Below are 54,916 nucleotides of genomic sequence, written 5' to 3'. Positions count from 1 at the left end.
GGAATCTGCGGAATTGGATTATTCATTGCAATCACCCCACGGTATTCATACCCTTACCCTTCGATAGGACGTGGGGGAATTCCTGCAAAAAAAGATTTTAGGCTTTTAAAGGGGCGCGGAATATGGGAAATAATGATCAATCTCACCTGCTGCAAGCCTGCTTCTTTGCGCTTCCCCAATTCCATTCGATATGATGGCTAACTTATAGTTCTTATGTAGAGTAGATAGCAGATCTTGTGCGAACTGTTCAAAATGGCAGGTATGACAAAACGTATCCCAATATCGACCAGCTAATACCTGTGATGCGGAATGATCTAATTTTAATTCTGATAAAGTATCTCTAAAAGAATATTCGAGCACCTCTAATATATGATGACCTGCTTTATTTCGATCGTTCCAATACTGCATATTAACCCGTTGAAAACATCCCCAAAAATCATCCCAAATAAAAGCTTCCTCCTGACTGATCTCATGTTCCTCTACAGTTCGTTTCATTGATTCCCTTTCACTTATCGAATAATTGAGAAGTGTATTATCTAAATCAAAAATCACAGCTTTATACATCTTGCTACCCCCTTTCTTCTCCATCTAATATTAGTATACATCAGAAAGGGAAGACTTGTTAGGTATATTCAAAAGATTCCCACTCCATTTTCCCTTTACCGGATATTTTCCTCTAGAGTAGAAAGGACAGGCTCTTTACTTACCTGCTTAACATTAAATAGAACAACCCCCAGTCCTGTCAGTTCACCAATGGAGATAGAGGCAGCGCCGATGATACCATTCCACTGTGGGAAAAAGGCTACGAAAATAATTAGGCAGATCACAACCGTGACCAAATTAGCAATCTGTCCAACTAGCATTTTCTTCGTCCGCTTTTTGAGCATTAAATAGCCATTTAGGAAATCCACCCAGGGAAATAATAAGGCACGAAAAAGAAAAAAGGTCAAAACAACAATCGTCATGTTTGATAAAGAGGGATCCGCTCCCATGATCACCTTCATAAACCATGGTCCCAACTTTGTGACACATAATATACCTAACAAAAGTGTGGGAATCAGGCTAATGATCACCATAAAACGAATCACTTTTTCCCTGTGATCATTGTAAAATTGCAAAACAATTTGATGGGTAAACATAAAAAAGCTTAGAACCAATTGACAAATACTATAAGCCAACGCAAATGAGGCAATACCCGCCTCCATATTATTTGTTTTCGCTAAAAAGGCATAAATAACAGGAATGAGCAACGTCTGGATCACAAAAAAGAGAACAAGTGGTGTGTAAAATTGTAGCATTTCCTTTTTCCCTACAGATGGTTCCTTATTATCCTTTTGCCGTCGTAAAAGCCGTTGTCCCCTCCATACACTGATCAGCATTTCTACCAGCATACCAACTAAAAAAATAAGAGCCCCGACCATACTTGTGACACGGTCTGTTGTGATAAATATATAAGCAACCACTAGCATGGCAATAAGCCGCAGCACGACACCAATCGTGATCCATTTCGTTTCTAGCTGATTGATCATAAACCCTTGATAAATCCCCCGAATTCCCGAGAAAATCACGACTAAAGTAATCACTTTAAAGGTTTGGGAAATCGTATACACCATATCTTCGCTAGCGTTAAAAAATTGTATAAACAACCAATCTCCTATTTTCGTATAGCTTATGGCTAAACTGATGGCCACGATGATACCTGTCACTTGTAAAAATAGAATCGTAATCCTTTTAAATGACTGAGGGTTTTTCACTAAAGCTGAGCTCGTTTGGCGCAGACTAATAATCGGACGCTCAATAATACCGAATAACGAAAAAGCGACTGCATAACAGGCGATAATAAAGGTGGCATTTTCGCCTCTGCTTAATGTTCCATTAATAATAATATGTGTAAAAGACGTTAAACTTGAGGATAAAGCTAAAGGAATAAAAAATGCACTTAAATCATTGTATGTAAGCTTATTTTTCTTTGAAGTACTAATAGTACCACCCTCTATTTTTCGATACTCGAAAGATTCACTATTGCTTAATCTCTTTCAAGGATCTTTTTTGTTTTAATACATTTAGAGTAACAGAAATAACAACGTTGTCAAAGTAGTTTTTTATCCGGTCGTTATCTCGTCATTCTACATCCATTCTATTAAATAAATCTCTCTTTCATCACCTTAGAAATTCAGGACTATTTCCAACCTTTTCGGGAACATTAACCATAGAACTTATATTATAACAAAAAAGGATGGGAATCATTTGGACAAAGAACACTCCAACCACGAAACCAATATTGAAAAAGAAAATACGCTAACCAATCGACAGGGACACCCTGTCACGAATAACCAAGATATCAGAACCGTCGGAAATCGCGGCCCAGCTACTTTAGAGAATTATGATTTCATTGAAAAAATTAGTCATTTTGATCGAGAGCGGATACCGGAGCGTGTTGTACATGGGCGTGGGGCTGGAGCTCATGGCTATTTTGAAGCATATGGAACAGCGGGTGATGAACCTATCTCAAAATATACCCGCGCTAAGCTCTTTCAGGAAAAAGGAAAAAGAACTCCTGTTTTCGTACGCTTTTCAACCGTGATTCACGGAGGACATTCCCCTGAAACATTGCGTGATCCACGCGGATTTGCCGTTAAATTTTACACAGAAGATGGTAATTGGGACTTAGTTGGAAACAATATTAAAATTTTCTTTATCCGGGATGCGATCAAATTCCCTGATATGATTCATGCCTTTAAACCTGATCCAATCACGAATGTCCAAGATAATCAACGTTTTTTTGACTTTTGCTCCAATTCCCCAGAATCTTTTCATATGGTCACATTTATTTATTCTCCATGGGGAATTCCCGCAAATTATCGGCAAATGCAAGGATCTGGCGTCAATACGTACAGATGGATCAACAGTGAAGGAGAAGCCGTATTAGTCAAGTACCACTGGGAACCAAAACAGGGGATAAAAAACCTTACCCAAAAGGAAGCGGAAGAAATCCAAGCAAAAAATTTTAACCATGCTACACAGGATTTATACGATGCCATCGAACGAGGCGATTATCCAGAATGGGAGTTATTTGTCCAAATCATGAGCGATGATGAGCATCCAGAATTAGACTTTGACCCCTTGGATGATACAAAGTTGTGGCCTAATGATCAATTCCCTTGGATTCCAGTAGGAAAAATGGTCTTAAATAAAAATCCTGAAGATTATTTTACAGAAGTAGAACAAGCCGCTTTTGGGACGGGTGTCCTTGTCGATGGTCTCGATTTTTCTGATGATAAAATGTTACAAGGACGAACATTCTCTTATTCTGATACCCAACGTTATCGAGTTGGCGCCAACTATTTACAATTACCGATTAATGCAGCTAAGAAACGAGTGGCTACGAATCAGGAGGGTGGACAAATGCGCTATGCACCCGAACGAGCTTCTGGTAAAAATCCACATATTAATTATGAACCATCTATTTTAGGTGGGTTAGAAGAAGCGAAACAGCTTGGGAAAGAACATACTCCTGAGGTAAAAGGCAAACTTGTAAGAGAACCGATTGATCGTCCCAATAACACAAAACAAGCCGGGGAAACTTATCGTATGTTTGAAGACTGGGAGAAAGATGAGTTAATTAATAATCTTGTCAATGACCTTTCAGCATGTGATCAACGCATTCAAGACAAAATGATCGCTTTAGCTGAAGAAGCAGATGAGGAATATGGCCGCAGATTAAGAGAAGGATTAAAGAATACGACGAAAGAGCATGACCCAAATCCACTTGGCGCCAAAGATGCTGAAAAAGTGTCTAAGGAAACCATGGAAGACAGTCATGATGCCGATCCATATTAGAAAATTCTCTAGACTAAAAAACCGACAGTTTCAGCGGGAACTGTCGGTTTTTTTCTATCATCATGCACTTTGTTTCGATGTGACAACTAATGCTTTCTTTTTAGTTGGCAACATATTAAAAAGGATATTCAATACGATTGCTGTTAAACTTCCCGCAACGATCCCATTACTTGTTAAAATTTGTAACCCCGTTGGTAAGGCGGTGAATAAATCAGGGGCTACTGTCACACCAAGTCCAATCCCAACCGAACAAGCAATAATCATGGAATTTTCTTGGGAGTCGGTAATGATTTTGCTGAGCATTTTAATTCCTTGGGAAACAACCATTCCAAACATTGCGATCATGGCTCCGCCTAATACTGAATCCGGGATTATCGTTGTGACAGCAGCGAGCTTAGGTAAAAAACCTAATCCAATCAACATCGCAGCCGTGATCACGATCACCCTTTTTGAGCGGACACCTGACATCTGTATTAAACCAACATTTTGTGAAAAGGTTGTATAAGGAAAGGCGTTGAAAATCCCACCAATCACAGAGGCTAATCCCTCTGCCCGATACCCTTTTGCCAAATCTTTCTCTGTCAGCTTTCGTTCACAAATATCACTAAGTGCGAAATAAACACCTGAGGATTCAACTAGTGACACCATCGCAACTATTGTCATCGTCAAAATGGCCGACCATTCGAAAGTGGGATAACCGAAGTAAAAGGGCTGCACCATATGAAAAACAGACGCATCTCCAACAGGGGCAAAGCTCACTTTCCCCATGATGATCGCGGCAATCGTCCCAGCCACTAATCCCAATAAGATCGAAATCGCACGTATAAACCCTGAGGAAAAGCGATAAATCAGGACAATTAATATCAAAGTCCCGAAGGATAGGCCAATATTAGAAAGTGAACCAAAATCGGGCGCACCTTGACCACCACCCATATTTTGAATCGCAACAGGGATAAGGGTAATCCCAATAATCGTGACAACTGAACCTGTAACAACAGGGGGGAAAAATTTCACAAGCTTACCGAAAAAGCCACTAATTAGAACAATCATAACGCCTGAAGCAATAATTGATCCATAGATAGCTGATACGCCATATTCTCCACCAATCGCAATAATCGGTCCAACCGCTGTAAATGTACAACCAAGCACAACAGGTAACCCAATTCCTGTAAATCGATTGCTAAAGAGTTGAAGAATCGTGGCGATTCCACACATTAAAATATCAATGGATACTAAATAAGTCAATTGCGTAGGATTAAATTGCAAAGCCTTCCCAATTGTTAAGGGGACAATGATCGCTCCTGCATACATAGCTAACAAATGCTGAATACCAAGTGTTGTCGACTTTAATGCATTCTTCATTAAGCCTGTTCCTCCTCCGCAAAGACGACTTTTCCATTTTCTAAAGAAGATACGATTGCAAGTGATTCAACGCGGATTCCTTGTTTACGGAGAAGTTCTCCTCCTGATTGAAAACCTTTTTCAATTACAATCCCAACACCTGAAAGACGAGCCCCTGCCTGTTCAATAATGTCGATCAAGCCAAGCACCGCTTGTCCATTCGCTAAAAAATCATCGATGATTAAGACAACATCATTTGGCTGAATAAAATCCCCTGAAACGGAAATTTCACTTGTTTCCTTTTTAGTAAAAGAATAAACACTTGCCGTATAAAGATTTTTTGATAGTGTTAAAGACTTCCGTTTACGTGCGAACACAACCGGAATATCCATAATCAAACCAGCCATTGTCGCCGGTGCAATTCCAGAAGACTCAATTGTCACGATTTTCGTGATCCCTGCCTCGTGAAAAAGCTTCGCAAATTCTTGTCCAATTTCTTTCATAAGCTGTGGATCAATTTGATGATTCAAGAAAGAATCTACCTTTAACACGGTATCTGATAGTACTTTTCCTTCTACTTTAATTTTATTCTTCAATGCCAGCACAGTGATGTCCCCTTTCGTCATTTACAACACGTATAAATAAAAAAACTCCAAGACCTTGCTTCCCTCACACAAATGGGAGCAAAGCCTTTGAGTTTTAACATCTCAAAAGGAAAAAGAAAACACGCCAACGGCTTGCGTTTTCTTCAAAGCTTTGCACCCATAGTCGATTTATTTACGGTAAATCGGTAGAAACTTACAGGCCATATTCCTGTGATTATATGAGTGTACTATAAAATTGTCGAATAATGTTATTATAGCATGTCATGATCAATTTTCAATGGATAATCTTTCTATTGACATTTTTTTACATCATTAATAAAAAGGAGTTCTATTTGGCTTTCAATTTATCGGATAATCGTCAACCAGCCAATGGAATAGAAATCTATAGATGCGTCTATACGACCAGTTTTCTGATTTTCCCATGATTCCGGGCACTATGAACGTGCCTATATAACCGATGTTTTAATTTTTACATGATTTTGGGCTCTATGAACATGTCTATATGACCGGTTTTTGAATTTTACACAATTTCGGGGTTATTATGAACCGCCCATATCCTGTATTTTTAAAAAAGCGTGGGCGCTATAATAAAGCACCCACACTTTTCTAAATGATATCAACTTCCTCTTTTAAAGAAGCTAGAAAGCTTGCAAATGGAATCGTTTCTGATTTTTTCTCCCCATATTTTCTTACATTGACCGCTTGTTCTTTAATTTCATTTTCCCCTACTACAAGCATATACGGGATTTTCTTTATTTGTGCTTCACGAATCTTATACCCCATTTTTTCGTCACGTTCATCCAATTCCACACGGAAGCCTGATTTTTTCAATTCGTCTACTACTTGTTTTGCATAATCAAAATGGGCTTCTGGTGAAACAGGAATCACAGCAACTTGAACCGGAGCAAGCCATGTTGGGAAGGCTCCCTTGTATTCCTCAATCAAGAAAGCAACGAAACGCTCCATGGTTGAAACGACTCCACGATGGATGACAACAGGACGATGTTGCTTGCCATCCTCCCCAACATATGTGAGATCAAATTTCTCAGGTAATAAGAAATCTAATTGCACAGTTGATAAAGTCTCTTCTTTTCCAAGCGCCGTTTTCACTTGAACATCTAGTTTCGGACCATAAAACGCCGCTTCTCCATCAGCTTCATAATAGTCTACGCCTAGCTCGTCCATCGCTTCTTTCAACATGCTTTGCGCTTTATTCCACATTTCATCATCATCGAAATATTTTTCTTTATCTTCGGGATCGCGATAAGACAAACGGAAACTATATTCGGTCAAATCAAAGTCTTTATAGACCTCTTCAATGAGTTGTACAACACGAATGAATTCTTCTTTAATCTGGTCTGGACGGACAAAGATATGCGCATCATTCAACGTCATTCCGCGAACACGCTGCAAGCCAGATAAGGCTCCGGACATTTCATAACGGTGCATCGTTCCAAGCTCCGCAATCCGAATTGGCAACTCCCGATAGCTATGGATATCATTTTTATAGACCATCATATGATGTGGGCAGTTCATAGGACGAAGAACAAGCTGCTCATTATCCATATCCATAATAGGGAACATATCATCATGATAATGATCCAAATGACCGCTTGTTTTATAAAGATCAAGACTACCTAATACAGGAGTATAGACGTGATCATAGCCCAATGAAACCTCTTTATCAACAATATACCGCTCGATAATCCGACGGATTGTTGCTCCCTTTGGTAACCAAAGTGGAAGACCTTGCCCAACTTTTTGTGAATTGGTAAAAAGACTTAGTTCTTTGCCGATTTTACGATGATCACGTTCCTTCGCTTCTTCGCGGAATTTAAGGTATTGTTTTAAATCGTCTTTCTTGAAAAAGGCTGTACCATACACCCGTTGCAGCATTTTATTCTCACTATTTCCACGCCAATAGGCTCCTGCGATACTAAGCAATTGGAATTCTTTTATTTTGCCTGTAGAAGGCACGTGCACTCCGCGACATAAATCAGTAAAATCCCCTTGCTCATAGACAGTGACTTTTTCATCTTCTGGAATCGCATCAATTAGCTCAAGTTTGTATTCATCATTTGCAAAGATCTGCTTCGCTTCTTCACGAGAAACTTCTTTACGGACAACTTCAATATTTTCACTAATAATCTTCTTCATCTCTTTTTCAATAACAGGAAGATCCTCAGGGCTAATCGCATGGTCTAAATCCATATCATAGTAAAACCCATCCTCAATGACTGGCCCCACACCAAATTTGGCATCCGGATAAAGGCGTTTTACTGCTTGTGCCATAAGGTGTGCCGTACTATGACGTAATATTTCTAGAGCATCTTCGCTTTCAGGTGTAATGATTTCTATTGAACCATCTTCTTCAATGGGAGTTTTAAAATCAATTAACTTTCCATTCAATTTGCCGGCGAGGGCTTTCTTTTTGAGACTTGGACTGATGGATGCGGCAATATCTTCGGTCGTTGTGAGCTTCGTAAACTCCTTCACAGAACCATCAGGAAACGTAATATTCAATTGATCCGACATTTGACTGCACTCCTTTTTTCTCTTTCATTGAGGACATTTTTTGAAAAAAACAAAAAACCCGCCCCTAGCAAAGGGACGAGTTTGATACACGTGGTTCCACCCTAGTTTTCATAAGACTGAATCGCTTATGACTTTGGATTCTTTTTAACGGATTACTCCGCCAACCATTACTGACTTATGTCTCATTCATGATTGGAGTTCAAAGGTGGTAAGGATTTCGTTCGTGTTGGAAAGCTCTCAGCTTTACTTTCCTCTCTGGATACCGTGACGAAACACTCATGTCCTTCTCATTACATGTCCTCATTTTATTTATGTAGCCATTATAGCTACATTTTTAAAGAAAATCAAGAGTGCTTGGTATACGCCTGGGCTAAACGATAGAAATAATTTGTCGAAAATACCGCTATTCTTTCTTCAAAGATATTTTTTAATGTACGAATGAGTGGTTGATCTTCATCTTTTGTATATAAAAATATTTTATTCGGGGCCATTGAAAGAAGTGGTGCAATCACAGCAGAATCCACGTAAACTGGATGATTCGATAAAAGTCTTGGATCGAGTAATCCTTGGATCTCCTCTTGCTTCATTTCCTTTAAAGCCTCATCATAAAAGGTTTCAGGTCGATCTAAAATAAGATGGACAATCGATTGCCTTGTAACACGGTCATGTAAATAATCCCTCAATGTTTGGACAAAAACTTGATAATCTTGTTCCATTTTATATTCATCAATCGCAATCCCTAAATACGTTGTGACCTGTTTAAAATATTCCTTTAACCGAAATCTCAAAAAAGAGTCAAATGCGACCGTTCCCTTAAAATCAAGTAAATCTATAACAGCTTCACGTAGAATTGATTCTTCCTTCACCACTCCTGCTAAAGCCGTTAATTCCTTTCTCTCTCCAGCAAACATTTCTGACACAACCTCAATAATGTCATGCCGTTCATTCTCACTTTCAAACCTATATTTCTTTTGAAGAACTTGATCCAGCCATTCATTTCTTTTCACGGTTTGGATATATTGAATAAGAGCAGATACATATTGATCTTTGTTTGTGTCAATCGGTTGAAATGAATATATAAAACGGCCTCGTTTTTCCTGAAAGGAATCCTGCAAGCCATTAGTAGCTAAAAAAGACTTAAAGCGGATTGCCTCTTTAATAGATTTGAACATTAATTCCAAGCCTGCTCCCCCTTTACTCCGCATTGGTACATGTATATGAAGTTTCGGTAGGACTAGACCATAAAATTTTAGAAAAGCGGAAGCGCCCGTTTAGCGACGTACAAATTTGGAGAATAAGGTTGAAAAAGGATAAACGGCTAAAGGCGCCACGTCCTGTGGCAACGCCGTTTTGACCAATTTCCTGTTGGCCTCCGTCCTGGCGGCAGACTCAATCGCGACGTCCTGTCGCTTCGTCTGCACTAGTACATCCTTGTACGTCGCAACACCTTTGTGACCAACGTCCTGTTGACTTATCGTAAGAAGGCACCGAAAGTTTGCTAGTCGCTGGGCGCTGGAGCTAGATCCAAAAAACAAAACACCTGTTTAAAGCAGGTGTTTAATGATGTCTCCGATTAGAACCCGTTAATTTTATCGGAGAGGCAAGGTACTTAATTCTTTCCATAATGCGTGCAGCTTTTAATTTTTCTTCTTCTCCACGCTGGGAATATGTTAAATGGTGTTGCAAATCATGAAAGTTAAAATTAGAACTAAAAAAAGTAGGTAATTGTTCGTGCATGCGAAATTGGAGGATCGACCCTAATATTTCATCCCTTGTCCAGCTTGTCATCGACTCGGCCCCAATATCATCCAACATTAGAATCGGCGCCTTTTTTACAACTTCTAATTTTTCATTCATTGTTTGATCAACTAAAGATTGTTTCATTTCTCTGAAGAACTCAGGCACGTAGACAATGAGTGAAGAAATTTCCTTTTGCGCAAGCTGATTAGCAATCGCTCCTAATAGATAGGATTTCCCAACGCCAAAATTCCCATATAAATACAAGCCTTTCATTTTCAAGCCTGGTTGATAGGCTGAGGCAAATTGTTCAGCAAATTCAAATGCATCTATTCTGCCCGGCTCATCTAAAGTAAAATCAGCAAAGTTTGCTTGCAATATTTCTTTTGGAACATAAATACTTTTGATGAGTCTCTCTGTTTTTCGCCGTTCATCTTCCATTATTTTGCTTGGACATGGTCGATAAAAAAGCTCAATTTTCCCATTTTCAAATGTGAGAACAGGTTCATACCCCGGCATAATATTTTGACAGTGATTCAGTCCAGAACAGTTGGCACATTTTTTTGTCTGTGACACAAATTCATGGAGTTTCATTAAGCTCTGTTCAATGATATGGTCATTCATCTCACCCTGATGCATTTGCAGGAATGCTTGCACATCCGCGTTCGCCAATACTTCCGTTTTTAATTGCTCATATCTTTTTTGAAAATTAGGAGAGCGAGACAGTCTACCTAACGTTCTATTGATTCGCTCCATTTCGGTCACCTCCATGTTGGCGGTATTTCTGTTGAATGGCTTCTAATCGTTTCCTTTTCTCTTCCTGTTCCTGATCAAAAACAACTTTTTCAGTTGCTTGTGGCTCGATAAACCAATCCGGTAATCTTTCCGTCCGTATTGGCTTATTCCTTTTTTGCGTCGGTGTCTTACGGTCATTCGCCCATTCTTGGTATTGACGATGTTCACTTTTGGCTAGATCCATTGCTTCCTTGACCGTTTTAATTTTCTTTCGAGACCAATGTGAAGCAATTTTTGCCAGATAACTTTTGGAAAGTTTCATATCTGTTTTTAACATGACATAGTGAATCAAAACATTGATCACACCGGGCGGAAGCTTCTGGTGAAATAAAACATCCTCTACAGCCTGCAAATCTGATGGGGCAGGCTCCCCGCCATCCGCTAAATCAATTAAAAATTGTCGCGGTGAAATCGTCTCTAAATAGGAGATTAGTTGCTCTTCTTTGGTTTTCGGTTCAATCACATTTCTGGCATAAACAGGTTGAACACGATCAACCAATTGGGGCAATTGATGATCATGTTCTAATTGATACCAATCACGGGCCGCTTTTCGTAACTCCTCGATATCGATCGTTTGATCAGCATCCAAACTAGTTAGAACAATATTTTTCATATTAACAGCATCAATGGAGTATAAAAAGGCTAGTTTAGAAATAGCCTCTTTTACTTCTTGGGTAAAGACTCGTCTAGGAACCATGATTTCTGACAACCCGGAAAATAGTACCTCAAAGTTAAACTGTTCCCCATCAATTTTAATAAGGTTTGGTTCCTGACGACGAAAGAATTCTTGCTGTTCACCCGGCTGGCTAGCTGTATGGGCTTCCTGATCTGTTAAAGCCTCAGAGCCTAATGATGAAAACACATCCTGAAACGAACGAGTCCATTCTTGGTATCCACTCAAGTCTACTTTTTCATCCATAAATAACCGTTTCAGTTTTAAAAACTGTGATTTCCCTATTTTTTGATATAAATATATATTTAACATGCCATCTGTAAAGAAACCTTCTGCAGATAAAGGTGGTTGCAAATCATATAAATAGGAACGATTATCGGCTTCTGTTTTTACGTATGTTTTTAATAAACCAATTCCTTCCAGCTTCAGACGAGCTTGAAAAATTTCCTCCAAGTTTAGATCAAGAAAATTCATTAAATGGTAATGGTTCAACCTTTCCGACCAAAGTCGATTTTCTTGGACTCTGTTCCATAAAGTATAGTATAAGGCTGTGCTAACTGGACCAATAAGAGGTTGGTATAAAGAATCAATTATCTTTTGATCTTGGGGATGCAACACACCATTCATTTTCACAATAAGGGAATCAATCGGTTGAATTTCACTCCAGTATGGCTTCAAGACAAACACACTCTCATCAATCTTTTTTTATTAAATCCTTTAGTTCATCTAAGAAAACATTAATATCTTTAAATTGTCGATAAACAGAGGCGAATCGCACATAGGCGACTTCATCGATTTTCGATAATTTATCCATGACTTTTTCCCCAATTAGTTCCGAGTTCACTTCTGCTTGTCCAAGCGAACGAATTTCCCTCTCAATTTCATGTGTCATTTGTTCAAGTTGATCTAGTGAGACTGGCCTTTTTTCACAGGCACGAATCAGCCCCCTTAAAATTTTTTCACGACTAAACTCTTCACGAATCCCTTCCTTCTTTACAACAATTAATGGTGTTTCTTCCACCCTTTCAAATGTTGTAAAACGAAAAGAACATTCCTCACACTCTCTTCTTCTTCTAATTGCCCTTACGTCATCAACCGGTCTTGAATCGACTACTCGAGTTCCATTATGCTTACAAGACGGGCATTTCATCATACCAGCTCCGTTCAAATCAATATATTCTATTTTATCATTATACCTTAATTCGGCATCAAAAAACAAAAGGTGACTTCTCTAAGAAAAGCACCGAAAGTTTGCTAGTCGCTGGGCGCTGGAGCTGGATCCAAACACTAGCCAATTTTTATACTTTTTTCCTTAAAAGAAAAGAAAACCTAGTAAAGTAGGTTTTCTCATTATGGATGAAGGGACCATTGTTTTATAAGTTCCTCTATTTGTGATCTAGTCTCTTCCAGCTCTCCATTGTTATCAATCACAGCATCAGCTAATTTTATTTTTTCACGAAGTGGCATTTGCGAGGCTATTCGTGCTAATGCTTCAGATTCAGATAAATGATTTCTCTCCATCAATCTTTCTAATTGTACTTGTTCTTCAACAAACACAACGATGGTTTTTTCCACGAGATTGGTTAATTTGCTTTCAAATAATAACGGAATATCATAAATAATGGTCTGTTTTCCGACTGCCAATGCTTCATTTTTCCAACTTTCCATTTGTTTTCGGACTGCTGGATGCACAATTGAATTTAATTTTTGGCGTTTGGCCTCATCGGAGAAGATGATCGATCCCAGTTTACTTCTATCTAATGTTTGATTTGGTAAAAGAATTGACTCTCCAAAAACCTGCACAATTTCTCGATATGCAGGTTGGTCGGGTTCGACCACCTTCCTTGAGGCAATATCTGCATCAATTATTACGAAACCTTTTTCTTTAAACATTTGTGAAACTGTACTTTTTCCACTTGCAATTCCACCGGTTAAACCGACCATCATGAAGTAGCTCGCCTCTTTCAAGTCTTACTCTAGATTTTTAATACGCCGATCAAAATCAATAAAACGCCTGGTACAAAAGCAAAATGTTGGATCCAGTTGGTCTTTGCGAACAAATTGCCAATTTGTAGGCCCGATTTAAGAAAAATACCACTCATTAGCGCTGCAGAGCCAGCAAGCACCCAAGGAGAATATCCTAGCATCGCAGCCCCAATTCCGGCTCCAAACGCATCCAAAGATAAAGCCGCCCCCAAGAGCAAAGCCTCAATGCCGGTTATAGTCCCAGATAGGTCAAAATCTGCTCTTGTTGGTTTTTTAAGAATGTGAATAACGATCCCTAATGATTTAATTTCCCAGTTCACTACCAACTTTTCTACTTGTTCGTGATGACCTTGTTCTGTTCTAAAAAATTGAAATACCACCCAGGCACCAATCATAATTAAAATAATTCCACCAATCCGGTTGGCAGCTGTTGGTGACAAGACTTGCATGATCATACTTCCGGCAAACATTGCGGTAAGAAGAGATATTGCCGTACAAAGAGCGATAATCAATAGTGATTTATACGGAATACGCATCTTGCGTAATCCATATGCTACTCCTGTACTAAAACTATCAAGACTAATCGCAAATGCAAGCAACAAGAGTGATAATGAAACGCCCATAACTTCACACCTTCCCATATCAGCAATGACTACATCAGTATATGAGAAAAAAGCATGGGTGGTTAAACGAATTGAATAGATAATTGCCTAATTCTTTATCAATCAATAGCTTACTTAGACATCCTTGAAGGAAAAGTTCAGCGGGTACTGGAGCGACTACTTATTCCCTTATGTGAAGAAACACTGGCGGACACGTCTTTTGTCCGCTACTTTTTTGTGATTCGAGCACGATCATATCTGCTGACATTGTGGACAGAAGTGAGTTCCCCGTCCTGCTACCTTCGTTTTCTCAATTTCCATTCCACAAAATGGGCATGGTTCACCATTTTTTCCATACACTTTTAATTGTTCCTGGTATGAACCGCTAAGTCCATGAGAATTCATATAGGAGTTAACAGAGCTCCCTCCTGCTTCTATAGACTCTAACAATGTAGTTTTCATTTCTTGCAAAAGAGGGATAACTTCTTCCTCCGTTAATGTTTTCGAAACACGCTCAGGATGAATTTGAGAACGAATCAGTACCTCGTCTACATAAATATTACCAAGTCCTGAGACAATGGTTTGATCAAGTAAAACAGCTTTAATGGCTCGATCCGTTTTGCTTAATTTCTCCAATAAATACGCTAATGTACATTCGTCCGAAAATGGTTCAGGCCCCAATTTAGAAAGTGGTAATTGATCATTCTCTGTTCCTTTTGAAAATAAGTGCATGGTGCCAAATTTTCGAACATCCCGGTAAAAAAGGGAAGAGCCATCCGTAAAGTGAAAGAGGATATGCGTATGTTTATCGGGGTCATCCTCATTTTGATGTAAACGATAATTCCCTTCCATTCGCAAATGCGACACAAGCGAATAATCATCCAATTGAAAAATTAAAAACTTCCCTTTCCTTTGTACATTGTGTATAAGCTGTCCTTGTAAAGCATCTTGGAATTGTTCAACTTCCAATGGATGTTTAATGATTTTAGGCCAACGAATGGAGACATTTTTTATTTTTTTCCCTGCCACCAATTCGTTTAGTGACCTACGTACTGATTCAACTTCTGGCAATTCGGGCATCTTCTTCTCTCCCCTTAGGCAAACGCCTTTCGCTTTTCTTTTTGGTCTAGCTACAGGCGTTAGGGGCTCGAGGTCAAATAACCTGAAACTGCCGAAGGGAAAAAGCACCCTTCTTCAGTTTCAGAACATTTGCTTGTCGCCCCTAGGCAAACGCCTTTCGCTTTTCTTTTTGTCTAGCTACAGGCGTTAGGGGCTCGAGGTCAAATAACCTGAAACTGCCGAAGGGAAAAAGCACCCTTCTTCAGTTTCAGAACATTTGCTTGTCGCCCCTAGGCAAACGCCTTTCGCTTTTCTTTTTTATTTCGCATCAAACCATGTCGGACCATAGGCATATTCCACTTTTAATGGGACAGATAGGGTTAATGCCTGTTCCATCACTTCTGGGACAATTTCTTTTAACTTATTAATTTCGTCTTTTGGCGCTTCAAAGATTAATTCATCATGTACTTGTAGTAACAATCTTGTTTGTAATTGTTCTTTTTTTAATCGGGCTGCCATTTCGATCATCGCTTTTTTAATAATATCAGCGGCACTTCCCTGAATCGGGGTGTTCATCGCTGTTCTTTCGCCAAAGCTTCTAATATTATAGTTACGGCTTGTAATTTCCGGAATATAGCGTCTCCGGTGAAGAAGTGTAGAAACAAAGCCCTTTTCTCGTGCCTCTTGCACAATATCTTCCATATAATGTTTAACCCCAGAAAAACTTTCTAAATAACGATCAATAAATTTTCCTGCCTCTTTCCTCGTTATCCCAAGGTTTTGTGACAAACCGTAATCACTAATTCCATAGACAATGCCAAAATTGACAGCTTTTGCCTGTCTTCTCATATTACCATCCACTTCATCAGCTGCCACATGGAAAACATCCATCGCTGTCTTTGTATGAATATCCATATCATGTTGGAAGGCCTCTAGAAGACCTTTGTCTTGAGCAATCTCTGCTAGCACTCGTAATTCAATTTGAGAATAATCGGCGGCAAAAATCACCCAGTCCTTCTCAGATGGAATAAAAGCTTGCCTGATCTTCCTACCTTCCTCAAGCCGAATCGGAATATTTTGCAGATTCGGATCTGTTGAACTTAACCTCCCCGTAGAAGTAAGAGCTTGGTTAAATCTTGTATGCACCTTATGCGTGTCTTTATGAATAACCTTTAATAACCCTTCGATATAAGTAGACTGTAATTTTCCAAGTTGGCGATAATGCAGAATCTCGGGAATAATTTCATGCGATTGCGCTAGCTTTTCCAATACATCTGCTGAAGTGGAATAACCGGTTTTGGTTTTCTTTAAGACAGGAAGACCTAATTTCTCAAACAAAACGACTCCTAATTGCTTTGGTGAATTAATATTAAATTCTTGCCCAGCAAGTGTATAAATGCGTGCTTCTATTTCCTTTAACCGTTCCGCTAACTCTAATTGCATTTCTTGTATCCGCGCTGTATCAACCTTTACTCCTGCATATTCCATTTCCGCTAAAATAATGGAAAGGGGTAACTCTAAATTATAGAAAAGATCTGTTTGTTGGTTTTCCTCAAGCTCCTTTAAACATTCTGTATATAAGGCATCGATCGCAACAGCTTTACGAGCGAGATGCTCCGCGAGTGCCGGTTCATCCGGAACTTTTCTCTTTGCACCTTTTCCATACACAGCCTCATCTGTTTGAACATCTGTGTAATGATGGCGTCTTGCTACACCAGCAAAATCATCGGATGATTCGGAAGGATTTAATAAATACGAGACAAGCATTAAGTCAAAGTCAATGCCTTTTAAATCAATGCCATGCCACTTTAATGAAACAATCGAACGTTTCCCGTCATATACTCTTTTTTTCTTAGATTCATCACTAGCCCATTTCTTAAAAGCTTCTGATTGTAAAGCCAATTCAGTAGGGATAAAATAATTCCCATTTTGTTGGGCAAGACCAAAACCAATGATTTTTCCAGTATGGTAATTTTCATCCAATATTTCGACATAAAGTGAGCTTTCATCAGCAAAAAGATCCTCTGTAATAGAATGAACAATTTCAAAGGGAATTTCTTTTACTTCCTCTTCTTCGATCTCCTCTGCACCTTCTACCTTATCAAGTAATGAGTGAAAACCTAACTCTTTAAATAGAGTGACTAATTTTTCTGGCTCATATCCCTCATAGAGTAACTCATCAATAGAAACCTCCACGGGGGCTTCCTTCATAATGGTCGCTAGTTCCTTGCTCATGATCGCTTGATCCTTATGTTCTGTTAGTCTTTCTTTTAATTTTTTTCCACTCACTTGATCAATATGTTCAAGAAGGTTTTCCATTGTATGGAATTCCTTTAAAAGTTTAATGGCTGTTTTCTCTCCTACACCTGGTACTCCAGGAATATTGTCAGACTGATCTCCCATTAAACCTTTCATGTCGACAATTTGCTCTGGCTGAAGTCCATATTTTTTACTTATGTGTTCAGGTGTATATGCCTCAATATCAGTGATGCCTTTTCTAGTGATGGCAACAGTCGTCTTGTCGGTACTTAGCTGTGTGAGATCCTTATCACCTGAAACAACAAGTACTTCAAAATCCTCTTTTTCAGCCTTTGTTGCTAAAGTCCCAATAATATCATCTGCTTCATAGTTTTCTAATTCATATCGCTTAATCCCGTAAGCATCAAGCAAATCACGCAAGAAAGGAAATTGTTCCGATAATTCTGGGGGAGTTTTTTGCCTTCCTCCTTTATACTCGGTAAAGGTTGAGTGCCGGAACGTCGTTTTGCCAGCATCAAAAGCTACCAGTATATGGGTGGGTTTTTGTTCCGCCAATACCTTCATTAACATAGTGGTAAATCCGTATATCGCATTGGTATGAACACCTTTGTCATTGTTTAACAGCGGCAAAGCAAAAAAAGCTCTGTAAGCAATACTGTTTCCATCGATTAACATTAATTTTTTCTTCACTAGGTAACCTCCTGTTGGAGCAGGTTCGTCCAATTTTACTTCTATTCTACATGAAGCCGGGAAAAAAAGAAAAAGAAGTGCTAGTACGAAATCCTTCCAATTCTATATTAACAGCAGAAACCTCGTATAATTGATTCATACGAGGTTTCTCCCTGCAAGATACAGGCTTCAATTATTATTCTGTATAACCCATAAGCAAACGAGCATATGGTGAATCAGATGGCAGGATAATGACGGTATCTTCACCAATGGTTTTCTTATAGGATTCTAAAGTACGATAGAGATTATAGAACTCAGGGTCTTTTGAGAAAGATTTATTATATATTTTCGCTGCCTCTCCCTCTCCTTCAGCCCGAATGAGTTCAGCATCAGCTTCAGCTTTTGAGAGCATCTCCCTTACTTTCTGATCGGTTTTTGCCATGATTTCATTTTTCTTGGCATCCCCTTTAGATAAATACTCCTGCGCTGTTGATTCTCGTTCTGACACCATTCGTGTATAAACAGAGTTTTCATTTTCTTCAGGAAGGTCTGTTCGTTTTGTTCGAACATCGACAACTGTTACCCCATATTCATCCCTGCCCAATAGATCATTAACCCGTTCTGTGATCCGGTCATTTAAACTTCCACGAGAAGATTTCTCATCGTTAATAATCTCATCATAATCTAATTGGCCTAGTTCAGAGCGGACTACGGAGTAAATAAACTCTTCCATCCGAGATTCCGCATTTTCAACGGTACGTGCATTCGAAATCATCTTCTGTGGGTCATCAATTTTCCATACCGCATAGTTATCAATAATAATTCGTTTTTTATCTTTCGTATTAATTTCTGCTTGGGACACATCATAGGTCATTTGATATTTCGGTAAAGTGGTTACGGTTTGTAAAAATGGGACTTTAAAAGCTAGTCCCGGTTCTGTTTCAACGCGAACGACTTCTTGGAATTGCCTGATCACCTTATATTCGCCTTCACGGACAATAAAAACACTTGTAAATAATAAAATGAGGAGGATAATCAATCCAACGAAGAGCATTCCTATTTTTGTGAACTTGCGCCATTCTTTCTCAACAGAGCGTCGTTCATCCATATCGATGACATTTTTACTCATTGTGAAGATTCCCCTCCTTTTTCTTTATCGTTTGACTGATCCGTTTGTTTTTGTTCTTCAGCATTTTCATTCTCTTTAAGTGGTTTTTCATTTTCTTTTTCCATCGACCTTAATGGTAAATATTTTAATGTATTGCCATCATCATTCATGATGTAGATGTCAGCTCCAGGAAGAACTTGTTCAAGGGTTTCGATTGTTAACCGCTCACGCGTAATATCAGGATTCGATTTATACTGTTCGTATAAGGAATTAAAAACAGCAACACTTCCTCGAGCAGATTCTATTCTAGCCGCCTTCTCCCCTTCTGCTTTTGAAATAATGGCTGATTTTTCTCCTTCTGCCTCGTTCATCCGTTTGTTTTCGTACTTATTCGCTTCATTAATTTTCGTGTTCATCGTTTCTCGAGCATCTGTTACAGCTGTAAACGCACTACGAACCTCTTCATTCGGCAATTCAACATCTTTTAAGTTGACGGCTAAAATCGAAATACCAATATCATATTTATCTAGCAAATCCGTAAGTAAATCGCGGACATCCCCTTCAATTTCCGCCTTACCTGTCGTTAACGCATCGTCAATTCTTGAGCTTCCGATAATACTTCGCAAAGATGCTGATGTTGCATCATAGAGGATTTCCTCAGGATTCGCTGCATGAAATAAATATTTCTCTGGCTCGGTAATTTTCCATTGTACAACTAGATCAGCGAAGACAATATTTTCATCCCCTGTAATCATCTTTGTTTCGTTCTTGTTCCCATCAACATCTTTAAAGCCAAAGTCCAACTTTTTCGTTTCCCGTGCTAATTTTTCTACATTTTGTATTGGCCACGGAAGTTTAAAGTGTAAACCCGGATCTGTAATGGTCTGATCTGCCTTTCCAAAAGTAATGATAACGGCTTGATCAGATTCGTCCACTGTGTACCAGGATGTTAAAGCAACAAGAGCTAATATTGCAACAGCAAGAACCATCCCTATTAAAGTAAAGCCCCTCTTTAAACTCATCATACCCTTTCCCTTCTCTTAAACTTCTATTCTCTATACGGTTTGAATAAGCAAATGGTTTCAAAAAATGAGCGTTCTTTCCACAAAAATACTTTGCTGCCCATTCAAAAGGACCTAGATCGTTTCCAGGTCCTTAACATATGTAAGCTATTCATCTTGAAGCACACTAGGTGGTTGAACATGTAGACTTCCTTTTATTACTGGTTGCTCTTTTTCATTCGTGGCCCTTACCTGTACCGTAAGCATATGCTTATCTTTGTTCACTTCAACTATTTCAAATAAAAATTCGATGGTCTCATAATGATAGACAGGTTCTAGGAATTGAATATTCTGACTTAGAATATGAGAACCCGGACCAGGCAAATATTTAGATATAGCGGAAGTGATCATGCCCGTTAGCATAATCGTGGGTACTATCGGCTTTTTAAATTCCGTTTGAGAAGCGTAATCATGTTGAATAAAGAGTGGATTTGCGTCATTTGTCAAGCCTAGATACAATAATAAATCCTTATCTTCCATCTTTTCCGTTAAAACAAGCTTCTCTCCAATCGTTATCTCTTCAAGTCTCCTGCCGAGCTTTCGATTTTTCCCTAGAAACACATGCACACCTCCAATGGGTTTTAAAAAAATATTCAGCAACCTGCTCTTTTATGTAAAAGAAAGCCGTCCCTTTCATGCTGCGGCATGGTCAATTGGACAGCTTTGGTTCTCACATTAACCGGCTTCAATCATTGCAATACTTTCATAACCTCTCGAACAGAGTCTGCTGATTTTTCTAAGGCCGCTTTTTCATCTTCCTTTAGGTCTAGTTCAATGATCTTCTCGATTCCATCCTTACCAAGAATTGTCGGAACACCTAGATAAATACCATCGAAACCATATTCACCTTCCAGATAGGCAATAGTTGGAAGTATACGGCGTTGATCTTTCACAATCGCTTCTACCATTTCAACTAGAGAAGCTGCTGGAGCATAGTAAGCACTGCCATTTCCGAGGAGATTAACAATTTCCCCGCCACCTTTTCGAGTGCGTTCTACAATAGCATCAAGACGATCTTTCGGAATTAATGTTTCAAGCGGGATCCCACCAGCATAAGAATAGCGTACAAGCGGTACCATATCATCCCCATGACCACCAAGAACAAATCCTATAATGTCCTTAACAGATACATTTAATTCTTGGGCAATGAATGTACGGAAACGCGCTGTATCTAATACACCTGATTGGCCAATGACGCGATTTTTTGGGAATCCAGATTCTTGGAAAACGGTATAAGTCATCGCATCTACAGGATTGGTTAAAACGATAATATGACAATTAGGAGAATATTTAACGATTTCACTTGTGACACTTTTCATTACCGTTTGGTTTGTTTGTACAAGATCATCTCGACTCATACCCGGTTTACGGGCAACTCCAGCCGTAATAACCACGACATCAGAATCTTTCGTATCCTCATAATTAGACGTTCCTACAATATTAGCATCAAAGCCTTGGACGGGGCTAGCTTCTAACATATCTAACGCCTTTCCCTTTGTCGGATTTTCCATTTGCGGGATATCAACGAGCACAACATCCCCAAGCTCCTTCTGTGCTAATAAAAAGGCTGTTGTTGCTCCTGTGAAACCGCCGCCAATAACAGATATCTTCTTACGCCTCATTGTCATATCAAAAATTCCCTTCTTTCATAGATTTATTTATATTTCATCCACAGCTAGAAAAGAATACTTGAAAGCGAGCGCCACGCTAGATGCGGGTCGCTCGCTAAAATTACCAACTCTCTTACATATTTTCAATAAGAGCTGTAGCAAATTCCGAAGTCTTTACTTCTGTTGCCCCTTCCATTAGACGAGCAAAGTCATAAGTAACAACTTTCGATTCAATTGTTTTCTCTACTGATTTGGTAATCATCTCAGCAGCTTCGTTCCATCCTAAATGCTCAAGCATTAATACACCAGAAAGCAACACTGATGATGGGTTTACTTTATCCAATCCTGCATACTTAGGTGCTGTACCATGTGTAGCTTCAAAAATAGCATGTCCAGTTTCATAGTTAATGTTTGCACCAGGAGCAATTCCAATTCCACCTACTTGAGCAGCAAGCGCATCAGAAATATAATCTCCGTTAAGGTTCATCGTTGCAACAACATCAAATTCTTTTGGACGAGTGAGAATTTGTTGTAGGAAAATATCCGCAATCGCATCTTTGATAATAATTTTACCCGCAGCTTCTGCATCAGCTTGCGCTTTGTTCGCTGCATCAGTACCTTGTTCTTCCTTAATCTTGTCATATTGATTCCAAGTAAACACTTGATCTCCGAATTCTCTTTCCGCTAGCTCGTAGCCCCAGTTTTTGAAGGCACCTTCCGTAAATTTCATGATGTTTCCTTTATGCACAAGAGTCACAGATTTACGTCCTTCTTTTAGTGCATAATTAATCGCAGAACGTACTAAGCGCTCTGTTCCTTCTGTTGAAATTGGTTTAATCCCAATTCCTGATGTTTCTGGAAAGCGAATTTTATTAACGCCCATTTCATTTTGCAGGAAATCGATTAGTTTCTTGACTTCATCTGTTCCCTCTTTATACTCAATCCCCGCATAAATATCCTCTGTATTTTCACGAAAAATGACCATATCACAATCTTCTGGACGCTTGACAGGGGAAGGTACACCTTCGAAATAACGTACAGGACGAAGACAAACAAACAAATCAAGTTCTTGACGAAGAGCTACGTTCAATGAACGGAAACCTCCACCAATTGGAGTTGTTAATGGTCCTTTAATTGCAATTAAATATTCACGGATTGTTTCAAGTGTTTCTTCAGGAAGCCATTCGCCGAATTTATTGAATGCTTTTTCCCCTGCGTAAACTTCTTTCCATTCAATCTTTCTTTTTCCAGCATAAGCTTTTTCAACAGCTGCATCTAAAACTCTTTGTGCTGCTGCCCAAATGTCTGGACCAGTTCCATCCCCCTCAATAAAAGGAATAACCGGATGATCTGGTGTATGTAGAACACCGTTTTCAACTGTAATTTTCTCTGCCATGTAAGTTCCCTCCATTATTTTCTCCAGTTTTTATTCTAACAGATATTAAGATATTTCTCTATATTCTTAACGATCTTCAAGTGGTTTGAATGCACGCATCCCTGGTCCTGTATATTCTGCACGCGGACGGATCAATCTGTTATTTTCATATTGTTCAAGAATATGGGCAATCCATCCCGAAACGCGCGATACGGCAAAAATAGGTGTAAATAAATCATGGTCGATTTTCAGGCTATGGTAAACAGATGCAGAATAAAAATCGACATTAGGTGGTAAAGGTTTCTTAGATGTTAGTACTTCACGTACTTTCTCAGAAATTTCATACCACTGTGTTTCACCCGTAATTTCAGTTAGCTTTCGAGACATTTCACGTAAATGCTTTGCGCGTGGGTCACCTTTTCGGTATACACGATGACCGAAGCCCATAATTTTTTCTTTATTGGCAAGCTTGTTCAAAATATATTCTTCTGCTTTATCCACAGACCCAATTTCTGTAAGCATTTTCATAACCTGTTCGTTTGCACCACCATGTAGCGGCCCCTTTAGAGCGCCGATTGCTGCTGTCACACCAGAATACATATCTGACAATGTTGCAACACAAACACGAGCAGTGAATGTAGAGGCATTTAACTCATGATCTGCATGGAGAATTAAAGCCTTATCCATTGCCTCAACTTCTACAGCACTTGGTTCTTTACCATTCAACATATAAAGGAAGTTTTTTGCAAGACTATAATCCTTGTTAGGAGCAACTGGCTCTTCTCCATTACGAATTCGCGCAAATGCTGCCACAAGCGTAGGCATTTTTGCTTGTAGGCGGATTGCCTTACGAAAGTTCGCTTCTTTCTCCATGACATCTGCCTCTTCATCAAATAATCCTAAAGTAGAAACAGCTGTACGAAGTGCCGCCATTGGGTGCACTTTTTCAATTGGGTATGTTTTAAAACTATCAATGATTTCTTGCGGAATTTCCATATTGTCAGCTAATTGTTGTTTCAACTCTTCTAATTGCTGTTTATTTGGCAATTCCAAATGCCATAAAAGATAAATGATCTCTTCGAAGCTGGCATTTTTTGTCAGATCATCAATATTGTAACCAACATATGTAAGAGTGTCATCGATGATTGAACTTATGGAAGATGTAGTTGCTACAATGCCTTCCAATCCACGTGTTGCTGTCATAAAAGTAACATCTCCTTTATTTTTAAACTGATCTTCATCATAAAAAAACAATGAAAGCCCGACGGAATTTAACAAGTTCCGCAAAATTTGTCAACGCTTCAATCCCCTATTCAATTATAGACTAAAATTCTTTCTTGTCCATTATAGAGAATATAGATTTTCCATCCATTGTTATTATAACTAAAAATTCCTATTTTGGGAATGGAAACGCTTAGAGGGTATATTTTAAACCAGATTTCCTTGAGTATTCACATATGTTTATTTTATAAAGTCAAAAATCTTCATCGCCATATAGGCAATCCCTGCGCCTATCAATGGTCCTACGGCTACCCCCTTAAAAACAGCCACAGCCAAAATTGTCCCAATTACGAGGGCTGTCGTAATATGGGGATCTGTTGATAAAAGCTGAATTCCATATTTGGCAATCAATGCGACAGCCATGCCGGCAGCAAGCGCAATCCAAGCATACGGAGATTTTATAGCCTCTCCCAATTCCTTAAAACCGATTTGACCACTGGCGATCGGTGCCAGAACCGCAATGGTAATGATCGTGACACCCCAATTAATTCCCTTTGTTTGTAAAACAGCAAAAATCTTTTCATCTGCCCCAATTAGCCTTAAAATAATGAGTACAGCTGCGGCAAGAATAAGTGAATTATTCTTAGCTATAAATCCTATAGCCAACAGCATGATCATAAATAGTAATGGATGACTTAACATATGTACCTTCCTTTGTTGTTTATATTTAATGCTTCATTCTGTTCGATCATGTTATGATAGTTGAAAGAATATGTTCGTTAGCAAAATTAAAATATGAGGTGTCCAATGAAACGCGAAAATGTTTTCAAGCTCATTCGTTTTTTTATCGTCATTTTCATTGTCGTTTTATCCTTTTTTGTTCTTTACTTTACAGCTAAATTAACATACCCGTTTATTATTGCCATTATCATCGCTATGATTATTAGTCCGGCCGTCCATTTCCTTGAAAAAAAATGGAAATTCCCTCGCGCCCTTGCCGTTGTCACTTCATCGCTTTTATTAATTTCTATTTTTGCGGGGTTAATTACGCTACTCATTGCCGAGATTGTCGATGGTGCTAATTATTTATCCACAGTAGTACCGGAACATACACGAACGCTTATTGAATATATTCAAAACTTGTTTGCTAGTCAAATTATTCCCTTTTACGAAAGACTAGCAAGTACGTTCAATAATCTAGATAGTAACCAGCAAGGGACCATCATGGAAAGCATTAGTAAAACAGGGAGCAAAATAACGGAAACTGCTACAAATTTTTTACAAAGTTTCTTTTTAAAATTACCTTCTTTGGTTTCTTGGATCCCGAATGCCGCCACAGTCTTGGTTTTTTCTGTATTAGCTACATTCTTCATTAGTAAAGATCAAGAAAAACTAATAGATTTGATGAAAAAAATAATTCCCGAAAAGGTCAAATTTAGTGGCAATAAAGTCTTCGTTGATTTAAAGAAAGCATTGTTTGGATTTGTAAAAGCCCAATTTACCCTTATTTCTATTACATTGGTCATAGTATTGGTAGGATTGCTCATCTTACGTGTTAAATATGCCATCACGATTGCTTTAATAGCAGGAATTTTTGATATTTTGCCCTATCTCGGCACCGGAACCGTCTTTGTTCCTTGGATTATCTATGAAATCATCATAGGTAATTATGGATTAGCCTTAGGCCTTGGGATCCTGTATACCGTTGTCGTTGTACAGAGACAACTAATGGAACCCAAAATATTATCATCCAGTATTGGAATGAATCCTCTAGCCACTTTAGTCGCCTTATTCGTTGGCTTTAAATTAATTGGATTCCTAGGGTTAATTCTCGGTCCAGTTATGTTAGTTCTCATAACAACCCTACATAGAGCCAATGTATTTAAAGACATTTGGGCTTATATTCAACATGGCTCTGCCGACATAAAGAAATAATCATGAAAAAGAGCCTTTTTCTATTATTAGGCTCTTTTCTTAACGATAAATATATAATTGTCTACGACTCACCCATCTTTTTACTAATTTAAGCAAATAGGGTTTTATAAATTTCCGTGTGAATGGGACTAAAAGGATTAATCCGGTAACATCGGTAATGAAGCCAGGACTTATTAACAAAATCCCACCGATCAAAATACAAACTCCATCTAATATAGCCACTCCAGGAGGTTGTCCATTTTGAATTTGACCTTGTAATTGATATAGAACATTTAGGCCTTGTTTTCTAGTTAAATAAGCCCCCACCATTCCCGTGACAATAATTAAAAGCACCGTTGGAATAATTCCCATTAGTTTTCCAGCTAACATGAAAACACCAATTTCTAGTGCTGTCAGTATAATAAACAAAAGTATCCATAACCTCATTTTGTCCACATCCCGAAGATTTCTTGTCTATATCGTAACATATCTTCGGCTTTATTAACTAGAATGGAGCATGCTTTTGTTTTATGGTTGAATATAAAAAGCCGGAAAAAACTCCGGCTTTTTAAACTTACTTATTAAAGAACACTAGCATGGCCATTGTAAATAACGCCTCTTGTTGCATCTACCGTTATTTCTTGACCATCTTTTAGTAACTTTGTTGCGTTCTCTACCCCTACAATTACCGGAATTCCCAAGTTTAGCCCAACAACTGCAGCATGACTTGTTAAGCCACCTTCCTCAGTGATCAATGCAGAACATTGTTCTAGTGCAGGGACCATATCTCGATCAGTACCAATCGAAACCATTACATTTCCTTGCTCTACTTTTTCTCTAGCTTCGTCTGCATTTCTTGCCACAAATGCTTTACCAAAAGCCGTTTTTCTTCCGATTCCTTGGCCTTTAGCAAGTACATCGCCTAACACATGGAGCTTCATCAAATTGGTTGCGCCTGCTTCTCCTACCGGAACTCCACCCGTAATAAGGATTAAGTCACCGTGTTTCACTAAACCAGAATTTAAGCTTTCTGTCACAGCATCTTCTAACATTTCATCCGTAGTCGTCACTTTTTGTCCCATTTGCGGATATACTCCCCATTGAAGCATCAATCTACGAACAATCGTTTCCTCATGTGTAATCGCAATGATTGGAACCTTTGGACGATATTTCGAAATCATGCGAGCCGTATGGCCACTTTCTGTAGGTGTCACAATCGCACTTACGTCTAAGTTAATGGCTGTATGTGCCACCGACTGGCAAATGGCATCTGTCATATTCACTTCACTATTTTTGCTCAAATAGTTTAGAATTTCTTTGTGATTCAGTGCTTTTTCTGTTGATTCCGCAATATTGCTCATTGTTTGCACAGCTTCCACTGGATAGGAACCAGCTGCCGTTTCTCCTGATAACATGACCGCATCCGATCCATCTAGAATGGCATTTGCTACGTCACTAGCTTCTGCTCTAGTTGGTCTTGGATTACGTTGCATAGAATCAAGCATTTGCGTCGCGGTAATAACCGGTTTACCTGCTTCATTACATTTACGGATCAACATTTTTTGAACCAACGGAACAGCCTCAGTAGGAATTTCCACACCTAAATCCCCACGTGCGACCATCAAACCGTCAGAGACAGCAAGAATTTCATCAATATTATCCACACCCTCTTGATTTTCAATCTTAGGGATAATGTGGATATATTCTCCACCATTCTCTTCTAACAATTGACGAATCTCTATCACATCGGAGGCTCTTCTTACGAAAGAAGCTGCGATAAAATCAATTCCTTGTTCAATACCGAACAATATATCTCTTGCATCTTTCTCTGTAATCCCTGGTAAATTCACAGAGACACCAGGTACGTTTACACCTTTTTTATTTTTAAGTGTTCCGCTATTCATAACCTTCGTAATAATTTCATCATTTTCTTTTTGAATCTCTATTACTTCTAGGCCAATTAAGCCATCATCTAACAAAATAGTAGAGCCAATATGAACATCATTGATCAGTCCAGGATAAGATAATGAAAATTTCTCCTCTGTTCCTAGGACTTCTTTCATTGAAACAACAACCGTTGAACCTTGAGTTAATTCAATAGCTCCATCTTTCATATTATGGGTACGAATTTCAGGTCCCTTTGTATCCAATAAAATTCCTACATTTTTCCCGGCTTTCTTAGCTGATTCTCTTATATTAACAATTCGATTCAAATGTTCATCATGATCCCCATGGGAAAAGTTTAGACGCGCAACATTCATCCCAGCTTGGATTAAATCATATAATGTATCCGAATTTTCACTTGCGGGTCCAATGGTACAAACTATTTTTGTCTTTTTCATCTTTCTTCCTCCTAGAATATTCCCTACTTAAATCGATAATTCCTTGGATAGCTGATAAATATCCTCATGGAATACATGCGGCTCGTCCAAAATGCTTAAAATATCATTATCAATAATTCTATTCTGTTCGATCCCTAATGCTCTTCCACCTTTGCCTTCCATCAATAATTCAACGGCTTTTGCTCCAAGTCGACTCGCCAATACGCGATCATAACCTGTTGGTGTTCCACCACGTTGAATATGCCCTAAAACTGAAACACGAGTTTCAATGTCGATCGCCTTTTTTAATTTCTCCGCAAATTCTGTTCCACTCATGACTCCTTCAGCAACAACAATAATGGAATGCTTTTTCCCACGTTCTTGTCCTTTATGAAGTCGATCACAAATGTCTTTCATATCAAAACCTTCTTCAGGAATGATAATAGTTTCGGCTCCACCAGCCAATCCAGAGTATAAAGCAATATCACCCGCTCCACGCCCCATTACTTCAATAATAAATGTTCGCTCATGGGATGAAGCTGTATCACGAATATTGTCGATGGCGCTTAAAACGGTATTTAAAGCCGTATCAAAGCCGATCGTATGACTCGTACCAGGAATATCATTATCAATCGTTGCTGGCACACCTACACATGGAAACCCATGCTCTGTTAAAGCCTTTGCTCCTCTGTAAGAGCCATCTCCACCAATGACAACAAGTCCATCAAGTTCAAATTTCTTTAATTGTTCGACACCTTTTAGTTGGCCTTCTCTTGTTTTAAATTCTTCACAGCGTGCAGATCGGAGAATGGTGCCACCTCGCTGAATAATATCTCCCACAGACCCTAACTCTAATTTTTTTATATTTCCATTCATCAAACCGCTAAAGCCTTGTTGAATCGCGTAGGGCTCTATGCCATGAAAAATAGCCTTTCTTACAACAGCTCTTATCGCCGCATTCATGCCAGGGGCGTCTCCACCACTTGTTAAAACACCAATCTTCTTCATGATCATCACTCCTATTCGTTACAATCGTATGATTATGTAAAACATCCATTCTCCCATAATTTAGTGCTTTTTCATTAAGGCAACTTAGTTGATTTATTTCGCTTAGGAAACTATAAAATTCTAGCTTGTGGATAAGTTGCTTATGCCGCGGTTGACATCCAGCTCCAGCGCCTAGCGACTAGCAAATTTACGCCTTCTTCCTACGATAAGTCAACATCGGCTCCTTCGTCGTCGTGTTTCCTTTATCTCAGGCCAACAGGACGTTGGTCACAAAGGCGTTGCGACGTACAAGGATGTACTAGTGCAGACGAAGCGACAGGACGTCGCGATTGAGTCTGCCGCCAGGACGGCGCGTATTTAGCCTTTGAACCTTATGCTCCAAATTTGTACGTCGCTGAACAGTCGCTTGCGCTTTTGTTCTCGCCTTCCATGCAAAACTAATTTCACAATACTTGAGTCCATGATTAAACCCATCTCGGATTATTTAATCTCCATCTTTTAAAATACCACTTTATTGTCGGATTCTCAAATGTTTCAGCACTATAAATAGGAAAAACTGCCCCATGTATGCCGAGTTTTTCCTTAACATCTATATATAGTATCCGCATTTTTTCCCACATACCATATATAAAATTTCAGCATTCTATTGGAACAGTTTTTTCAGTAAGAATTTATTTGACTTTTCAAGAGGATGTTCAAAATGTCCGGTAAAAATGACACTGCGAATTTCTTCGTTGGCTTGCTTCTCCGCTGCTCATGTATCTAAATGCATACATTCCGCTGCTCGAAGACTGCGCCGCCTCGAACTTCTTGGTCCTTTTTATCCTCCTTTTTGAACAATCATTTTAGGTTCAGTTTCTTCTATAAACTTGCCCATTTGTCTAAATTTATTATAACGCTGGTTTACTCGTTCTTCTGGAGTAAGTGCGGTTAATTCCTTCAATGCTTGGTATAAAATAGGATCAATAAATTGCGCTTGGCGTTCCACATCTCTGTGTGCGCCACCTTTTACTTCCTGAATGACTTCATCAATGATGTTAAAATCAAGTAAATCGGATGCCGTTATTTTCATCGCTTCTGCTGCTTTTTTAGATAGGGAGGCATCCTTCCATAAGATACTAGCTGCTCCTTCTGGAGAAATGACGGAATATACGGAGTTTTCAAGCATAAAGATTCGATTTCCTAGCCCTAATCCTAATGCTCCACCACTGCCGCCTTCTCCCGTTACAAGACAAATAATTGGAACCCTAATTCCAGCCATTTCAAATAAATTACGAGCAATGGCTTCACTTTGCCCTCTTTCTTCAGCTGCTTTACCAGGATAAGCCCCTTTCGTGTCCACAAAACAAATAATCGGGCGCTCAAATTTCTCCGCCTGTTTCATTAGACGTAGGGCCTTACGAAATCCTTCTGGATGGGGCATACCAAAATTCCGATATATATTTTCCTTCGTATCACGGCCACGTTGGTGACCAATGACCGTTACAGGAAGACCTCTGTATTTCGCGATACCACCTACAATGGCTTTATCATCTCCGAAAACTCGATCACCATGCAATTCTATAAAATCAGTAAAAAGGTATTGAATATAGTCCAAAGTGGTCGGGCGATTCGAGTTCCTGGCAATTTGCACGCGGTCCCATGGTCCCAGGTTTTCATAAACATCATTTTCTAACTTTTCTAAACGCCTTTCTAATTTATCAATTTCATCTGTTAGATCTACATCTGACTCTCTCGTAAACGCTCGTAGCTCAGCGATCTTTTTTCGAAGTTCCAAAACCGGCTTATCAAATTCAGTCTCATTTACCATACTTGTTCACCTTCTTGCTGATGAATATCTAAAATCGTTACTAACCTTTCTTTTAAATCGCGGCGATGAATCACTCCATCCAATTGACCGTGATCTAAAAGAAATTCCGCGGTTTGGAAATCATCAGGTAAATCTTCACGGATGGTTTGCTCAATGACTCGGCGACCAGCGAAGCCAATCAAGGCTCCGGGCTCAGCAAAATTAAAGTCTCCTAGCGAAGCAAAGCTGGCCGAAACTCCACCGGTTGTTGGATGCGTCATCACCGATACAATTAATCCGCCTTGCTCACTAAACACCTTCAATGCAGAACTTGTTTTAGCCATTTGCATAAGCGATAAGATTCCTTCTTGCATTCTTGCTCCACCTGAAGCTGTGAAAATTAAAAAAGGCACCTTCATTTCTCCTGCTTTTTCAATGGCTCTTGCAATTTTCTCTCCCACTACAGAGCCCATACTGCCCATACGGAAATGAGAATCCATCACTGCTATCACGACTTGCTGGCTTTCGATAGTACCCGTTCCGGTTAATACAGCTTCGTCTAGATCTGTCTTCTTTTTGTCTTTCTCAACTTTCTCTAAATACCCCGGAAATTCTAATGGGTTTCCGGTTGTAATATTTTCCTTGAATTCCTGAAAGCTTCCTTCATCAAACAAACTTTCAATACGTTCATAGCCTGTCATTCGTAAATGATGATCACAATGTAAACATACTTTTAAATTTTTCCGTAAATCTTTCGTATACATAATTTTTTTACATTCCGGGCATTTTGTCATAATGCCTTCAGGAACGTCTGTTTTTGCAGCTTCTGATGGTACTGCTGCATATTTCCTTTTTTTCGGTTTAGAAAAAAAGTCCTTAAGCAAATGGCTCTCCCCCTATCAGCTTTCACATTTTGCCAGATATTGTCTCATTTTTAAAATCGGCTTTGCGACTCTCTAATTTTCAGTCAATAATGCCTCTATATACTTTTGATCGACCATTTTATCTGGCTGATTCGTCTTAGTGGAATAGCTATTAAGCACTTCCCAAATTCTAAATAGCAACCGATGATTAGACAGTCTCAAGACATGTTCCAATTCCACTGGTCCCTGCTCCATAATGTGATCACGCAAAGCTTTAATCCTTGACTTGTCCGATAAAGAGCGAACACTTAGATATAATTCTTTTTCCAAGATCCGTTTTGTATCATCTAAATCTTCTCGTACAAGTGGATCCTCTAATATGAACATTCCGAGTATCTTAATTAACTGATGGTTTTTAAAGTCAGATAGAAAGGTACCTTCCCCTCTGCGTGTTTCAATTAACCCTAAAAGCTCTAAGGCTCTTAGGGCCTCTCGCACAGAAGACCTTCCTACCTTAAGTCGCTCAGATAATTCTCTTTCTGAGGGAATTTTATCACCTTGTTTGAGACCATCCGTTACAATAATTTTTTTAATGTCTTGTACGATCCCAAGATATACTTTCGACTGCTCTTTCTCCATATTCATTCGTATGTTCACTCATTCATTTCCGATGATAGCCAGTTGTCTTGTCTTTTCACGCACTTCATCGGGATTGACTTTTATACGAGCCACTCCGGTTTCCATAGCCGCTTTTGCGACTGCAGCAGCAACGTTTGGGGCAACACGTGGGTCAAAAGGATCTGGGATAATATAATCCGTTGATCTTTTTTTATCTGAAATCAGATCAGCAATGGCCTGGACAGCTGCCTGTTTCATCTCTTCGTTGATATGTGTAGCTCTTACATCTAATGCTCCCCTAAAAATCCCTGGAAAAGCTAATACATTGTTCACTTGATTGGGGAAGTCTGAACGCCCGGTTCCAATTACTATCGCCCCCGCAGCTTTTGCCTCAGCTGGCATAATTTCAGGTTGAGGATTTGCCATAGCAAAGATAATCGGATTTTCATTCATAGATTGGATCATCTCACTTGTTAAGGCACCTGCTACAGATACTCCGATAAAAACATCTGTATTTTTGATGATATCTGCAAGTTTTCCTTGAAGCTTGTGGAGGTTGGTATATTTTGCAACTTCCTCCTTCACCTCATTCATGCCTTCCTGGCGTCCTTCATAAATAGCGCCTTTTGAATCACACATGATCATATCTCGCACACCGTAACTCGAAAGAAGTTTGATAATCGCAATCCCTGCTGCTCCCGCACCATTCAGAACCACTTTGATATTATTCATTTTCCGGTTCGTGAGCTTGAGAGCATTGACCAATCCAGCTACCGTTACAATCGCCGTACCGTGTTGATCGTCATGGAAAATGGGAATGCTCGTTTCCTTTTTCAACCGATTTTCAATTGTGAAACAATGGGGGGCGGCAATGTCTTCCAGATTGATACCACCGAAATTGGGCTCTAGCAACTTTACAGTTTGAACGATTTCCTCGATATTTGTTGTCTTTAAACAAATAGGAAAGGCGTCTACACCGGCAAAACTTTTAAATAATACGGCTTTTCCTTCCATCACAGGTAAGGCTGCCTCTGGTCCGATATTTCCGAGTCCAAGTACAGCTGTACCATTTGTAACAATGCCCACCATATTCCCCTTCATTGTATAATCATATTGCGCTTCCGGCTTTTCATAAATTACTTTACAAGGCTCAGCAACACCTGGTGAATAAGCTAAGCTCAAATCCTTAGCATTTTTAACTTCAACCTTTGATTTAGATTCTAGCTTCCCTTTATGGAGTTTGTGCATATGCAGTGCTTCTTCACGTAAAGACAATAAGACTCGCTCCTTTTGAACACGCACTTTTTGATATTTATCCAAAATCTAAGTGGTCTGGCCACAAAAGCTTCTCAACAAATATACCATATTTCTATTCTTTGAAAAAGTTATTTCCGAACATGATTAAATTCGACAAAAAGCTCAGTTGGTATTGGCGAATTGTAAGTCACGTTATTTCAAAACGATATTTTCTTTTCTTAATAATTGTTCTAATTCAAAAAGACAAGAAGCGGAAGGCTCAATCTGATCTGTCTTTCCTAATTTGATTGTTTTCCTTGTCTTTTCATAATGGAGAACGACTGTCGTTTCACCTGGATATTTTTGGAGAACCGCTCTAAGTTTATATAAGATCTCACGTTGATGTAAGTCCTTTGGTATCCGTATATATAAATTTGTCCTTTTTTGTCCGTCTAATTCGTGTTTTAAGTTTTTCGGGTCTTGAAGTTGTTGAATAATTAATTGTACATGATTCTCTCTTTGTTCAGAATGCCCGGTAACTAACACGACTTCTCCTTCTTGACAGAGCTCTCCAAACTTACGGAATGCATCGGGAAATATGACGCCCTCGAGCTCACCAGAAGGATCGCTCATTTTTACAAAGGCCATTAAATCCCCTTTTTTTGTCCTAATTTTTTTTACGTTTGTTATATATACACCTGCCGACACATTCCTTAATCTAGGGTGCATTTGCAGAAGTGGTGTGACTTGCGCTGCAGTAAATTGCTTTTGATAAATACTGGTAGGGTGATCGGAAATATACAAACCTAAATAGTATTTTTCATGAAAAAGTTTCTCCGCCATTTCAAGTGGCTCAACTTCCACATATTTAGGCTGAATTCGAAATGCCTCATCACCAGCAAATAAATCTGTTCCTGCAGAAGGTCGCATCAATTCTGCATGTTCTAAGGCCACATCCAAGGTAGCTAATAAAGTTCCCCGGTCATATCCAAATTCATCTAGTGCTCCTGCATAGACAAGCGCCTCTAACACTTTACGATTGACGGCTTTCGGCGATACCCTCATGCAGAAATCAAATAAATCCCGATATGATCCGCCTTTCCTATGAAGAGTGATCTCCCGTAATGCCGCAACCCCAATGCCTTTAATGGCTCCAAGGCTGAATCGAATTCCCTCGGCATTCGCGATAAAAGGATACTGACTTGCATTAATAGACGGCGGCAGTATTTTAATCCCTAATTGTTTCGCTTCATGAATGTATTTTGCTATCTTTTGATCATTCCCGACTACAGACGTCAAAAGTGCGGCCATAAACTCCTTTGGATAATGCGCTTTTAAATAGGCCAATTGCCACGCAATATAACTATAGGCTACTGCATGACTCCGATTAAATCCGTAATTGGCAAACCGCACAATCAAATCATAAATCTGGTTAGCGGTTTGTTCATTATGTCCTTTTTGCATTGCGCCCTGTACAAAATGCATTCTTTCGTGATCCAAGTCAGCCTTCTTCTTCTTACTAACAGCGCGCCGCAATAAATCGGCTTCACCTAATGAAAAACCAGCCATCGTGGCTGCAATTTGCATAATTTGCTCTTGGTAGACGATCACTCCATATGTAAGCTCGAGAGTAGGCCGTAAATCTGGGTGTGGATAATGCACTTGTTTCTTTCCATGCTTACAAGCAATATACTCTGGAATATTATCCATTGGCCCAGGTCTGAATAAAGCATTTACAGCGACAATGTCTTCGAATTCCGTTGGTTTTAATTCACGCAAAACTTTGCGCATACCATCTGACTCCAACTGAAAAATCCCGGATGTTTCTCCTTTTTGTAACAAAGCAAATGTTTTTTTATCTGTAAAAGGGATTTGGTTTACCGCTAATTTCTTACCAGTATTTTTTTCAACGCTTCTTATGATTTGTTCTAATAGAGTCAGATTTCGCAAACCTAGAAAATCCATTTTCAATAACCCTATTTCCTCTAAATCTCCCATGGGAAATTGCGTTAAATAGGTTCCTGTCTCCGCACCCTGTAGAGGAATAAGCTCTGTCAATGGTTGTTCAGAAATGATCACCCCGGCTGCATGTGTAGAGGTATGCCGTGGTAATCCTTCCAAAATAAGAGCTGTTTCAAATAACAAGCGATTCCGCTCCGTTTGTTGGACAAACTTCTGTAATCCCTCTGATTCCTGCAAAGCTTGCTTTAAAGATATACCTAGACGAGAAGGAATAAGTTTTGATAGTTCCTCTAATTCAGAAGAGGTAAGCCCGAATACCCTTGCTGTATCTCGCATTGCCGCTTTTGCGGCAAAAGTTCCAAAAGTGATAATTTGTGCAACATGATTTCGGCCATACTTTTCCATTACATACTCAATCACTTCATCACGGCGATGATCTGGAAAATCAATATCGATATCAGGCATACTTACTCGTTCGGGATTTAAAAAACGTTCGAAAAGCAATTGGTGTTTGATCGGATCCACATCTGTAATGCCTAATAAATAAGCGACAAGGGATCCAGCAGCAGAGCCCCTGCCAGGTCCTGTTAAAATGCCATGTTCTCTCGCATATTTCATAAAATCCCAAACAATTAAGAAATAATCATTAAAACCCATCCGTTGAATGGTGCTTAATTCATAGTCTAATCGTTCATCATATTGCTTATCTGGAGATACAAGCCTTTGTTTTAATCCAAACTCACATAGCCTTTTTAAGTAGTTGGCAGAATTTTCTCCCTCTGGGAGCGGGTATTTTGGTAATAGTTCCTGACTGGTTTCAACCATCACATTACATGCTTCAACAATTTGCCCAATATTGTCGATCGCTTCTTGAAGATCAGTGAAAAGTTCTTGCATTTCTTGTTTGCTTTTAAAATAGTACTCTTTCTTGATCTTTTTTTCCGGTAAGGTGATCTGAACACCGTCTCGAATGGCTAATAAACATTCTTGGGCAAAAGCCTCTTCTGGCTCTAAATATTGCACATCATTGGTCGCAACAATTGGAATGTTTAACTGGGTTGCTATACTTACAAGCTTCTGCCTTAATTCTGTTTCCACTGCTTCATGATGATTTTGAACTGCAAGATAAAATTGGTTATTCCCAAAAACTTCTTTATACTCGTTAGCAACATCTGCCGCTTCCTTTTCATGAGAATGAAGAAGCAGTTGCTCGATCTCCCCCTTTTTACCTGGAGAGAGAGCAATTAATCCGTGTGTATATGAAAGTAATTCTTCCCAAAGGATCGATTCTCCTCCCCCTGTTTTTATAATGGTAGAGATTTTTAAGAGGTTTTTATATCCTTTATGATTTTGTGCAAGGAGGATCAGCGGATAGACCGGGCCATTCTCCTCTTTTTTATACATGGCCGTCATCCCAATGATGGGCTTTATGCCTGCCTTTACGCAAGCTTTGTAAAAAGGTAAGACCCCATATAATACATTACAATCCGTTAATGCCAGTGCCGTGTATTCTAATCTTTTCGCTTTTTCAACGAGTGCGGAAATAGAGATAGTACTCGAGAGTAAGCTATAGGAAGTTGATATTTGCAAGTGGGCAAAACTCATGAATTCCACCCTTTCCGTTATTCTAACTACTATTATGAACGAGCATAACTAAAAATGAAATGATTGTGATACTCAAAATTTAACCGTGCGTTTTTTCATACATCTTGAGTTTGTCCCATATATTGTAATAAGCAGAATGTTTTTTAGGAGATGTTAAGATGAACGAAGCTTTTTTTCCTGCATTTTTTAATAGTTATTTTATTGCTTTTGGGGTGGTTATAGGTGGATCTTTAATTGGAAGTATAGCCGCTTTTATTACGGGAGAACCCTTACTTACTCAAATCCAAAATATTTCCAGCCAAATTAGAATTTGGGCGATTGTTGCTGCGATTGGCGGCACATTTGATACGGTCTATAGTTTTGAAAAAGGATTCCTAGATGGAGGAACAAAAGATTTGTTCAAGCAATTTCTACTTATTCTTTCAGCGATGGGTGGAGCAAAATCAGCTGCTCTGATCATTGCTTGGCTCACTCAGGAGCATATCACATGAGGATTCCGCCCTTATATAGAAATAGCAACTGGCAGCGACTATTTGCCGGAATGGCTGTTGGTGGATGTATTAGCTGGATCATCTTTCTTTTCATGTTCGGGGTGATGCAAGAAAGAAATAGTGTGATCATGCAAGAACAAACAAATAAAATTCGTGAACTGCAAAGCGATATCAAAATTTGGCAGGATGATTATAAAGAATTGAACGAAAAAAACGAAGAAATGCTTACCATTCAAAAAATAAAAGTCGAGCTAACCAACTACGAAAAATACGATATTAAAGACAGTCAAAGCATTCACACTGTTCAGGACGCGATTCAAGATGATTTACGCTCCCTACTCGCTAAGGATCTAGCTACTGTATATAAAAATAAAGAAATAATAGAAAAAGCAATTGAAAATAAAATCGTAAAGATTAACGGAAAAAAATATGAATTTGTCATACGCGAAATTCATTATTACACAACCATTCATATTGAAATAGAACTAAGGTTAGCGGATTAACAGAAAATGCAAAAAGAGAGGGAGGATGACAATTATTAAGGAGGAATAATTTTTGAAGCACTAGAGCGATTCCTGATACACGTCTTTGTGATTTCCTAAGTTCTTCTGTGTACCAAGAAAGGATCTACGTTTCCGCTATTCCTTTGCATTTTCGTACATCCAAACGCTCCTTGGATCTACGTTTTCGCTGTCCCTTTGCATTTTCGTACATCCAAACGCACTCTGGATCTACATTTTTGCTGTCCCTTTGCATTTTTGTACATCCAAACACCTCTTGGATCTACGTTTTCGCTGTTCCTTTGCATTTTCGTACATCCAAACACCTCTTGGATCTACATTTTTGCTGTCCCTTTGCATTTTCGTACATCCAAACGCTTCTTGGATCTACGTTTTCACTGTCCCTTTGCATTTTCGTACATCCAAACGCTTCTTAGAGGCTCCTAATACTCGTTTTAATGATTTTTCAAGAGTTTCATACTCATGAAACTCTTGACATGTGTAAATTTGAAAACTAGATTGATCACCCAAAATTAGCTACGGACGATCAATCTAGTTTTTCTGGGCATTATCTCATTAATTGATCTACTAGTTTCTTATTTCGTTTTTTGAATATATCGTTATGAGAAAATACCATGCCGAATTCCATAGCAGCTGGCTCAATCAATTGTTTGGCCTTATTCACGGCATTGAGCGCATCCAGAAAGGCTCCTGCAATTAAGTGAACTTTCCCATCATACTTAATTACATCCCCTGCTCCATATAATCCTGGTACAGATGTTTCACTATACGGGCTACCAGCAGCCCTAACGGCATACTTCCTGTATATCTTTTTTAACCAACTCAGCTTCTTCCCACGAAGAAACGGAAGCTCCTGCTGCTAGCGGGTGTCCTCCACCTCCGTATTTTTTCGCAATTGTATTAATCACAGGCTTCTTCGAGCGTAAACGAACGCGAATTTCCTTTTCCTCCTCGATTAAAAAACACCATGCTTTTATGCCTTTTATATTCCCTAAAGAACCGACAAGAATGGAAGCTTCCGAAGGAGTTGTATTGAATTTTTTTAGTGTGGACTGGTTTAATTTAACAATCGCTGCTCCATCCTCATTGATTTCATAATGTTCATACACATAGCCTTGAAGCTTGATCATTTTCGGTTCTAGCTCATACATATGATTAAAAAGCTCGGTTCGATCAAAATCATATTCAATTAACTCACTAGCATATTGAAAAGTTCGCTTCGTTGTACTCGGAAACTGAAAACGACCTGTATCACCAACAATCCCACAAAATATCAACTTAGCTGCCTTATTCGTCATTTTCAGACCTTTTTCTTTCCCATATAAATAAAATTCATAAATCATTTCACTCGTTGAAGAAGCAGTCGTATCAACCCAACAAGGATTTCCGTATGGATCTTCGTTTGGATGATGATCAATTTTGATTAATTTTTCCCCTAAGGAATAACGATCATCACAAATTCTTTCCTGATTGGCTGTATCACAGACGATAACAAGTGCCCCCTTATATTGCTCATCCGTTACGGTATCTGGAACAAATAAATAGTCTAATTCCGCCTCATGTTTCCCTGTTACCAATACTTTCTTTTCAGGAAAGGAAGTCTTAAGAATTTCCGCTAGTCCCCCTTGTGAGCCATAAGCATCAGGATCAGGGCGAACGTGACGATGGATAATAATCGTTTCATATTGCTTAATCGCGTCTAATATTTGTTGCTTCATTCGTTAAACCTCTTTCTATTGTTCAAATAGTTTTCAATTGTCTTCCTTGTGATTTAGGTTACAATAAATTATATACAGGTTTTAATATGAAATGGAGGATGTACCTTTATGCCTATTTTGGTGTTTATCATTGTGTTGTCATTGTCTTTTTATGTCTTTTATAAAATAAAATATGTACGCAGTCACTTACCTATGGAGAAGAAATTGCTCAATGGGAAATCTAGTGTGGCACTCGGAATTTTCGTTGCCTTTTTCGGGATTAATCAATTATTTTTATATCAAACAACCCTGACTTACATTATAGGGATCCTCTTCATTGCTCTTGGAGCCGCAAGTGCATGGGCAGGTTTCAAATCTTATCGTTATCATGTGCCTTATGCCGTGAAAGAAGCGGAAGAAATGTCCAAGTAATGTGATACGATGAAGCGCCAGTCCCTTGTGAAAGAGATTGATTAGCGCTTCATCGTTTAGATAAGCGTCATCCTATTTCTCAATAAGCTTACACATCATCAGCGCTTTCCCTATAAGCTCGTCTCCATTAAATACTTCTACATCTACTTTGCCAAATTTTCGCCCAACCTCAAGAATATTTGGCTCTATTCTCAATACACTGTCCATTTGCGCGGGTTTTAAATAATAAATGGTTAAATTCTCAACAGCAAGTTCTCCCTTTTTTTGCTGTCTAAAAACCCTTGTAGCTGCCTCTGTCATAATTGTGGTGAATACACCATAAGAGATGGTTCCTAATTGATTCGTCATTTGCGGAGTCACTTCGAAATCAAAGGCCTCTTTCCCCGTGTATTCCCCTGCTGAGAACTGTTTCGTGATCGTATCATCAATGGTTTCTCCAACATGAGGCTGCCTTTGAATCATTTGCAAGGCTTTTAATACATCTTGTCTACTAATAATACCCGCAAAGCGCTTTTGGTCATCCACGACAGGTAATACTTCTATCCCTTCCCAGATCATCATATGAGCAACAGAAGCCACGCTGACATTTCTTCCCACTGTCAACGGATTGCGTGTCATTATTTTATCTAAGGTAAGAGATTCATCTTGTCCAATGACATCCTTTCCCGTCACAATGCCAACAACACGATTCATGGAATCAAGTACGGGAAAACGGCTATGGTTGGTTTCTTTCTTTTTTACATACCAATCTGCGACTGTGGCTTTTACATTCATACTGGCTGCTTCTTCAGCTCGCGTTAAAATATCTTCCACTAAAGTGATTTCTTTTTTTATTAATTGATCATAAATCGCTCGATTGATCATGGTTGCAACCGTAAAAGTATCGTAACTAGTAGACAAAATCGGGAGCTTCAATTCATCCGCTAACCGTTTGACTTCTTCAGTCGTATCAAAGCCACCTGTAATTAAAACGGCCGCACCGGCACGTAATGCAAATTCATGCACCTCTATCCGATTCCCGACAATCAAAAGATTACCTGGACCTGTGTATCTCTTTATAGCCTCCATTTCCATTGCGCCAATAACAAATTTTGTTAATGTTTTATAGAGACCTGCTTTTCCTCCAAGCACTTGTCCATCAATAATATTAACAACCTCTACATAGGTAAGTTTTTCAATATTTTCCTTTTTCTTTCGTTCAATTCGAATTGTTCCCACTCGTTCAATGGTACTGACATATCCTTTATTTTCTGCATCTTTTATCGCACGATAGGCTGTTCCTTCACTAACCTTCAGTTCTTTAGCGATTTGCCGAACTGATATTTTCTCCCCCACAGGCAGACTATCAATATGGCGAATAATTTGTTCATGTTTGGTCGCCAAATTCTTCACCCTTTTCTTCACCCGATCTTATTTCTATCTCTTATTATAACGGGTAAAGGAACGATCGACAATTTTCTGTCATGACCGGGCGCGAATTCTCACTTTTTTGTGGCTCTTTCCCTGCTCATTTGAAGGAGAGTTTCCAAAATTATGATTAAATAAAAGCGCCGTTAAATTTCCAGCCAAAACCAAAAAAGCAAACGCAAGCCAAGCGATGGAAAACATCCCCTCTTTCCCAAAATCTGCTAGTGATAGTTTTGGCAACGCGAAATACACCATCGCTGCACAAAGCAACAAACAAAGTAAATAACGATATCTCCTCACAGAAATCCCTCCCCGCACCTTTTTGTTATTGTATGCGAGGAGGGAGTAAGAAATGCGTATGCCACTCTCTTGATAAGAAAGAGACACGTAAGTATTTTTTCATATCAACATTCTAAATAATCCCCAGGCTTCATAATTTTCCCGTCTATTCCCTCTTCTAACAAATCGATAAATGTTTGCGGATTTTGCCGAATTGGAGGGAATGTATCATAATGAACAGGCACTACCATTTTCGCACCAATATATTTTGCCGCTACAGCCGCATCTTCTGGTCCCATCGTAAAATTATCCCCAATCGGTAAAAAGGCGATGTCAATGGAATGGCGTTCCCCTATTAGCTTCATATCTGAAAATAACCCCGTATCTCCAGCATGATAGATTGTTTTTCCTTCCGCTGTAAACAAAACGCCCGCAGGCATTCCCATATAAATAATTTGCTGATCTTCTGTTGTGATCGCTGAACTGTGAAAAGCTTTCGTATATTTCACTTGACCAAAATCAAATTGATAGGCGCCACCAATATTCATACCATGTGTATTAAGCCCCTGCCATCCAAGATAAACAGCAAGCTCATTTGGGGCTATAACTAAGGAGCCGCTCTTATTGGCAATCGCTTCTGTATCCCCTACATGGTCGTTGTGACCATGGGTTAGAATAATAACATCAGGCTGCTCATCCTCCACTTTTAAATCGGTTAATTCATTTCCTGTTATAAAAGGATCAAATAAAATTGTTTTTCCATTTGTGATGATTTTGATAATGGAATGACCATGATATGAGATTTTCATACTTACCACTCCTATGCATAATTCTGTCTCTCAAATATCACTTCGATCTTTTTCCTGGATTTCCTGCAAGTTTCTTTCTTTATTTTAAAAAAGCTGATAACATTTTTCTAGAAGAGATTTTTTAGGAGATGAAATAAATTGAATCGATTGAATAAACTTTCAAAATGGTTAGAAAAAGAAAATATAGAAGCTGCATTCATTACGTCTCCAGATAATGTTTTTTATTTAACAGGATTCCGTAGTGAGCCTCATGAACGTTTATTAGCTTTAGTTGTCTTTCAAGAAAAAGAACCTTTTATCATCTGTCCAGCAATGGAAAAGGCAGATGCTCGTAAATCTGGCTGGGAATACGAAATCATTGGCTACAACGATACAGATCAGCCATGGGACTTTATCGAACAACGGGTGAAAGCAAGAATCTCCAACATCCGCCAATGGGCTGTGGAGAAAAATCATTTGAATGTTAGCCGGTACGAAGAGCTAAATACTCGTTTTCCTAGCAGCCTTTTACAAGATGCGGAGCTCATTTTGAATGAACTTAGAATGCTCAAAACGCCTGAAGAAATGGCAAGCATTCAAAAAGCATGTGAATTTGCTGATTTTGCTGTTGAAGTGGGTGTCAATGAAATCGCTGAAGGAAAAACGGAACTTGATGTGATTGCAGCGATTGAATATGAAGTGAAGAAAAAAGGAATTACAGGAATGTCCTTTAATACAATGGTTTTAACAGGTAAAAATGCCGCTTCTCCCCATGGAACACCGGGAATGACGAAAATGAAAAAGGGTGATTTTGTCCTTTTTGATTTAGGAGTGATTTACGAGGGCTATTGTTCGGATATTACAAGAACTGTCGCATTTGGCGATATATCTTCTGAACAGCAAAAAATTTACGACACTGTACTAAACGCTCAACAAGAAGCTGTTAAAGCTGTTAAACCTGGGGTGCTTGCAAAAGATCTTGACAATATTGCCCGCACTCATATTCAGAACGCAGGATATGGTGAATTTTTCCCGCATCGGCTTGGGCATGGTCTTGGTATTAGTGTTCATGAATATCCTTCTATTACAGCGACAAATCCACTCAGCATGACAGCTGGTATGGTGTTCACTATTGAGCCAGGTGTTTATGTCCCCGACGTAGCAGGTGTTCGAATTGAAGATGATGTCTTCGTTACGAAGAACAGTGTCGAAGTATTAACGAAATATCCAAAATCATTGCAAATTGTGTAACAAAAATTGGGTATCTCCCAACCAAATCTATTTTCGGTTAGGGGATACCCTTTACTCATATATGGCAGAGTCCTCCCGTATAGCGGGAAAACATTATCGGTTCTTATTTCAATAAACTTTCCGCATCCTGATAGGCATATTGAAAGGCATCAGCTACCCCTTGATGAGTGATATGGCCTTCCAGAGTATTCAAGCCTTTCCTCAATGCTTCATCTTCTTGACAAGCTTGTTGGAATCCCTTGTTCGCAATTTGTAACGCATATGGAATGGTCGCATTCGTTAGAGCAATCGTAGAGGTTCTTGGAACGGCTCCCGGCATATTCGCTACGGCATAATGCACTACATCATGTTTCAAATATGTAGGGTTGTCATGTGTGGTGACACGATCACTTGTTTCGAAAATCCCACCTTGATCGATTGCAATATCAATGACAACTGCGCCAGGCTTCATCGCTTTAATCATTTCTTCCGTTACCAACTTTGGTGCCTTCGCTCCAGGGATTAATACCGCACCCACGACAAGGTCCGAATCTTTGACTGCTTCCGCGATATTAAACGGATTGGAGACTAATGTCGTCACTTGTCTTCCAAAAATATCTTCCAACTCGCGAAGACGATTGGCGTTCAGATCAATGATCGTAACGTCAGCACCGAAACCAGTGGCAATTTTTGCTGCATTCGTTCCTACAATTCCCCCACCAATGATTGTCACCTTTCCACGTTTCACACCAGGTACACCCGACAGAAGAATTCCTTGCCCTCCATAATTTTTCTCTAGAAATTGAGCGCCAATTTGCACAGACATTCTACCGGCCACTTCGCTCATCGGAGTTAAAAGTGGCAAAGAGCGGTTAGGAAGTTGAACTGTTTCATAAGCAATTGACGTAGTCTTTTTAGCAAGTAATTGATCTGTCAATGCTTTTTCGTTAGCCAAGTGAAGATACGTAAATAAGATCAAATCTTCCCGTAAAAAGGTAAATTCCTCTTCAATTGGTGCTTTCACTTTTAATACTAATTCTTGTGCCCACGCCTCTTCAGCTGTCTCAACAATATGTGCGCCAACCTCTGAATAGGCTTGATCTGAAAATCCAGATCCTTTTCCTGCACCCTTCTCGATATATACTTCATGTCCAGCAGTGGTAAGTGTGACCACTCCTGCTGGCGTCATGGCTACTCGATTTTCATGATTAATTAATTCTTTCGGTATTCCAATTCTCATTACTATGCCTCCCGTTCGAAGTCTACATTTTTTATCATATCATTCTAAACCTATCTTGACAGCTTTTTTTAGTCATTTTCACATAAAAATAAGCCAAATAGCATAATAAAATTTGCTACTTGGCCTTTATTATTGTTAAGGAAATTTTAAAATAGTAGCTTGTGGGTAAGTTTAAAAGTAGACGGTAATCGTCCAGCTCCAGCGCCCAGCGACTAGCAAACTTTCGGTGCCTTCCTACGATAAGTCAACATTGATTCACCCTTTGGTGTCTAGCTACAGGCGGCAGGGGCTCGAGGTCAAATAACCCTGAACCTATGAAGGGAAAACCGCCCTTCCTAGGTTCAGGAACATTTGCTTGTCGCCCCTAAGCAGCCGCCTTCCGCTTTTCGTGGTTCAGCGTGTTTCCTTTATCTCAGGCCAACAGGATGTTGGTCAGAACGGCGTTGCGCCAGGACGGCGCGTCTTTAGCCGTTCAACCTTATGACCAAAGTTTGTACGTCGCTAAACGGGCGCTTCCGCTTTTGTATATTAGCCATCATACCGTTCTTTATTAATCTTCTTTTGCTCGATAGCACCGTTCGTATAAACGTCTCTTATCTGCTTTACCGTTTCTTCATTATTTTTTTCTATATATTCAAATTGATTTTCTTTTGATTGTTTATCCATTGTCATACTCCTTTTTACGTTTTTTCTATTATTTGTTGGGGAATTAGAAGATATACGGGCAACAAAATGTTATAATAAAGAAAAAGGAGGCAATAAGAATGACTCTTAAATATTCTAATATCTTAGTTGCTGTAGATGGTTCGAAATCAGCAGAATGCGCCTTCAAAAAAGCAGTACAAATCGCACAGCGAAACCAAGCTCAGTTAACTCTTGTCCATGTTATTGATACAAGAGCATATGTAGCAATTAATACCTATGACCGAACAATGGAGGATCGGGCTGGTGAATATGCCGAAGAGCTATTACGGGGTTATAAAGAAGAAGCCATGAAGCTCGGCTTAGTAAATATGAACACAGTCATTGAGTATGGATCGCCTAAAACCGTGATCCCGAAAAAAGTAGCGAAAGAAATAGAGGCTGACTTAATTATTTGTGGGGCCACTGGTCTTAACGCCGTAGAACGTCTTTTAATCGGCAGTGTCTCTGAACACATTACTCGTTCAGCCACATGTGATGTATTGGTCGTTCGCACGGAAGAAAAGGAAGAAGTTTAGCCAAAGAATAAAAAGAGCTAATCCAGTTTATTTCGGATTAGCTCTTCTCTAATTTCGCTTTTGCTTTTTCTAATTGTAGTCGTACTTGGCTAAATCCAGTTCCGCCATAGGAATTTCTCCGTTTAACCGCTTCTCTCGGTGAAAGGATCGCAAAGATATCTTGCTCAATTTGTGCGCATGCAGCTTGTAGTTCCTCTAATGATAGGTCTAATAAATAGCAACCTTTCTGAATACAGCCCAGAACTAACTTCCCTACAATTTCATGAGCTTCACGGAAAGGAATTCCTTTCGACGCTAAATAATCGGCAAGCTCTGTTGCATTCGAGAAGTCCTGATGAACAGACGTGTCCATCACGTCCGCTTTTACCGTCATCGTTTTGACCATTCCAGCAAAAATTTTCAATGAGCCAATCATTGTATGAACGGTGTCGAACATCCCTTCCTTATCCTCTTGCATATCTTTATTGTATGTAAGGGGGAGTCCCTTCAATGTCGTCAGCATGCCCATTAAATGGCCGACCACCCTACCAGATTTACCACGGATAAGCTCTGCCATATCGGGATTTTTCTTCTGTGGCATAATACTACTACCTGTCGCATATGTGTCATCCAGCTCAATAAAGTCAAATTCCTTGCTAGACCAGAGAATGAATTCTTCGGCCAAACGCGAGAGATGGGTCATAGTTAAGGAAGCATTACTTAAAAATTCAACGATAAAATCGCGATCACTCACTGCATCCATGCTATTCTCGTACACGCCGGAAAACCCTAGCTGTTCCGCTGTGAAATGGCGATCAATTGGGAAAGTTGTCCCTGCTAAAGCACTTGCTCCAAGGGGAGACAAATCAATCCGCTTTAAACTTTCCTGAAACCGTTCAAAATCACGTTCTAACATCCAAAAATAAGCGAGAAGATGATGAGCAAACGAAACAGGCTGCGCCCTTTGCAAATGTGTATAGCCTGGAAATACGGTTTCCACGTTTTTTTCAGCCTGTGCAAATAAAGCCTCTTGTAGTTCCTTAATATGCTCCATAATTACCAGCACTTGCTTTTTCAAATACAAATGCATGTCAGTCGCAACCTGATCATTTCGACTTCTACCAGTATGCAACTTTCCTCCAACTGGTCCAATTTCTTCCGTGAGCAATTTTTCAAGATTAAGATGGATATCCTCTTCTGAAACAGAATAGACTAACTCACCTGCGCTCGCTTTTTCTTTCAATTTTAAAAGACCTTGAACAATTTTCTCACTATCTTCTAGAGGAATAATATTCATTTTACCCAACATTTTTACGTGGGCAATGCTTCCTTCTAAATCTTCAAAAACAAGCTCCTGATCAAACGAGATCGAGGCACCAAACTCCTCGATCCATTGTTCAGGGGATTTTGAAAAACGTCCACCCCATGCTTTTTTCATGCTTTCACCTTATTCTTGTTATGAATCATGCTGTGTACTTCTGTTGGTAGCCCCCAAAGTTTAATGAAACCGACAGAGGCTGATTGATCGAATTCATCGTCGGCTGTATAGGTCGCCAATTTCTCATTATATAGAGAGTTTGCTGATTTACGTCCTTCTACAATCGCATGGCCTTTAAATAGCTTGACTCTTGCAATGCCATTGACAAACTTCTGCGATTCTTTAAGAAAAGCCTCTAACGCTGGTTTTAATGGAGAGAACCATAAACCTTCATAAATCATTTCTGTTAATTTCTTTTCAATATTAGGTTTAAAATGCGCTAATTCTTTTACAAGCGTAAGATCTTCTAATTCTTTATGAGCCGTTAGCAACGTAACCGCGCCAGGACATTCGTAGATTTCACGTGATTTAATTCCTACTAATCTATTTTCCACATGATCAATTCTACCAACACCGTGTTTCCCAGCTAATTGATTTAAAGTTAAAATTAATTCACTTAACGGATATTTCTTTCCATCGATCGAAACAGGGACACCATGAATAAACTCAATTTCGATCACATCTGGTTGGTCAGGAGTATCCTCTAATGCAGCCGTTAGATCATAGGCATTTTCCGGCGGTGCGGCCCAAGGATCCTCTAGCACTCCACATTCATTACTTCTTCCCCATAAATTCTGATCAATGGAAAAAGGACTATCTAAATCAATCGGAATGGGGACCCCTTTTTCTTTCGCATATTCAATTTCTTCTTCACGAGACCAACTCCAGTCTCTCACAGGAGCCAGTACCTCAAGATTCGGATTCAACGCTTTAATGGACACTTCAAAACGTACTTGATCATTCCCTTTCCCTGTGCAGCCATGGGCCACTGCATCCGCCTTTTCTTGTTCTGCTACTTCAACAAGTTTCTTGGCAATTAAGGGTCTTGAAAGGGCAGAAACAAGTGGGTATTTTTGTTCATACATGGCATGGGCTTGAAGAGCTAATAAAGCATACTCATTCGCAAACTCTTCTTTTGCATCAATCACAATACTTTTTGACGCCCCCATATCCAATGCTTTGGATTGAATAAAAGCTAAATCCTTCCCTTCTCCAATATCTAAGCAACAAGCTACGACATCATAACCTTGATCCAAAAACCATTTAATCGCAACCGAAGTATCTAAGCCACCTGAATAAGCCATAACGACTTTCTTTTTCATAAAAAACCCTCCTGAGGACATTGTATACTTATACATAAAAGTTTATTTTTAATCATTCATTATTATGGATATTATCATATGCATATATTTTTTTCAATACTTATTCATAAAAATGTATAAAAAATCATTCAAAATGGCATTTAACGATAAAGAAGCGCCCAGATAGACATCTAAACGCTTCTTACTTTTCTATTTATTTAATTCCTTTACGATATGGGCTAATTCTTTTAAGATCAATTTATTCATGGCCAACGAAACTGCCCCGGTTGAACCTGGCATAATAAAGATTGCCTTATTATGATAAATCCCGGCAGATGCTCTAGACATCATAGCCGCAGAGCCAATATCTTCGGTATAGCTAAGCATACGAAATAATTCACCAAATCCGATTATTTCCTTTTCGTATAAAGGGAAAATTGTTTCTATGGTCACATCCCGCTTAGCAATTCCTGTACCACCCGTTATTAAAATGACATCCGTATCTTGCTTACAGGCTTCTTCCACAGAAGCTCTTATTTCGGATGGTTCGTCCTTTACAATATGATAGAAAGCAATACGATGCCCGGCCTTCTTTAATAATTCCTTTACTAATTTTCCGCTTTTGTCCGTTGCTCTTGTCCTTGTGTCACTAACCGTCAGCACCGAACAGGATATCGGGATAGACCCGTTTTCTCGATGTTCTTCCGCACTCATAGGTTACCAGTGCTCTTCTCGTACAAATGCTTATACTGATAGTACTTAAGTGCAAATCGAGTGATCTTCCGAGTCGTTTGATAATTCACACCAGCGCCAATCATAATGGAAATGAACGGAACTCCCGAAATTTTCTGTTTGGAAAACAACAAAATAAAAGTCGTTTTTAATAACTGTTTTAATGGTTCATCAATCCAAATCGGTTCTGTAATACGGTCAGGTACATCATAGTAAAATTGCTGATCATCCTTTTGAATATCTTCCATTAAATCTTCCCAACCAAACATCTTCATCCGTTCTGGCATTGTCGCGACATTGAATACTTTCAATGTCTCTAATAGTCCTTTGGGTGATTGAACGTCATATCCAAAAGACATGGCTGTTAGCTGAACAGCACGTAAATTGATTACAAGCATCGCCACAAAGTCACTGGTGATCGCCAATGTTTGCGCAGAACCAGTCACTCCGCCTTGAAATAAAGAGTATAGTCGATGTTTACTTGCTTGTTGCTCGGCCAAGAAGGTAAGTTGATCAATTGGCATTCTTCTCATATCTTCCATTGAATGAATTTGTTCATCCATTGATCTCGCTATCGCTAAAATGCGCTCTGCTGCTTCCTGTTGTAATGCTGTTCCTCTAAGAAGCGAATTTAATTGAAAAAGCCAGTCATCCACTTTTAAAAAAAATTGCTCCTGTACATTTTCCGGTAGCATAGAAAATGCTTTATCAAGCCACTTATCGTACGTGTTTTCTAGATCTGTTGGTTCATATTCAAAAAAACTTTGACGCCATTCATGAAGTTCTTCCCATAGATGCTCCTCTCTCTTACTTAAATTCATTCATAACACCTCAACGATCGTTTTTTATTTTGATAGACGCACAACATCCCTAGCAATCATGATTTCTTCATTTGTTGGAATGACAATGACTTTTACAGGAGAGTGAGGATAATTCACAAACACTTCTTGCCCTCTAATTTTATTTAAATCAGGATCCCAATAAACGCCCATAAATTCAAGACCATTTAATACCTTTGCACGAATCGTCGCGCTATTTTCTCCGATACCTGCTGTAAAAATAATCGCATCTACTCCAGACATTCTTGCAGCATAGGAACCGAGATATTTATGAATACGGTCGGCGAAAATATCAAGAGCTAATTCCGCTCGATGATTTCCATTGTTCGCTTCTAATTCAATATCGCGTAAATCACTGGAAAAACCTGAGACACCTAACATTCCAGATTTTTTATTTAGAACGTCAATCACCTCATCTGCTGTTTTTCCTGTTTTTTCCATTACATACGGAATAAGAGCAGGGTCAATATTCCCTGAACGAGTTCCCATTGTCACACCTGCAAGTGGTGTAAAGCCCATTGATGTATCTAAAGACTTGCCACCTTTAATCGCAGCAATACTAGCTCCATTTCCAAGGTGACAAGAAATGAGTCTTAACTGACTTAGAGGTCGTTCTAATAATTCAGCTGCCCTTTCTGAAACATATTTATGTGAAGTTCCATGGAATCCATATTTTCGGATACCATACTCCTTATAATACTCATAGGGGAGACTATACAAAAATGAATTCTCAGGCATTGTTTGGTGAAAAGCTGTATCAAAAACCGCTACATGCGGTACATCGGGTAATGCCTTTTGAAATTCTTTGATCCCTGTTACATTAGCAGGGTTATGAAGTGGGGCTAGTTCAGATAAGTCTTCAATCTTTTTTAATGTATCCTGATTAATTAAAGCTGAATCACTAAATACTTCCCCGCCATGAACAACCCTATGGCCAACCCCCTCAATCTCATTAAGGGACTGAATCACCCCAAGAGAAATCAATCGATCTAACAATAAGGCAACCGCCTCTTCATGATTTGGAATATCCTTTGTTTCTTTATGTCGATCTGTACCTACACTTATTGTAAATACAGAATCCTTTAATCCAATACGCTCAATCAATCCTTTTGTGATGACCTTTTCTTCCGGCATATCAAAAAGTTGAAATTTCAAAGATGAGCTTCCTGCGTTAACCGCAAAAATTTTAGCCATAAATCATCAGCATCCTTTGTGTCATTAATCATATTTCGTTGTCTAGCTACAGCGCCTAGCAAATTTACGCCGCTGGACAGGCGCCTGCGCTTTTCTTTTGTCTAGCTACAGGCGGTAGGGGCTCGAGGTCAAATAACCTGGAATTCTGGAAGGGAAAAGGCGCCCTTCCAGAATTCCAGAACATTGCTTGTCGCCCCTAGGCAACCGCCTTCCGCTTTTCTTTTTGTCTAGCTCCGGCGACTAGCGACTAGCAAATTTACGTCTTCTTCCTACGATAAGTCAACATCGGTTCGTCCTTCGTCCTCACCGTGTTTCCTTTATCTCGTCAGAAGCCTTTAAATTTGTACGTCGCTAAACAGTCGCCTGCGCTTTTCTTTATTTATTATCTTTAAACCATTTTTCCATTTTCCAAAGCATTTTATCTAGAGCTGCTTTTTTTGTAAGGCTCGGGAGGGATGCCAATAGAACTTCTTTTGGTGCTTTGGTTTCAGGACTTTTCTTTTGCAAAATAAATATGCTTTTTGCTGCTTGATCATTTTTAAAAATCGAAAATGGCAGTTGTAAGACAGCCTGTATATAAGCCGTATCTTTTAAATAATGTTGTAGTTTCTCAGCCTCTTCTGACTCAAATAGTCCATTCGGGATGAGAAAAAACAGATATCCACCTGGTTTTGTATGCCGCAACCCTTGTTCGATAAATAAGTGATGCGCGTAGGCATGTCCTTTCGTTGCCTTCAATTCATATTCGGAGGCTTGTGCGTCATTAGGATAATATCCAACAGGTAGATCACACACTACAAGGTCTACGGGATCAATGAACAGTGGAGCTAAGGCATCCTGATGAAAAAATTCTGTTTGCTGTCTTTGTAAGTTGGCCCCAATAAAAGCCAAGCGAATCAAAATCTCATCCACCTCTACACCGAAAGATTCAATCGCAGAGGTTTGCTCATACATGTTCAAAACAGTGGATAATAAGTTACCTGTACCAACGGCAGGATCCAGGATAGATAATTGCTTTCGATCCCCGATAAACTTCTGTGTTAAATAGCCTATCAATAAACCAATGGAGTCAGGCGTCATTTGATGATTGGTTTGTGTCGTACCTTTCATACCCTTTAAAATCGCTAATTGATACGCTCTTCGAATTTCTTCAGATGTATAAGAAACAAGGTTCAACTCCGCATATTCTTTCTCAAGTCTTTTTTTGCTAATTTCGCTTAAGCCTTCCTGCAGAATTTTATCTTGGAATAAATTATCACCAGTTTCAGCTAAAGCCTCTAAATAAGTAAAAGCCAATTCTTCTTGCAAAATCATTGATGATTGATCAAAGATGGTAAAAAGCTTTTCAGTTAAAGAAATAGACAATATAAAACCTCCCATCCATGCATTCAATCCTATCATGCTACGTAATAGTTTCTGGCAGATATTCACCATTCTATACATGGATCTTTTCTTTATCCCGGATCAACTGGCAGTAAGCCCCCCATCTCAAGAATTCAAGGGGAACAAGAATTAAAAGTGAGGGGATCAACTGCCAAGTTTCACTTTATCTCTAGTTTAGCTTTCACAAGGGATGGAAACAAGGAAAAAGTACGCATTTATCGAAGTTCGCACTTTTGTGAAATGTTTAACATATGAAAGGGGATTCTTTTAAGCGCTTAAAAGAATTCTTGGTTGGTAAACAAAAGATTTTCAAAACAAAAAACTCCGGGATGGCCCCGAAGTTCATCTTCATCTTATTTTGCTGCTTTCGCCGCGTCCAAGGCGCTGTCATAATCGGGGTGGTTGGTGCCCTCACTAACATATTCTGTGTACACTACTTTATCATTGCTATCAATGATAAACACACTACGAGCAAGGAGACGCAATTCTTTCATCACCACTCCATATGCTTCACCAAAGGAAAGATCACGATGATCTGAATAAATTTTAGCGTTGCCAAGATCATTTTCTGCCGCCCAACGTGCTTGTGCAAATGGAAGGTCTGCCGAAATCGTTAGAACTTGAACATTATCGAGTTTCGCTACTTCTTCATTAAAACGCTTTGTTTGTGCGGCGCAAACTCCAGTGTCCACAGATGGGACAACACTGATCAATCGTACTTGTCCTGCGAAATCGCTCAATTTCACTTCTGATAGATCATTTGCAAGTACAGTAAAATCTGGGGCCTGATCTCCAACTTTCACTTCTGTTCCAACCAAAGTCATTGGAGTTCCCTTAAAAGTAACAGTTGCCATGGATAATTCCTCCTTTAAAGTAAGTATGTTCTAATCATTGACTATATTTTGCTATGATGCAAGTATTAAACCCTATTTTGAAAATTTAAAATGGGGCTGTCCAGAAAGTCGTTGAAAAACGACTTCCTGTGACAACCTTTCCTATTTTTACTAAAAATACATACAAAAAAATCGCCCTTTCTAGTAGAATGAAGTTACCACACAACACTCAAGAAAGGA

Annotated in this window: 48 protein-coding genes, 1 pseudogene, 1 riboswitch and 1 other annotated feature; of the genes and pseudogenes, 7 read left to right on the top strand and 42 right to left on the bottom strand. The window is 39.2% G+C overall.

Annotated elements, in window-relative coordinates:
• Positions 1 to 105: 105 nt before the first annotated feature.
• Positions 106 to 564: an HAD family hydrolase gene (locus KI363_RS15750; protein WP_212966947.1), complete on the bottom strand. Its 459-nt coding sequence runs from the start codon at positions 562 to 564 to the stop codon at positions 106 to 108.
• Positions 565 to 659: 95 nt separating this feature from the next.
• Positions 660 to 1,982, bottom strand: coding sequence for a multi antimicrobial extrusion protein MatE (locus KI363_RS15745; protein WP_281414138.1), 1,323 nt, complete (start codon positions 1,980 to 1,982; stop codon positions 660 to 662).
• A 265-nt stretch (positions 1,983 to 2,247) separates the two neighbouring features.
• Between KI363_RS15745 and KI363_RS15740 the strand changes: the two genes are divergently transcribed.
• On the top strand, positions 2,248 to 3,840 hold the full coding sequence (locus tag KI363_RS15740) for a catalase (RefSeq protein ID WP_246516903.1): 1,593 nt from the start codon (positions 2,248 to 2,250) through the stop codon (positions 3,838 to 3,840).
• A gap of 60 nt (positions 3,841 to 3,900) precedes the next feature.
• Here KI363_RS15740 and KI363_RS15735 read toward each other — a convergent pair whose 3' ends face one another.
• The 18 genes from KI363_RS15735 to KI363_RS15650 form a co-directional block, all read right to left on the bottom strand.
• Positions 3,901 to 5,202, bottom strand: a complete 1,302-nt coding sequence (locus tag KI363_RS15735; RefSeq protein WP_158322509.1) for a nucleobase:cation symporter-2 family protein — start codon at positions 5,200 to 5,202, stop codon at positions 3,901 to 3,903.
• Positions 5,202 to 5,786 carry a xanthine phosphoribosyltransferase gene (locus tag KI363_RS15730; protein WP_212966946.1) on the bottom strand — a complete coding sequence of 195 codons (585 nt, stop codon included), beginning with the start codon at positions 5,784 to 5,786 and terminating at the stop codon, positions 5,202 to 5,204. The genes KI363_RS15735 and KI363_RS15730 overlap by 1 nt, the downstream gene beginning before the upstream one ends.
• Positions 5,787 to 5,926: 140 nt before the next feature.
• A riboswitch (purine riboswitch) is annotated at positions 5,927 to 6,028 on the bottom strand.
• A 364-nt stretch (positions 6,029 to 6,392) separates the two neighbouring features.
• On the bottom strand, positions 6,393 to 8,321 hold the full coding sequence (gene thrS, locus KI363_RS15725; RefSeq protein WP_158322507.1) for a threonine--tRNA ligase: 1,929 nt from the start codon (positions 8,319 to 8,321) through the stop codon (positions 6,393 to 6,395).
• A gap of 68 nt (positions 8,322 to 8,389) precedes the next feature.
• Positions 8,390 to 8,621, bottom strand: a binding site (T-box leader).
• A 44-nt stretch (positions 8,622 to 8,665) separates the two neighbouring features.
• Positions 8,666 to 9,493, bottom strand: a complete 828-nt coding sequence (locus KI363_RS15720) for a putative sporulation protein YtxC (RefSeq protein WP_246516904.1) — start codon at positions 9,491 to 9,493, stop codon at positions 8,666 to 8,668.
• A 385-nt stretch (positions 9,494 to 9,878) separates the two neighbouring features.
• Complete coding sequence (gene dnaI / locus KI363_RS15715; protein ID WP_212966944.1) at positions 9,879 to 10,814, bottom strand: primosomal protein DnaI; 936 nt, start codon at positions 10,812 to 10,814, stop codon at positions 9,879 to 9,881.
• Entirely contained in the window at positions 10,798 to 12,204 is a 1,407-nt protein-coding gene (locus tag KI363_RS15710) for a replication initiation and membrane attachment family protein (protein WP_212966943.1), read from the bottom strand. Before KI363_RS15710 ends, dnaI begins: the two co-directional genes overlap by 17 nt.
• A 16-nt stretch (positions 12,205 to 12,220) precedes the next feature.
• Entirely contained in the window at positions 12,221 to 12,676 is a 456-nt protein-coding gene (gene nrdR, locus KI363_RS15705) for a transcriptional regulator NrdR (RefSeq protein ID WP_158322554.1), read from the bottom strand.
• Between the two features lie 200 nt (positions 12,677 to 12,876).
• Entirely contained in the window at positions 12,877 to 13,473 is a 597-nt protein-coding gene (coaE, locus tag KI363_RS15700; RefSeq protein WP_158324146.1) for a dephospho-CoA kinase, read from the bottom strand.
• A 29-nt stretch (positions 13,474 to 13,502) separates the two neighbouring features.
• On the bottom strand, positions 13,503 to 14,135 hold the full coding sequence (gene ytaF / locus KI363_RS15695) for a sporulation membrane protein YtaF (protein WP_158324145.1): 633 nt from the start codon (positions 14,133 to 14,135) through the stop codon (positions 13,503 to 13,505).
• A gap of 231 nt (positions 14,136 to 14,366) precedes the next feature.
• Positions 14,367 to 15,194 (bottom strand): DNA-formamidopyrimidine glycosylase, encoded by an 828-nt coding sequence (gene mutM / locus KI363_RS15690; RefSeq protein WP_158324144.1) that lies wholly within the window; start codon positions 15,192 to 15,194, stop codon positions 14,367 to 14,369.
• Between the two features lie 297 nt (positions 15,195 to 15,491).
• Complete coding sequence (polA, locus tag KI363_RS15685) at positions 15,492 to 18,122, bottom strand: DNA polymerase I (protein ID WP_212966942.1); 2,631 nt, start codon at positions 18,120 to 18,122, stop codon at positions 15,492 to 15,494.
• A gap of 175 nt (positions 18,123 to 18,297) precedes the next feature.
• Entirely contained in the window at positions 18,298 to 19,230 is a 933-nt protein-coding gene (hflC, locus tag KI363_RS15680) for a protease modulator HflC (protein ID WP_158324142.1), read from the bottom strand.
• Entirely contained in the window at positions 19,227 to 20,234 is a 1,008-nt protein-coding gene (hflK, locus tag KI363_RS15675; protein WP_158324141.1) for an FtsH protease activity modulator HflK, read from the bottom strand. Before hflK ends, hflC begins: the two co-directional genes overlap by 4 nt.
• 144 nt (positions 20,235 to 20,378) lie before the next feature.
• The gene (locus KI363_RS15670; RefSeq protein ID WP_158324140.1) at positions 20,379 to 20,831 is read right to left on the bottom strand and encodes a MaoC/PaaZ C-terminal domain-containing protein; all 453 of its coding nucleotides are present in this window, start codon (positions 20,829 to 20,831) and stop codon (positions 20,379 to 20,381) included.
• A gap of 128 nt (positions 20,832 to 20,959) precedes the next feature.
• Positions 20,960 to 21,898, bottom strand: coding sequence for a malate dehydrogenase (gene mdh / locus KI363_RS15665; RefSeq protein WP_212966941.1), 939 nt, complete (start codon positions 21,896 to 21,898; stop codon positions 20,960 to 20,962).
• Between the two features lie 115 nt (positions 21,899 to 22,013).
• Positions 22,014 to 23,291 (bottom strand): NADP-dependent isocitrate dehydrogenase, encoded by a 1,278-nt coding sequence (gene icd / locus KI363_RS15660; protein ID WP_306345183.1) that lies wholly within the window; start codon positions 23,289 to 23,291, stop codon positions 22,014 to 22,016.
• A 51-nt stretch (positions 23,292 to 23,342) separates the two neighbouring features.
• Positions 23,343 to 24,458: a citrate synthase gene (gene citZ, locus KI363_RS15655; protein ID WP_212966940.1), complete on the bottom strand. Its 1,116-nt coding sequence runs from the start codon at positions 24,456 to 24,458 to the stop codon at positions 23,343 to 23,345.
• 258 nt (positions 24,459 to 24,716) lie between these two features.
• Positions 24,717 to 25,178 carry a DUF441 domain-containing protein gene (locus KI363_RS15650; RefSeq protein ID WP_158324136.1) on the bottom strand — a complete coding sequence of 154 codons (462 nt, stop codon included), beginning with the start codon at positions 25,176 to 25,178 and terminating at the stop codon, positions 24,717 to 24,719.
• A gap of 105 nt (positions 25,179 to 25,283) precedes the next feature.
• On the opposite strand from KI363_RS15650, the gene ytvI reads away from it, so the two are divergent.
• Positions 25,284 to 26,411, top strand: a complete 1,128-nt coding sequence (ytvI, locus tag KI363_RS15645) for a sporulation integral membrane protein YtvI (RefSeq protein WP_158324135.1) — start codon at positions 25,284 to 25,286, stop codon at positions 26,409 to 26,411.
• A gap of 39 nt (positions 26,412 to 26,450) precedes the next feature.
• On the opposite strand, the gene KI363_RS15640 is transcribed toward ytvI, so the two are convergent.
• The 8 genes from KI363_RS15640 to dnaE all read right to left on the bottom strand — a co-directional run bounded on the left by KI363_RS15640 (position 26,451) and on the right by dnaE (position 37,792).
• Entirely contained in the window at positions 26,451 to 26,837 is a 387-nt protein-coding gene (locus tag KI363_RS15640; protein WP_158324134.1) for an FxsA family protein, read from the bottom strand.
• A gap of 134 nt (positions 26,838 to 26,971) precedes the next feature.
• Positions 26,972 to 28,732, bottom strand: a complete 1,761-nt coding sequence (gene pyk / locus KI363_RS15635; protein ID WP_158324133.1) for a pyruvate kinase — start codon at positions 28,730 to 28,732, stop codon at positions 26,972 to 26,974.
• 27 nt (positions 28,733 to 28,759) lie between these two features.
• Positions 28,760 to 29,719, bottom strand: a complete 960-nt coding sequence (pfkA, locus tag KI363_RS15630) for a 6-phosphofructokinase (RefSeq protein WP_158324235.1) — start codon at positions 29,717 to 29,719, stop codon at positions 28,760 to 28,762.
• An 820-nt stretch (positions 29,720 to 30,539) separates the two neighbouring features.
• The gene (gene accA, locus KI363_RS15625; protein ID WP_158324236.1) at positions 30,540 to 31,529 is read right to left on the bottom strand and encodes an acetyl-CoA carboxylase carboxyl transferase subunit alpha; all 990 of its coding nucleotides are present in this window, start codon (positions 31,527 to 31,529) and stop codon (positions 30,540 to 30,542) included.
• Positions 31,523 to 32,392, bottom strand: a complete 870-nt coding sequence (gene accD, locus KI363_RS15620) for an acetyl-CoA carboxylase, carboxyltransferase subunit beta (RefSeq protein ID WP_212966939.1) — start codon at positions 32,390 to 32,392, stop codon at positions 31,523 to 31,525. The genes accA and accD overlap by 7 nt, the downstream gene beginning before the upstream one ends.
• A 72-nt stretch (positions 32,393 to 32,464) precedes the next feature.
• On the bottom strand, positions 32,465 to 33,016 hold the full coding sequence (locus KI363_RS15615; RefSeq protein WP_158324238.1) for a FadR/GntR family transcriptional regulator: 552 nt from the start codon (positions 33,014 to 33,016) through the stop codon (positions 32,465 to 32,467).
• A gap of 12 nt (positions 33,017 to 33,028) precedes the next feature.
• The gene (gene ystJ / locus KI363_RS15610; RefSeq protein ID WP_212966938.1) at positions 33,029 to 34,264 is read right to left on the bottom strand and encodes an NADP-dependent malic enzyme; all 1,236 of its coding nucleotides are present in this window, start codon (positions 34,262 to 34,264) and stop codon (positions 33,029 to 33,031) included.
• A gap of 174 nt (positions 34,265 to 34,438) precedes the next feature.
• Positions 34,439 to 37,792 carry a DNA polymerase III subunit alpha gene (dnaE, locus tag KI363_RS15605; RefSeq protein WP_212966937.1) on the bottom strand — a complete coding sequence of 1,118 codons (3,354 nt, stop codon included), beginning with the start codon at positions 37,790 to 37,792 and terminating at the stop codon, positions 34,439 to 34,441.
• A gap of 158 nt (positions 37,793 to 37,950) precedes the next feature.
• On the opposite strand from dnaE, the gene ytrH reads away from it, so the two are divergent.
• Both ytrH and ytrI read left to right on the top strand, forming a co-directional pair.
• Positions 37,951 to 38,283: a sporulation membrane protein YtrH gene (ytrH, locus tag KI363_RS15600; RefSeq protein ID WP_158324241.1), complete on the top strand. Its 333-nt coding sequence runs from the start codon at positions 37,951 to 37,953 to the stop codon at positions 38,281 to 38,283.
• Positions 38,280 to 38,786 carry a sporulation membrane protein YtrI gene (gene ytrI / locus KI363_RS15595; RefSeq protein ID WP_158324242.1) on the top strand — a complete coding sequence of 169 codons (507 nt, stop codon included), beginning with the start codon at positions 38,280 to 38,282 and terminating at the stop codon, positions 38,784 to 38,786. Before ytrH ends, ytrI begins: the two co-directional genes overlap by 4 nt.
• Before the next feature lie 565 nt (positions 38,787 to 39,351).
• Here ytrI and KI363_RS22090 read toward each other — a convergent pair.
• Together KI363_RS22090 and KI363_RS15590 are read right to left on the bottom strand one after the other, a co-directional pair.
• Positions 39,352 to 39,585 (bottom strand): annotated as a pseudogene (locus tag KI363_RS22090) (thioredoxin reductase); the annotation flags it as partial.
• A gap of 4 nt (positions 39,586 to 39,589) precedes the next feature.
• Positions 39,590 to 40,522, bottom strand: coding sequence for a DHH family phosphoesterase (locus KI363_RS15590; RefSeq protein WP_212966936.1), 933 nt, complete (start codon positions 40,520 to 40,522; stop codon positions 39,590 to 39,592).
• Between the two features lie 108 nt (positions 40,523 to 40,630).
• On the opposite strand from KI363_RS15590, the gene KI363_RS15585 reads away from it, so the two are divergent.
• The gene (locus tag KI363_RS15585; RefSeq protein ID WP_212966935.1) at positions 40,631 to 40,933 is read left to right on the top strand and encodes a YtpI family protein; all 303 of its coding nucleotides are present in this window, start codon (positions 40,631 to 40,633) and stop codon (positions 40,931 to 40,933) included.
• A 72-nt stretch (positions 40,934 to 41,005) separates the two neighbouring features.
• On the opposite strand, the gene KI363_RS15580 is transcribed toward KI363_RS15585, so the two are convergent.
• From KI363_RS15580 to KI363_RS15570, 3 genes are all read right to left on the bottom strand, one after another.
• Positions 41,006 to 42,316, bottom strand: a complete 1,311-nt coding sequence (locus KI363_RS15580) for a DRTGG domain-containing protein (RefSeq protein WP_158324245.1) — start codon at positions 42,314 to 42,316, stop codon at positions 41,006 to 41,008.
• A gap of 78 nt (positions 42,317 to 42,394) precedes the next feature.
• Positions 42,395 to 42,640, bottom strand: a complete 246-nt coding sequence (locus KI363_RS15575) for a hypothetical protein (protein ID WP_158324246.1) — start codon at positions 42,638 to 42,640, stop codon at positions 42,395 to 42,397.
• A gap of 104 nt (positions 42,641 to 42,744) precedes the next feature.
• Positions 42,745 to 43,428: a metal-dependent hydrolase gene (locus tag KI363_RS15570; protein ID WP_158324247.1), complete on the bottom strand. Its 684-nt coding sequence runs from the start codon at positions 43,426 to 43,428 to the stop codon at positions 42,745 to 42,747.
• Positions 43,429 to 43,566: 138 nt separating this feature from the next.
• On the opposite strand from KI363_RS15570, the gene KI363_RS15565 reads away from it, so the two are divergent.
• Positions 43,567 to 44,658, top strand: coding sequence for a M24 family metallopeptidase (locus tag KI363_RS15565; RefSeq protein ID WP_212966934.1), 1,092 nt, complete (start codon positions 43,567 to 43,569; stop codon positions 44,656 to 44,658).
• Between the two features lie 103 nt (positions 44,659 to 44,761).
• On the opposite strand, the gene ald is transcribed toward KI363_RS15565, so the two are convergent.
• Both ald and KI363_RS15555 read right to left on the bottom strand, forming a co-directional pair.
• On the bottom strand, positions 44,762 to 45,877 hold the full coding sequence (gene ald, locus KI363_RS15560; protein WP_212966933.1) for an alanine dehydrogenase: 1,116 nt from the start codon (positions 45,875 to 45,877) through the stop codon (positions 44,762 to 44,764).
• 528 nt (positions 45,878 to 46,405) lie between these two features.
• Positions 46,406 to 46,543 (bottom strand): hypothetical protein, encoded by a 138-nt coding sequence (locus KI363_RS15555; protein ID WP_212966932.1) that lies wholly within the window; start codon positions 46,541 to 46,543, stop codon positions 46,406 to 46,408.
• A gap of 98 nt (positions 46,544 to 46,641) precedes the next feature.
• On the opposite strand from KI363_RS15555, the gene KI363_RS15550 reads away from it, so the two are divergent.
• The gene (locus KI363_RS15550; RefSeq protein WP_212966931.1) at positions 46,642 to 47,097 is read left to right on the top strand and encodes a universal stress protein; all 456 of its coding nucleotides are present in this window, start codon (positions 46,642 to 46,644) and stop codon (positions 47,095 to 47,097) included.
• Positions 47,098 to 47,134: 37 nt separating this feature from the next.
• Here the strand turns inward: KI363_RS15550 and argH are convergent, their stop codons facing one another.
• The 7 genes from argH to tpx all read right to left on the bottom strand — a co-directional run bounded on the left by argH (position 47,135) and on the right by tpx (position 54,697).
• Entirely contained in the window at positions 47,135 to 48,514 is a 1,380-nt protein-coding gene (gene argH, locus KI363_RS15545; RefSeq protein ID WP_212966930.1) for an argininosuccinate lyase, read from the bottom strand.
• The gene (locus tag KI363_RS15540; RefSeq protein WP_212966929.1) at positions 48,511 to 49,716 is read right to left on the bottom strand and encodes an argininosuccinate synthase; all 1,206 of its coding nucleotides are present in this window, start codon (positions 49,714 to 49,716) and stop codon (positions 48,511 to 48,513) included. Before KI363_RS15540 ends, argH begins: the two co-directional genes overlap by 4 nt.
• Positions 49,717 to 49,905: 189 nt before the next feature.
• A complete protein-coding gene (locus KI363_RS15535) occupies positions 49,906 to 50,409 on the bottom strand; it encodes a MogA/MoaB family molybdenum cofactor biosynthesis protein (protein ID WP_212966928.1) in 504 nt (167 codons plus the stop codon).
• Positions 50,406 to 51,248 (bottom strand): EcsC family protein, encoded by an 843-nt coding sequence (locus tag KI363_RS15530; protein ID WP_212966927.1) that lies wholly within the window; start codon positions 51,246 to 51,248, stop codon positions 50,406 to 50,408. The genes KI363_RS15535 and KI363_RS15530 overlap by 4 nt, the downstream gene beginning before the upstream one ends.
• Positions 51,249 to 51,272: 24 nt before the next feature.
• The gene (locus KI363_RS15525; RefSeq protein WP_158324006.1) at positions 51,273 to 52,460 is read right to left on the bottom strand and encodes an acetate kinase; all 1,188 of its coding nucleotides are present in this window, start codon (positions 52,458 to 52,460) and stop codon (positions 51,273 to 51,275) included.
• A 375-nt stretch (positions 52,461 to 52,835) separates the two neighbouring features.
• Positions 52,836 to 53,825 carry a class I SAM-dependent methyltransferase gene (locus tag KI363_RS15520; protein WP_212966926.1) on the bottom strand — a complete coding sequence of 330 codons (990 nt, stop codon included), beginning with the start codon at positions 53,823 to 53,825 and terminating at the stop codon, positions 52,836 to 52,838.
• Positions 53,826 to 54,196: 371 nt separating this feature from the next.
• Positions 54,197 to 54,697: a thiol peroxidase gene (tpx, locus tag KI363_RS15515; RefSeq protein ID WP_158324008.1), complete on the bottom strand. Its 501-nt coding sequence runs from the start codon at positions 54,695 to 54,697 to the stop codon at positions 54,197 to 54,199.
• Positions 54,698 to 54,916: the final 219 nt, after the last annotated feature.

This window comes from Lederbergia ruris, from assembly GCF_018332955.1.
GTDB lineage: Bacteria > Bacillota > Bacilli > Bacillales > Bacillaceae_C > Lederbergia > Lederbergia ruris.
This window is presented reverse-complemented; position numbering and strand designations above follow the sequence as displayed.

Bases quoted from the DNA above. Each gene is read 5' to 3' on its own strand.
- KI363_RS15570 (WP_158324247.1), bottom strand. From the start codon at position 43,428: ATGAAAATCTCATATCATGGTCATTCCATTATCAAAATCATCACAAAT.
- KI363_RS15525 (WP_158324006.1), bottom strand. From the start codon at position 52,460: ATGGCTAAAATTTTTGCGGTTAACGCAGGAAGCTCATCTTTGAAATTT.
- hflC (WP_158324142.1), bottom strand. From the start codon at position 19,230: ATGAGTAAAAATGTCATCGATATGGATGAACGACGCTCTGTTGAGAAA.
- accA (WP_158324236.1), bottom strand. From the start codon at position 31,529: ATGGTAAATGAGACTGAATTTGATAAGCCGGTTTTGGAACTTCGAAAA.
- dnaE (WP_212966937.1), bottom strand. From the start codon at position 37,792: ATGAGTTTTGCCCACTTGCAAATATCAACTTCCTATAGCTTACTCTCG.
- dnaI (WP_212966944.1), bottom strand. From the start codon at position 10,814: ATGGAGCGAATCAATAGAACGTTAGGTAGACTGTCTCGCTCTCCTAAT.
- thrS (WP_158322507.1), bottom strand. From the start codon at position 8,321: ATGTCGGATCAATTGAATATTACGTTTCCTGATGGTTCTGTGAAGGAG.
- coaE (WP_158324146.1), bottom strand. From the start codon at position 13,473: ATGATGGTCGGTTTAACCGGTGGAATTGCAAGTGGAAAAAGTACAGTT.
- ytaF (WP_158324145.1), bottom strand. From the start codon at position 14,135: ATGGGCGTTTCATTATCACTCTTGTTGCTTGCATTTGCGATTAGTCTT.
- KI363_RS15555 (WP_212966932.1), bottom strand. From the start codon at position 46,543: ATGGATAAACAATCAAAAGAAAATCAATTTGAATATATAGAAAAAAAT.
- KI363_RS15590 (WP_212966936.1), bottom strand. From the start codon at position 40,522: ATGAAGCAACAAATATTAGACGCGATTAAGCAATATGAAACGATTATT.
- KI363_RS15585 (WP_212966935.1), top strand. From the start codon at position 40,631: ATGCCTATTTTGGTGTTTATCATTGTGTTGTCATTGTCTTTTTATGTC.
- KI363_RS15640 (WP_158324134.1), bottom strand. From the start codon at position 26,837: ATGAGGTTATGGATACTTTTGTTTATTATACTGACAGCACTAGAAATT.
- KI363_RS15550 (WP_212966931.1), top strand. From the start codon at position 46,642: ATGACTCTTAAATATTCTAATATCTTAGTTGCTGTAGATGGTTCGAAA.
- ald (WP_212966933.1), bottom strand. From the start codon at position 45,877: ATGAGAATTGGAATACCGAAAGAATTAATTAATCATGAAAATCGAGTA.
- KI363_RS15615 (WP_158324238.1), bottom strand. From the start codon at position 33,016: ATGAATATGGAGAAAGAGCAGTCGAAAGTATATCTTGGGATCGTACAA.
- pyk (WP_158324133.1), bottom strand. From the start codon at position 28,732: ATGAAAAAGACAAAAATAGTTTGTACCATTGGACCCGCAAGTGAAAAT.
- ytrI (WP_158324242.1), top strand. From the start codon at position 38,280: ATGAGGATTCCGCCCTTATATAGAAATAGCAACTGGCAGCGACTATTT.
- KI363_RS15535 (WP_212966928.1), bottom strand. From the start codon at position 50,409: ATGAGTGCGGAAGAACATCGAGAAAACGGGTCTATCCCGATATCCTGT.
- KI363_RS15650 (WP_158324136.1), bottom strand. From the start codon at position 25,178: ATGTTAAGTCATCCATTACTATTTATGATCATGCTGTTGGCTATAGGA.
- KI363_RS15540 (WP_212966929.1), bottom strand. From the start codon at position 49,716: ATGAAAAAGAAAGTCGTTATGGCTTATTCAGGTGGCTTAGATACTTCG.
- mdh (WP_212966941.1), bottom strand. From the start codon at position 21,898: ATGACAATGAGGCGTAAGAAGATATCTGTTATTGGCGGCGGTTTCACA.
- KI363_RS15750 (WP_212966947.1), bottom strand. From the start codon at position 564: ATGTATAAAGCTGTGATTTTTGATTTAGATAATACACTTCTCAATTAT.
- argH (WP_212966930.1), bottom strand. From the start codon at position 48,514: ATGAAAAAAGCATGGGGTGGACGTTTTTCAAAATCCCCTGAACAATGG.
- hflK (WP_158324141.1), bottom strand. From the start codon at position 20,234: ATGATGAGTTTAAAGAGGGGCTTTACTTTAATAGGGATGGTTCTTGCT.
- icd (WP_306345183.1), bottom strand. From the start codon at position 23,291: ATGGAGGGAACTTACATGGCAGAGAAAATTACAGTTGAAAACGGTGTT.
- KI363_RS15720 (WP_246516904.1), bottom strand. From the start codon at position 9,493: ATGTTCAAATCTATTAAAGAGGCAATCCGCTTTAAGTCTTTTTTAGCT.
- ytvI (WP_158324135.1), top strand. From the start codon at position 25,284: ATGAAACGCGAAAATGTTTTCAAGCTCATTCGTTTTTTTATCGTCATT.
- KI363_RS15735 (WP_158322509.1), bottom strand. From the start codon at position 5,202: ATGAAGAATGCATTAAAGTCGACAACACTTGGTATTCAGCATTTGTTA.
- mutM (WP_158324144.1), bottom strand. From the start codon at position 15,194: ATGCCCGAATTGCCAGAAGTTGAATCAGTACGTAGGTCACTAAACGAA.
- citZ (WP_212966940.1), bottom strand. From the start codon at position 24,458: ATGACAGCAACACGTGGATTGGAAGGCATTGTAGCAACTACATCTTCC.
- KI363_RS15530 (WP_212966927.1), bottom strand. From the start codon at position 51,248: ATGAATTTAAGTAAGAGAGAGGAGCATCTATGGGAAGAACTTCATGAA.
- tpx (WP_158324008.1), bottom strand. From the start codon at position 54,697: ATGGCAACTGTTACTTTTAAGGGAACTCCAATGACTTTGGTTGGAACA.
- nrdR (WP_158322554.1), bottom strand. From the start codon at position 12,676: ATGAAATGCCCGTCTTGTAAGCATAATGGAACTCGAGTAGTCGATTCA.
- pfkA (WP_158324235.1), bottom strand. From the start codon at position 29,719: ATGAAGAAGATTGGTGTTTTAACAAGTGGTGGAGACGCCCCTGGCATG.
- ytrH (WP_158324241.1), top strand. From the start codon at position 37,951: ATGAACGAAGCTTTTTTTCCTGCATTTTTTAATAGTTATTTTATTGCT.